55 protein-coding genes and 2 tRNA genes (1 of these 57 only partly in view) are annotated in these 55,455 nt (G+C 62.9%); 36 read left to right on the forward strand and 21 right to left on the reverse strand.

All coding sequences use genetic code 11. The features are described from left to right. Positions 1 to 2 precede the first annotated feature (2 nt). From M2361_RS27870 to erpA, 13 genes are all read left to right on the forward strand, one after another. Positions 3 to 1,097, forward strand: coding sequence for a TRAP transporter substrate-binding protein (locus M2361_RS27870; protein ID WP_259252989.1), 1,095 nt, complete (start codon positions 3 to 5; stop codon positions 1,095 to 1,097). 260 nt (positions 1,098 to 1,357) lie between these two features. Beyond that, entirely contained in the window at positions 1,358 to 2,512 is a 1,155-nt protein-coding gene (locus M2361_RS27875) for an ABC transporter substrate-binding protein (protein WP_050447128.1), read from the forward strand. Positions 2,513 to 2,684: 172 nt separating this feature from the next. After that, positions 2,685 to 3,566, forward strand: a complete 882-nt coding sequence (locus M2361_RS27880) for a branched-chain amino acid ABC transporter permease (protein ID WP_259252990.1) — start codon at positions 2,685 to 2,687, stop codon at positions 3,564 to 3,566. 3 nt (positions 3,567 to 3,569) lie between these two features. Beyond that, positions 3,570 to 4,451, forward strand: a complete 882-nt coding sequence (locus M2361_RS27885; RefSeq protein WP_100853197.1) for a branched-chain amino acid ABC transporter permease — start codon at positions 3,570 to 3,572, stop codon at positions 4,449 to 4,451. Further along, entirely contained in the window at positions 4,444 to 5,232 is a 789-nt protein-coding gene (locus tag M2361_RS27890; RefSeq protein ID WP_259252991.1) for an ABC transporter ATP-binding protein, read from the forward strand. Before M2361_RS27885 ends, M2361_RS27890 begins: the two co-directional genes overlap by 8 nt. Before the next feature lie 55 nt (positions 5,233 to 5,287). Further along, positions 5,288 to 5,998 (forward strand): ABC transporter ATP-binding protein, encoded by a 711-nt coding sequence (locus M2361_RS27895; RefSeq protein WP_259252992.1) that lies wholly within the window; start codon positions 5,288 to 5,290, stop codon positions 5,996 to 5,998. Between the two features lie 318 nt (positions 5,999 to 6,316). After that, positions 6,317 to 6,745 carry a 50S ribosomal protein L13 gene (gene rplM / locus M2361_RS27900; protein WP_006217309.1) on the forward strand — a complete coding sequence of 143 codons (429 nt, stop codon included), beginning with the start codon at positions 6,317 to 6,319 and terminating at the stop codon, positions 6,743 to 6,745. Between the two features lie 9 nt (positions 6,746 to 6,754). Beyond that, positions 6,755 to 7,147, forward strand: a complete 393-nt coding sequence (rpsI, locus tag M2361_RS27905; RefSeq protein WP_006217310.1) for a 30S ribosomal protein S9 — start codon at positions 6,755 to 6,757, stop codon at positions 7,145 to 7,147. Between the two features lie 135 nt (positions 7,148 to 7,282). Beyond that, entirely contained in the window at positions 7,283 to 7,579 is a 297-nt protein-coding gene (locus M2361_RS27910) for a hypothetical protein (RefSeq protein ID WP_259252993.1), read from the forward strand. A gap of 7 nt (positions 7,580 to 7,586) precedes the next feature. Next, positions 7,587 to 8,201 carry a hypothetical protein gene (locus M2361_RS27915; protein ID WP_259252994.1) on the forward strand — a complete coding sequence of 205 codons (615 nt, stop codon included), beginning with the start codon at positions 7,587 to 7,589 and terminating at the stop codon, positions 8,199 to 8,201. 168 nt (positions 8,202 to 8,369) lie between these two features. Continuing rightward, positions 8,370 to 9,434 carry an N-acetyl-gamma-glutamyl-phosphate reductase gene (gene argC, locus M2361_RS27920; RefSeq protein WP_100853194.1) on the forward strand — a complete coding sequence of 355 codons (1,065 nt, stop codon included), beginning with the start codon at positions 8,370 to 8,372 and terminating at the stop codon, positions 9,432 to 9,434. Between the two features lie 46 nt (positions 9,435 to 9,480). Then, positions 9,481 to 10,236, forward strand: coding sequence for a DUF6776 family protein (locus M2361_RS27925; RefSeq protein WP_404976463.1), 756 nt, complete (start codon positions 9,481 to 9,483; stop codon positions 10,234 to 10,236). 86 nt (positions 10,237 to 10,322) lie between these two features. After that, a complete protein-coding gene (erpA, locus tag M2361_RS27930; protein WP_006217313.1) occupies positions 10,323 to 10,694 on the forward strand; it encodes an iron-sulfur cluster insertion protein ErpA in 372 nt (123 codons plus the stop codon). Positions 10,695 to 10,798: 104 nt separating this feature from the next. Here erpA and M2361_RS27935 read toward each other — a convergent pair whose 3' ends face one another. Together M2361_RS27935 and M2361_RS27940 are read right to left on the reverse strand one after the other, a co-directional pair. Next, positions 10,799 to 11,932, reverse strand: coding sequence for an anhydro-N-acetylmuramic acid kinase (locus M2361_RS27935; RefSeq protein WP_259252996.1), 1,134 nt, complete (start codon positions 11,930 to 11,932; stop codon positions 10,799 to 10,801). 79 nt (positions 11,933 to 12,011) lie between these two features. Next, positions 12,012 to 13,421: a M23 family metallopeptidase gene (locus tag M2361_RS27940; protein WP_259252997.1), complete on the reverse strand. Its 1,410-nt coding sequence runs from the start codon at positions 13,419 to 13,421 to the stop codon at positions 12,012 to 12,014. A gap of 255 nt (positions 13,422 to 13,676) precedes the next feature. Here M2361_RS27940 and tyrS point away from each other — a divergent pair, with 255 nt between their 5' ends. The 4 genes from tyrS (at position 13,677) to nrdR (ending at position 17,909) form a co-directional block, all read left to right on the forward strand. Then, the gene (tyrS, locus tag M2361_RS27945) at positions 13,677 to 14,906 is read left to right on the forward strand and encodes a tyrosine--tRNA ligase (RefSeq protein WP_259252998.1); all 1,230 of its coding nucleotides are present in this window, start codon (positions 13,677 to 13,679) and stop codon (positions 14,904 to 14,906) included. Positions 14,907 to 14,978: 72 nt separating this feature from the next. Beyond that, positions 14,979 to 15,635, forward strand: a complete 657-nt coding sequence (locus M2361_RS27950) for a YbhB/YbcL family Raf kinase inhibitor-like protein (protein WP_259252999.1) — start codon at positions 14,979 to 14,981, stop codon at positions 15,633 to 15,635. Between the two features lie 325 nt (positions 15,636 to 15,960). Continuing rightward, a complete protein-coding gene (glyA, locus tag M2361_RS27955; protein WP_259253000.1) occupies positions 15,961 to 17,211 on the forward strand; it encodes a serine hydroxymethyltransferase in 1,251 nt (416 codons plus the stop codon). A gap of 218 nt (positions 17,212 to 17,429) precedes the next feature. After that, the gene (nrdR, locus tag M2361_RS27960) at positions 17,430 to 17,909 is read left to right on the forward strand and encodes a transcriptional regulator NrdR (protein ID WP_006217321.1); all 480 of its coding nucleotides are present in this window, start codon (positions 17,430 to 17,432) and stop codon (positions 17,907 to 17,909) included. Between the two features lie 41 nt (positions 17,910 to 17,950). Here the strand turns inward: nrdR and M2361_RS27965 are convergent, their stop codons facing one another. Together M2361_RS27965 and M2361_RS27970 are read right to left on the reverse strand one after the other, a co-directional pair. After that, entirely contained in the window at positions 17,951 to 18,913 is a 963-nt protein-coding gene (locus M2361_RS27965) for a GlxA family transcriptional regulator (RefSeq protein ID WP_259253001.1), read from the reverse strand. A gap of 17 nt (positions 18,914 to 18,930) precedes the next feature. Beyond that, a complete protein-coding gene (locus tag M2361_RS27970) occupies positions 18,931 to 19,494 on the reverse strand; it encodes a cysteine hydrolase family protein (RefSeq protein ID WP_259253002.1) in 564 nt (187 codons plus the stop codon). Between the two features lie 196 nt (positions 19,495 to 19,690). Here M2361_RS27970 and ribD point away from each other — a divergent pair, with 196 nt between their 5' ends. The 5 genes from ribD to M2361_RS27995 all read left to right on the forward strand — a co-directional run bounded on the left by ribD (position 19,691) and on the right by M2361_RS27995 (position 26,588). Beyond that, positions 19,691 to 20,845, forward strand: coding sequence for a bifunctional diaminohydroxyphosphoribosylaminopyrimidine deaminase/5-amino-6-(5-phosphoribosylamino)uracil reductase RibD (gene ribD / locus M2361_RS27975; protein WP_259253003.1), 1,155 nt, complete (start codon positions 19,691 to 19,693; stop codon positions 20,843 to 20,845). Positions 20,846 to 21,616: 771 nt separating this feature from the next. Then, complete coding sequence (locus M2361_RS27980) at positions 21,617 to 23,533, forward strand: PrkA family serine protein kinase (protein ID WP_391441073.1); 1,917 nt, start codon at positions 21,617 to 21,619, stop codon at positions 23,531 to 23,533. 12 nt (positions 23,534 to 23,545) lie between these two features. Continuing rightward, on the forward strand, positions 23,546 to 24,805 hold the full coding sequence (locus M2361_RS27985) for a YeaH/YhbH family protein (RefSeq protein WP_100853184.1): 1,260 nt from the start codon (positions 23,546 to 23,548) through the stop codon (positions 24,803 to 24,805). Continuing rightward, positions 24,802 to 26,355, forward strand: a complete 1,554-nt coding sequence (locus tag M2361_RS27990) for a SpoVR family protein (RefSeq protein ID WP_259253004.1) — start codon at positions 24,802 to 24,804, stop codon at positions 26,353 to 26,355. Before M2361_RS27985 ends, M2361_RS27990 begins: the two co-directional genes overlap by 4 nt. 142 nt (positions 26,356 to 26,497) lie before the next feature. Next, positions 26,498 to 26,588: transfer RNA gene (locus M2361_RS27995), tRNA-Ser, on the forward strand. Positions 26,589 to 26,703: 115 nt separating this feature from the next. On the opposite strand, the gene M2361_RS28000 is transcribed toward M2361_RS27995, so the two are convergent. From M2361_RS28000 to M2361_RS28010, 3 genes are all read right to left on the reverse strand, one after another. Next, entirely contained in the window at positions 26,704 to 27,396 is a 693-nt protein-coding gene (locus tag M2361_RS28000) for a DUF1120 domain-containing protein (protein WP_259253006.1), read from the reverse strand. A 57-nt stretch (positions 27,397 to 27,453) separates the two neighbouring features. After that, the gene (locus M2361_RS28005) at positions 27,454 to 28,155 is read right to left on the reverse strand and encodes a DUF1120 domain-containing protein (RefSeq protein ID WP_259253007.1); all 702 of its coding nucleotides are present in this window, start codon (positions 28,153 to 28,155) and stop codon (positions 27,454 to 27,456) included. A 181-nt stretch (positions 28,156 to 28,336) separates the two neighbouring features. Next, positions 28,337 to 29,056 (reverse strand): DUF1120 domain-containing protein, encoded by a 720-nt coding sequence (locus tag M2361_RS28010; protein ID WP_259253008.1) that lies wholly within the window; start codon positions 29,054 to 29,056, stop codon positions 28,337 to 28,339. Positions 29,057 to 29,236: 180 nt separating this feature from the next. On the opposite strand from M2361_RS28010, the gene M2361_RS28015 reads away from it, so the two are divergent. Next, positions 29,237 to 29,941, forward strand: coding sequence for a response regulator transcription factor (locus M2361_RS28015; protein ID WP_259253009.1), 705 nt, complete (start codon positions 29,237 to 29,239; stop codon positions 29,939 to 29,941). 38 nt (positions 29,942 to 29,979) lie between these two features. On the opposite strand, the gene M2361_RS28020 is transcribed toward M2361_RS28015, so the two are convergent. The 4 genes from M2361_RS28020 to M2361_RS28035 form a co-directional block, all read right to left on the reverse strand. Next, entirely contained in the window at positions 29,980 to 30,531 is a 552-nt protein-coding gene (locus M2361_RS28020) for a hypothetical protein (RefSeq protein WP_259253010.1), read from the reverse strand. Between the two features lie 94 nt (positions 30,532 to 30,625). Then, a complete protein-coding gene (locus tag M2361_RS28025; protein WP_259253011.1) occupies positions 30,626 to 33,061 on the reverse strand; it encodes a fimbria/pilus outer membrane usher protein in 2,436 nt (811 codons plus the stop codon). 106 nt (positions 33,062 to 33,167) lie between these two features. Next, on the reverse strand, positions 33,168 to 33,875 hold the full coding sequence (locus M2361_RS28030; RefSeq protein ID WP_259253012.1) for a fimbria/pilus chaperone family protein: 708 nt from the start codon (positions 33,873 to 33,875) through the stop codon (positions 33,168 to 33,170). Between the two features lie 189 nt (positions 33,876 to 34,064). After that, entirely contained in the window at positions 34,065 to 34,295 is a 231-nt protein-coding gene (locus tag M2361_RS28035) for a hypothetical protein (protein ID WP_050447155.1), read from the reverse strand. A gap of 232 nt (positions 34,296 to 34,527) precedes the next feature. Here M2361_RS28035 and M2361_RS28040 point away from each other — a divergent pair, with 232 nt between their 5' ends. The 3 genes from M2361_RS28040 (at position 34,528) to M2361_RS28050 (ending at position 37,423) form a co-directional block, all read left to right on the forward strand. Next, a complete protein-coding gene (locus tag M2361_RS28040) occupies positions 34,528 to 35,457 on the forward strand; it encodes an NrtR DNA-binding winged helix domain-containing protein (protein ID WP_259253013.1) in 930 nt (309 codons plus the stop codon). Positions 35,458 to 35,539: 82 nt separating this feature from the next. Beyond that, positions 35,540 to 36,424, forward strand: coding sequence for a carboxylating nicotinate-nucleotide diphosphorylase (gene nadC / locus M2361_RS28045; RefSeq protein WP_259253014.1), 885 nt, complete (start codon positions 35,540 to 35,542; stop codon positions 36,422 to 36,424). 9 nt (positions 36,425 to 36,433) lie between these two features. Continuing rightward, positions 36,434 to 37,423: a tripartite tricarboxylate transporter substrate binding protein gene (locus M2361_RS28050; RefSeq protein ID WP_259253015.1), complete on the forward strand. Its 990-nt coding sequence runs from the start codon at positions 36,434 to 36,436 to the stop codon at positions 37,421 to 37,423. Positions 37,424 to 37,475: 52 nt separating this feature from the next. Here the strand turns inward: M2361_RS28050 and M2361_RS28055 are convergent, their stop codons facing one another. After that, positions 37,476 to 38,168, reverse strand: a complete 693-nt coding sequence (locus M2361_RS28055) for a tellurite resistance TerB family protein (protein WP_100853171.1) — start codon at positions 38,166 to 38,168, stop codon at positions 37,476 to 37,478. Positions 38,169 to 38,325: 157 nt separating this feature from the next. Between M2361_RS28055 and M2361_RS28060 the strand changes: the two genes are divergently transcribed. Next, a complete protein-coding gene (locus M2361_RS28060; RefSeq protein WP_259253016.1) occupies positions 38,326 to 38,724 on the forward strand; it encodes an OsmC family protein in 399 nt (132 codons plus the stop codon). Between the two features lie 47 nt (positions 38,725 to 38,771). Here the strand turns inward: M2361_RS28060 and fabI are convergent, their stop codons facing one another. The 3 genes from fabI to gloB all read right to left on the reverse strand — a co-directional run bounded on the left by fabI (position 38,772) and on the right by gloB (position 41,926). Beyond that, complete coding sequence (gene fabI, locus M2361_RS28065; RefSeq protein WP_050447163.1) at positions 38,772 to 39,557, reverse strand: enoyl-ACP reductase FabI; 786 nt, start codon at positions 39,555 to 39,557, stop codon at positions 38,772 to 38,774. 121 nt (positions 39,558 to 39,678) lie between these two features. Next, a complete protein-coding gene (locus tag M2361_RS28070) occupies positions 39,679 to 41,097 on the reverse strand; it encodes a transglycosylase SLT domain-containing protein (RefSeq protein WP_259253017.1) in 1,419 nt (472 codons plus the stop codon). Between the two features lie 7 nt (positions 41,098 to 41,104). Further along, positions 41,105 to 41,926, reverse strand: coding sequence for a hydroxyacylglutathione hydrolase (gloB, locus tag M2361_RS28075; protein ID WP_259253018.1), 822 nt, complete (start codon positions 41,924 to 41,926; stop codon positions 41,105 to 41,107). 20 nt (positions 41,927 to 41,946) lie between these two features. On the opposite strand from gloB, the gene M2361_RS28080 reads away from it, so the two are divergent. From M2361_RS28080 to M2361_RS28110, 7 genes are all read left to right on the forward strand, one after another. Beyond that, positions 41,947 to 42,726 (forward strand): class I SAM-dependent methyltransferase, encoded by a 780-nt coding sequence (locus tag M2361_RS28080; protein ID WP_259253019.1) that lies wholly within the window; start codon positions 41,947 to 41,949, stop codon positions 42,724 to 42,726. Positions 42,727 to 42,778: 52 nt separating this feature from the next. Beyond that, the gene (gene rnhA / locus M2361_RS28085) at positions 42,779 to 43,240 is read left to right on the forward strand and encodes a ribonuclease HI (protein ID WP_050449156.1); all 462 of its coding nucleotides are present in this window, start codon (positions 42,779 to 42,781) and stop codon (positions 43,238 to 43,240) included. A 176-nt stretch (positions 43,241 to 43,416) separates the two neighbouring features. Then, positions 43,417 to 44,502: an efflux RND transporter periplasmic adaptor subunit gene (locus tag M2361_RS28090; RefSeq protein ID WP_259253020.1), complete on the forward strand. Its 1,086-nt coding sequence runs from the start codon at positions 43,417 to 43,419 to the stop codon at positions 44,500 to 44,502. A 33-nt stretch (positions 44,503 to 44,535) separates the two neighbouring features. Further along, the gene (locus M2361_RS28095; protein WP_259253021.1) at positions 44,536 to 47,652 is read left to right on the forward strand and encodes an efflux RND transporter permease subunit; all 3,117 of its coding nucleotides are present in this window, start codon (positions 44,536 to 44,538) and stop codon (positions 47,650 to 47,652) included. A gap of 3 nt (positions 47,653 to 47,655) precedes the next feature. Continuing rightward, positions 47,656 to 48,378: a DNA polymerase III subunit epsilon gene (gene dnaQ / locus M2361_RS28100; protein ID WP_259253022.1), complete on the forward strand. Its 723-nt coding sequence runs from the start codon at positions 47,656 to 47,658 to the stop codon at positions 48,376 to 48,378. Positions 48,379 to 48,439: 61 nt separating this feature from the next. Next, a tRNA-Val gene (locus tag M2361_RS28105) sits at positions 48,440 to 48,514 on the forward strand. Positions 48,515 to 48,846: 332 nt separating this feature from the next. Next, positions 48,847 to 49,014 (forward strand): tellurite resistance TerB family protein, encoded by a 168-nt coding sequence (locus M2361_RS28110; protein WP_259253023.1) that lies wholly within the window; start codon positions 48,847 to 48,849, stop codon positions 49,012 to 49,014. Here M2361_RS28110 and M2361_RS28115 read toward each other — a convergent pair. The 5 genes from M2361_RS28115 to M2361_RS28135 form a co-directional block, all read right to left on the reverse strand. Beyond that, on the reverse strand, positions 49,001 to 49,453 hold the full coding sequence (locus tag M2361_RS28115) for a YaiI/YqxD family protein (RefSeq protein ID WP_259253024.1): 453 nt from the start codon (positions 49,451 to 49,453) through the stop codon (positions 49,001 to 49,003). The genes M2361_RS28110 and M2361_RS28115 overlap by 14 nt on opposite strands. A gap of 6 nt (positions 49,454 to 49,459) precedes the next feature. Beyond that, on the reverse strand, positions 49,460 to 49,726 hold the full coding sequence (locus M2361_RS28120; protein ID WP_100853161.1) for a hypothetical protein: 267 nt from the start codon (positions 49,724 to 49,726) through the stop codon (positions 49,460 to 49,462). A 42-nt stretch (positions 49,727 to 49,768) separates the two neighbouring features. Next, positions 49,769 to 51,271, reverse strand: coding sequence for a TAXI family TRAP transporter solute-binding subunit (locus tag M2361_RS28125; RefSeq protein WP_259253025.1), 1,503 nt, complete (start codon positions 51,269 to 51,271; stop codon positions 49,769 to 49,771). Then, positions 51,268 to 52,476 (reverse strand): sodium/glutamate symporter, encoded by a 1,209-nt coding sequence (gene gltS, locus M2361_RS28130; RefSeq protein WP_259253026.1) that lies wholly within the window; start codon positions 52,474 to 52,476, stop codon positions 51,268 to 51,270. Before gltS ends, M2361_RS28125 begins: the two co-directional genes overlap by 4 nt. A gap of 164 nt (positions 52,477 to 52,640) precedes the next feature. Continuing rightward, positions 52,641 to 53,156 (reverse strand): GNAT family N-acetyltransferase, encoded by a 516-nt coding sequence (locus tag M2361_RS28135; RefSeq protein ID WP_259253027.1) that lies wholly within the window; start codon positions 53,154 to 53,156, stop codon positions 52,641 to 52,643. Positions 53,157 to 53,394: 238 nt separating this feature from the next. Here M2361_RS28135 and M2361_RS28140 point away from each other — a divergent pair, with 238 nt between their 5' ends. Next, on the forward strand, positions 53,395 to 54,471 hold the full coding sequence (locus M2361_RS28140; protein WP_259253028.1) for a glycosyltransferase family 2 protein: 1,077 nt from the start codon (positions 53,395 to 53,397) through the stop codon (positions 54,469 to 54,471). A gap of 30 nt (positions 54,472 to 54,501) precedes the next feature. On the opposite strand, the gene M2361_RS28145 is transcribed toward M2361_RS28140, so the two are convergent. Continuing rightward, entirely contained in the window at positions 54,502 to 54,894 is a 393-nt protein-coding gene (locus M2361_RS28145; RefSeq protein ID WP_259253029.1) for a GtrA family protein, read from the reverse strand. Positions 54,895 to 54,930: 36 nt separating this feature from the next. Here M2361_RS28145 and M2361_RS28150 point away from each other — a divergent pair, with 36 nt between their 5' ends. Beyond that, a protein-coding gene (locus M2361_RS28150; protein WP_259253030.1) for a ChbG/HpnK family deacetylase crosses the window boundary here: on the forward strand, positions 54,931 to 55,455 show its 5' portion. The gene runs 285 nt beyond the window's last position; the window shows 525 of its 810 coding nt (coding positions 1–525); it begins with the start codon at positions 54,931 to 54,933; its stop codon lies off the right edge, out of view.

A 55,455-nucleotide genomic window follows, 5' to 3' on the forward strand; every position in this document is an offset into this window, starting at 1 on the left:
CGATGCAACGACGTTCATTCTTGAAGCACGCAGGGCTTGGCGCCGTTGCGACGGGCGCCGCGGTCAGCGCGCCCGCGTTCGCGCAAGACATGCCGTCGTTAAGTTGGCGCTTGGCGTCCGCCTTTCCCGCTGCGCTGGACTTGCGCATTGGCGCCGGCGAGCAATTCTGCAAATTCGTGTCGGAATCCACGGGCGGAAAATTCAATATCCGCCACTTTCCCGAAGGCGAGATCGTGCCGGCTGCCGACCTGCTCGAGGCCGTCTCCACCAACAAGGTGGAATGCGGGCACGGTTCTTCTCGCGCCTTTTACGCAAAGAGCCCGGCATTTTGTTTTGACGCCGCCGTGCCATTTGGATTGAGCGCGCGTCAGATGAACGCCTGGATGAGCGAAGGCGACGGCCTGCGCCTGACGCGCGAACTCTTCAAGCCCGAAAAGATCATCAACTTCCCGCTGGGCAATACCGGCGCGCAGATGGACGGCTGGTACGCAAAGGAAATCAAGCGTCAGGCCGACCTGAAAGACCTGAAGATCCAGGTCGCCGGGCTTGCCGCCAACGTGCTGGCGCGCCTGGGTGCGGCGCCGCAACCCACAAGCCAGGTTCCGCTGGCGGAAGCGTTCGAGAAAGAAGGCTTGCAGGCCATCGCGGGGGCAGGCGCTTATGACGATGCCAAGCTGGGGCTGAATAAAGTAGCTAAGTATTACTACGGACCCGGCTGGTCGGTTCCCGGTGAACAGTTGTCGCTCTATATCAATGACGAAGCCTGGAACAAGCTGCCCAAGCATTACCAGTCCGTAGTGCAGGCCGCCGCGCTGGCCGCGCATGGTTCACTGACCGCGCGCTACGACGCGCGCAACCCGGCGGCCGTCGCGCAATTGTCGGCAAGCGGCGCGCAAGTGCGCGCATTTCCGCGCTCCATCATGGACATGGCGTTTGAAGCCACCCAGCAGGTCTACCAGGATTTGTCCGCCAAAGACGCGCGGTTCAAGGCAATACACGACAGTTACATGGGCTTTCGCGACAGCGAAATGCCCTGGTTCCGTTTGACGGAAAACGCCTACGGCCAGTATGTGGCCGTGGCGCTTTCCGGCAGGTAGCAGGGAGGGCGCCGACGGCCGAATGGCATTCGGTGCAAAGTAGGGTTTTTGCTAGCAATACCGCATTTTTTACAAAAAAATGGGCGGTTTTCGGGCTTTTCTCGAACCACATTCGAGTTTCGGCCTGATACAAAGGAGTAATATCGCGGGTCTTGACGCGCAACCATGGCGCCTTTAGGCGGCATATGACGTCAATCCGGCGGGATTACACCAGCCCGGATTACCAATATTCCGAGACAGACTTTAAGGTGGTATCAACCATGCAATCCAAGACCAAGAAGCTGCTGGCCGCGCTGATCGCCGCCGGTATCGTCCCGGCTGCGCACGCGGCTGACATCAAGCTGGGTGTGGCGGAAGCCCTGTCCGGCGGCGCCGCTCAGTACGGCGTGTCGATCCGCAACGGTTTCCAGCTTGCCGCTGACGAAATCAACGCCGCGGGCGGCATCAACGGCAACAAGCTGGTGCTGGTGGTTGAAGACGAACAAGGCAAGAAAGAAGAAGCCATCAACGTCTTCAAGAAACTGATCTTCAAAGACAACGTCCTGATGGTCTTCGGCCCGACGCTGTCGAACTCGGCCCAGGCCGCCGACCCGGTCGCCCAAGCGGCCAAGACGGTTGCCTTCGGCACGTCCAACACCGCTGACGGCATTACGTCCATCGGCAACTACGTGTTCCGCAACTCGGTTACCGAAGCCGACGTGCTGCCGGCCACGATTTCCACCGTCAAGGCAAAGACCGGCCTGAAGAACGTGGCCGTGCTTTACGGCAATGACGACGTCTTCACCAAGAGCGGCTACGACAACTTCAAGAAGGCCCTGGAAGACCAGAAGATTCCGGTCACCACCACCGAAACGTTCGCCAAGGGCGACGTGGACTTCAAGGCCCAGCTGACCAAGATCAAGGGCACCAACCCCGACGCCATCGTGCTGTCCGCACTGCTGGCCGAAGGCGCGCCCATCATGGTGCAGGCTCGCCAATTGGGCCTGAACGTGCCCGTCATCGGCGGCAACGGCATGAACTCGGTCAAGATTTTCGACTTGGCCCCTGGCGGCGCATCGAACAATCTGTGGATCGGCAGCCCGTGGTCCATCGAGAACAAGGCCCCCGAGAACGTCAAGTTCATCGACGCCTACAAGGCCAAGTTCAACGGTTCGCCCGACCAGTTCGCGGCGCAGTCGTATGACGCCCTGTACATCGTGGCCCAGGCCCTGAAGAACACCAAGATCACGGGTGAACTGGCCAAGGACCGCGCGGCCCTGCGCGACGCCTTGCCCGCCGTGACCTGGACCGGCGCCACCGGCCCGTTCAAGTTCCGCCAAGCCAAGGACCGCGCCGGCAAGCCCGCCGGCTATGATGCCGACCAGTCGCCGATCGTCAGCGTGACCAAGGACGGCAAGTACGTCATCGAAAAGTAAGCGCTACGCATCCCCGCGCGGGGGGATGCGCCTTGCGGACCGCCGTCAGGCAGCCCGCAAGGCGCTTTTTATCGCAGGGCCGTCCCAATAAAAGCAATGCCGTCTTCGCGGGCGGCGTCAGGCCATGCAGTGGGCGCTGCATGGGGCCCTCATAGATCTGGAAAGTCCCATCATGTTCGAACAACAATTCGTCAATGCCTTGTCGCTGGGCTGTGTGTATGCACTGTTCGCGCTGGGCTTCACGCTGATCTTCGGCGTGCTCGGGGTGATCAACCTGGCGCACGGCGCCGTCTTCATGGTTGGCGCCTACGCGGCACTGTTCGTGGTCCAGCAATTCGGCCTGCCCCTGTGGGCGGCGCTGATGGCCGCGTTCTTCGTGGCAGGCTTCACCGGGGTCATCATCGACTACCTGGTGCTCAAGCCGCTGCGCAAGCGCAACGCGCCGCACTTGATCCCCATGATCGCCACCATCGGCGTAGGCATCATCCTGAATAACGGCGCCCAAGGCATCTTCGGCGCCAGCAACCTGCGCTTTCCGCACGGCACCGTGCCCGAAGAAGTGATCGAAGTCGCGGGCCTGCACCTGACCGTCATCGAACTGGGCATCATCTTCCTGTCGTTCGCGCTGATGGCCGTGCTGATGTACGTCATGCGCCGCACGCAGTTCGGCCGCGCGCTGCGCGCCATTGCCGAATCGCCCAAGGCCGCCTGGCTGCTGGGCATCAACGTCGAAAAGCTGTTCGTCACGACCTCGTTCGCGGCGGCCGCCCTGGGTGGCGTGGCCGGCGTGCTGATCGGCCTGTACTCGAACGCGCTGTTTCCGCTGATGGGCCAGCCGATGCTGCACAAGGGCATCGCGGTCATCATCCTGGGCGGCATGGGCGACATACGCGGCGCCATGCTGGGCGGTCTGTTCCTGGGATTCGCCGAGGTGCTGTCGGTGGCCTATATCGGCTCCACCATGCGCGACGCGGTGGCTTTCGGCCTGCTGTTCCTGATCCTGCTGGTGCGCCCGCAAGGTCTGTTCGGCAAAGTGGTTCAACGCAAGGCTTAAAGAATGAGCGGATTCGAAAACTTCTGGGCCATCTACGGCAACCTGGTGCTCACGCTGGGCACCAACGCGTTGCTGGCCCTCTCCATCTGGCTGACCCTGGCCTGCGGCATGCTGGCCATGGCCAACGCCGCCTTTATGGGCATCGGGGCGTATACCGCCGCGCTGCTCACCATGAACTACGACGCCCCGTTCACGGTTGCGCTTGCCGGGGGCATGGCCGCGCCCGCGTTGGTGGCGGCGTTGATCGGCTTGCCGACCTTGCGATTGTCAGGGGTCTATCTGGCCATGGCCACGCTGGGCTTCGGCGAAGTGGTGCGCGTCACCATCCTGAACACCGATTCCATCACCGGCGGCGCGCTGGGCCTGAACGGCATTCCGCAGCTGACGCAGTGGTGGCATGTGGTGTTGGCGGTGGTCATCGTTCTGTTCGTGCTGTGGCGCGTTCGCGCTTCCAAGATCGGACGCTCGTTCGACGCCATCCGTGGCGACGAAACGGCGGCTGGCCTGATGGGCATCGACGTGCGCGCCAACAAGATGCTGGCGTTCGTGGCGGGCGCGATGATCGCGGGCCTGGCCGGCGCCTTGAACGCGCACCTGACCTTCTTCATCGGCCCCAATGAATACGGCTTTGACCGTGGTGTCGAAATCCTGACCATGGCCATCCTGGGCGGCATCGGCGGCTTGGCCGGTCCCGTGCTGGGCAGCTTCATCATTACCGTGCTGCCGGAATTGCTGCGCGGTTTTGCGGATCTGCGCCTGGTCGCCAACGGAGTGATTCTGGTGGTGATTGTGTTGTTCCTGCCGCAAGGCATCTGGGATCCGGCGCGCTTCAAGCGCTGGATGCGTCACGGCCAGGGTGGCCAGGGAGGCAAGCGCCATGCTTGAGCTTTCCTCCGTCTCCAAGAGCTTCGGCGGCCTGCATGTGCTGCATGACGTCAGCCTGTCGGTGCCCGAAGGCTCCATCTTCGGCTTGATCGGCCCCAACGGCGCCGGCAAGACCACGGTGTTCAACCTGATCACCGGCCTGTTGCCGCCCAGCGGCGGTTCCATCACGTTCCAGGGCCAAAGCGTTCTGGCCAAGAAGCCGCACAGCATCACGCGCATGGGCATTGCCCGTACGTTCCAGAACATTCGTCTCTTCAAAGAGATGACGCTGCTGGAAAACGTGGTGGTGGGCGCCTACCGGCACATGAATTACGGCTTCCCCAGCCTGCTGCTGGGCCTGCCGGGTTACCGCGAGCACGAAAAGCGCGCCCGCGAACGCGCGCATGAGCTGCTGACGTGGATGCGCCTGGATCACAAGGCCAATGATCTGGCCGACAACCTGTCCTACGGCGAACAGCGCCGCCTGGAGCTGGCGCGCGCGCTGGCCACCGAGCCCAAGCTGCTGTTGCTGGACGAGCCGGTTGCGGGCATGAACACCAACGAACGCGCCGAACTCATGCGCGAGATCCTCGCCATTCGCGATCGCGGCTACACCATCCTGATGATCGAGCACGACATGCGCTTTGTCATGGGCTTGTGCGAACGCATCGCGGTGCTGAACTTCGGCAAGATCATCGCTTGCGGCGGCCCCGACGAAATCCGCAACAACGAGCAAGTCATCGAGGCCTATCTGGGCCGCGAAGACGACGAAGACACCGAACAAGTGGAGGCCGCCAAATGAGTCGCTGGGCCGCTTCCAAGACGAATACCGTAGCGCGTTGCGCGGAGGTTGCACAATGAGCGCGATGCTTGAAGTCCGCGGGCTCGAGGTCAACTACGGCCATATCGAAGCCGTCCGCGGCATCGATCTGGACCTGAACGCCAACGAGATCACCGCCCTGGTCGGCGCCAATGGCGCCGGCAAGTCGACCACGCTGCTGGCGCTGTCGGGCCTGTTGCCCAAGGCGCGCGGCCGCGTCCTGTTCGAAGGCGAAGACATCACCAACCTGGCGCCCCATCAACTGGTGGCGCGCGGCATCGTGCAGGTGCCGGAAGGCCGGGCCATCCTGACCACCATGACGGTGCAGGAAAACCTGGAACTGGGCGCCTACCGCCGGGGCCTGAAGAATGTGGGTCCCGACCTGGAATACGTGTTCAACCTGTTTCCGCGCCTGAAGGAACGGATCACGGGTATCGCCGGCAACCTGTCGGGCGGCGAACAGCAGATGCTGGCCATCGGCCGTGCCTTGATGGCCAAGCCGCGCCTGCTGCTGCTGGACGAGCCGTCAATGGGCCTGGCGCCGATCGTCGTACAGGAAATTTTCCGTTCGCTGCGCGCCATCAATGCCGATGGCCTGACCCTGTTCCTGGTGGAGCAGAACGTGCGCCAGGCGCTGAAGATTGCCCAAACCGGCTATGTGCTGGAAAACGGCGCCATGGCGCTGACGGGCACGGGCCGCGAATTGCTGGGCCATCCGCGCGTGCTGGAAGCGTATCTGGGCGCCTGACCGCGCCTCGCGTTCCGGGGTTTTGTCCCCGGATTTGCATGTGCGCTGGCTGCAACGTTGCTTGCGGCCAGCCACTGCCTGAGTTCTTTTCACTTGCCCAATCTTTGAGCAGCCGTGTTAGAATTTCAGGCTTTCCCTCATTTTGACCATTGCACGGGCGGGTAATAACGCTTAGGCGGGACGTCGATAAAGGCAAAACCAAAGGCCAAAACCCGAACCAAAATTCTGGGTTTCAGTTCATAAGGTTTTGCCCAGTTGGGGAAAGAACACTGGCTAGACGTTCTAGCCAGCAAGAACTTTTTATTCTTAGGAACCATCATGAAGACCTTTGTGGCCAAGCCGCATGAAGTCCAACGTGACTGGTTTGTGATCGACGCCAAGGGCAAAGTCCTCGGTCGTGTGGCCAGCGAAGTCGCACGTCGTCTGCGTGGCAAGCACAAACCTGAATTCACGCCGCACGTTGATACTGGCGATTACATCGTCATCATCAACGCTTCCGATATCGTCGTTACCGGTACCAAGGCGAAGGACAAGAAGTACTTCCGCCACACCACGTACCCGGGCGGTATCCGCGAAACGAACTTCGAGAAAATGCAAGAGCGTTTTCCCGGTCGCGCCATTCAGAAGGCCGTCAAGGGCATGCTGCCCAAGGGTCCTCTGGGCTACGCCATGATCAAGAAGCTGAAGGTCTATGCTGGTGCCGAGCACCCGCACACCGCCCAGCAGCCCAAGACGCTGGATATCTAAGGAAACGCCATGATCGGTAACTGGAATTACGGAACCGGCCGTCGCAAAACTTCGGTGGCTCGCGTTTTCATCAAGAAGGGCACGGGTAAGATCGTTGTCAACGGCAAGCCCGTCGACGATTTCTTCGCCCGCGAAACTGGTCGCATGATCGTGCGCCAACCGCTGGAACTGACCGGCCACCTGGAATCGTTCGACATCAAAGTCAACGTCCACGGCGGCGGTGAAACCGGCCAGGCTGGCGCAGTCCGTCACGGCATCACGCGTGCCCTGATCGACTACGACGCGACCCTGAAGCCCGCACTGTCGCAAGCTGGCTTTGTGACCCGCGATGCCCGTGAAGTCGAACGTAAGAAGGTCGGCTTCCGCAAGGCACGTCGTCGCAAGCAGTTCAGCAAGCGTTAATGTTGCTGCAAAAAACCCGCTTCGGCGGGTTTTTTGTTTTTGGGCGGTAATGATGCGCTTGCGGTCACTACGCCTTGCTCTCCTTTCCTGTTTTCATTTATACGATGATGTTCGTATAATTGTCTGGAGCAGGCAATGGTTCAGCCGCGTGGGTTCAAGGCAGTCAGGGCGCGGGTCATTGCTGCCTTGCTGTGCGGCGCTTATCAGCACGAGGCGCGCAACCATATCGACGTGAAGAACCTTCTGGCGACCGGCGAGGTCTCTGCCGGAGAACTCGTCGATATTCTTCGTCGCTGCGACGGCTTCGGCTATTCGTGCAGTCCTCTGCATGGTGGAGTTGCGATTGATTGCCACGTTCTCCGGGCCAGCGGCTGGTACGTGAAGTTTTACTTCATTAGTCCGACCACCATCTTCATCAGTGTTCACCGTTGAGGGCGTCATGAGAATTTTTCAGGAAGGGGATCGCAGCCAAGCGTTTTGTCGCGACTGCGCCGCCTTGGTGAGCACGACGTTCGTCCGTCGCGATGTTCCGTTCAGTGACGGGTCGGGCGCGGTCAAGGGGTTGCTGATTGGCGCCTGCGACTCATGCGGCGCAACGGTGTCCATTCCGGCGCAGTCCACACCGGCGATCAGCAAAGCGCGTAAGCAGGCGCTTGAATCCATTGAAACCAATCTGCCGGCCATCTATGTAGACATCCTGGACTACATCGTACATACGATCGACCATCGCGCCTCAACGGACTTTCGGCGCGTCTTGCTGACGTATTTCATGCACAAGGCGGCCAACGATGCCCAAGCGCCCGAAATGCTGAGGCAGACGTTTCAACGAGCCCTGGAGGCGTTTCCGGAAAGGCGCGGTGCCGCGCGCCGTCGTCTATCGATGAAAGTGCCCGCGCGGGTCACTGAAGATCTTCGGCGCCTGGAGGCCAGCACGTTGCTGAACAAGACCGACCTGATCAAGTCCGTCGTGTTCGATATGCGCGACAAGGTGTTGGACAAGCCCAGGCCCGGCCTCATCGAGGAACTTAGAATCCTTTCTGCCATCTCCGCGTAGGTTCGGGGGGGCAACGGCATCACTGCTACCTTCTACAGCGCGGAACTCCGCCCCATCTTTCCCGGTCGGATGAGTCCAGATCGCCCATCGCAATGCCCGCGTCGGCGCAACCCTGTATTCTCCGGGCGATACAATCTGTTTTCGTCCTACGAAGAGTTCATACCTATCATGGCCCAAGCATCGAATACCCGTATCAAGGTTGGTATTGTCGGCGGCACCGGTTATACCGGCGTCGAGCTGTTGCGCTTGCTGTCGCAGCATCCCAATGTGGAATTGACCGCCATCACGTCCCGCAAGGAAGACGGCTTGCCGGTCGCTGATATGTACCCGAACCTGCGAGGCCGCGTGAACCTGGCCTTTTCCGCGCCGGAAAAAGCCTCGCTGACGGACTGCGATGTGGTGTTCTTCGCCACGCCCCATGGCGTCGCCATGGCGCAAGCCCAGGAACTGATTGCCGCGGGCACCCGCGTCATCGACCTGGCCGCTGATTTCCGCTTGCAGGACATCCCCACGTTCGAACGCTGGTACAAGATTCCCCACACCTGCCCCGACATCCTGGCCGAATCCCAGTATGGCCTGGTGGAACTGAACCGCGACGCCATCGCCAAGGCGCGCGTCATCGGCAACCCCGGTTGCTACCCGACCACGGTGCTGTTGGGCCTGGCCCCGCTGCTGGAAGGCGGCAAGTCGTTGGTGGATGCGCAAACGCTGATCGCCGATTGCAAATCCGGCGTGTCGGGTGCGGGCCGCAAGGCGGAAGTGGGCTCGCTGTTCTCGGAAGCGTCCGACAATTTCAAGGCTTATGGCGTGTCCGGCCACCGGCATCATCCGGAAATCGTTGCCCAGTTGGAGAAGATCGCCGGGGGCAAGGTTGGGCTGACGTTCGTGCCGCACTTGGTGCCGATGATCCGTGGCATGTTCTCCACCCTTTACGCCCGCATCCTGCCCGAGGCCCGCGACACGGACTTCCAGGCGCTGTTTGAGGCGCGCTACGCGAATGAGCCGTTCGTTGACGTCATGCCGGCCGGCAGCCTGCCTGAAACCCGTTCGGTGCGCGCGTCGAACAACCTGCGCATTGCGCTCAGCCGTCCGGGCAATGGTGACCAATTGATCGTCATGGTCGTCCAGGACAACCTGGTCAAGGGCGCGGCGGGCCAAGCAGTGCAGAACATGAACTTGATGTTCGGCGTTGCCGAGTCCACGGGCCTGGACCAGGTGGCCATTCTGCCTTGAGGCTTGGCACGGGCTGGCGGCGTGTGTCGCCGGCCCCGCTCGCTTTATGTCAGTCGACCCTGCATCCCCCGGCCCGCAAACCCGCTCCCTGAGCGGGATGCTGCGCCTGCTTGCGGGGCTGCTGATAGGCGTGTTGGTAGGTGGCGCCGCCGGCTATGGCTATGCGCAGCGGCAAGCGCGGCCACAAGACGTGGTAGTAATCAGCAGGCAACAGGCTGAAGAGCAGGCCGAAGCCATGCGCCAGCAGGGCGCGCAGTTGCGCTACACCCAAAGCCAGTTGGATACGGCGGACGGCGAACTCGTCATCGAGCGCGCGGCACGCCAAGAGCTTGAAACCCAGCTACGCACCGCCCAGGCCGAGGTCGGCCGGGTGCGCGACCAACTGGCGTTCTACGAGCAGCTCTTGCCCGCCGGACCGGAAGGGTCCGTGGATATACGCGGTGTGCAGATCGACCGTGAAGGCGGTGGTTTGCGCTACAAAGTGCTGCTGATGCGTAGCGGCCGCAATGGCGGCGCATCGTTCGCGGGTGCGTTGCGGTTCCAGGCCACGGGTGTGCTCAAGGGCGAAACCGTCACGGTGGAACTTGCCCCCATGCAGGTCAAGGCCGAAACCGGCCCGGTATCGGCCACGGCCGCCGCCGAGTCCACCTCAGCCGCGTTGCTCGCCTTGCAGTTTGATCAGTACCAACGCAGCCAGGGCATCCTGGCGATCCCCGAGGGATTTGTCCCCGAAAGCGTGACCGTCAGCGTCCTGGAAGGCGAAACCGTCCGCGCTACACGAAGTGTCAAACTCGAACTTTGAGTCTAGTCAAGCCCTGCGCTATAGTGACACTATGCGAGCGCCGTTGCCGCTCACCGAAATATGGCCGATCCGGCCAGGAGTGAACCATGAATGCAGTAACCGAAACCGTCGATCTTCAGGCCGCCCCGCCTGTGCCCTTGGTATTTACCGACTCGGCTGCCGCCAAAGTGAAGGATTTGCTGGCGGAAGAAGGTAACCCCGACCTGAAGCTGCGCGTCTTCGTCCAAGGTGGCGGCTGTTCGGGCTTTCAGTACGGCTTCACGTTTGATGAAGTTGTGAACGAAGACGACACCGTGCTGGACAAGGCTGGCGTTCAACTGCTGGTTGACCCGATGAGCTTCCAATACCTGGTCGGTGCTGAAATCGACTACAAGGAAGACCTGGAAGGCGCCCAGTTCGTCATCCGCAACCCCAACGCCAGCACCACCTGCGGCTGCGGTTCCTCGTTCTCGGTGTAATCACCCTGGCAGGAAAGTAAAAGCCCTTCGGCATGCCGAAGGGCTTTTTGCATGGGTCACGGAATACGCGCACGCGATGCGCGCTAAGGGATCCCTAGAGATCGTTATGCGGGATACAACGCGCCCAGGACCCGCGGGCCGCGAGCTCCCGTCACCGCTGGCTGTCCGGCGGGCTTGCGCTGGACGAAGGCCTGCGCAAGCCATGCGAATGCCAGCGCCTCGACTTGCTGCGCCGGCACGCCAAGCACGTCTGTCGGATGCACGGGGCGCTGCAGGCAATATGCCAGTTCCTGCATAAGGCCGGCGTTGCGGGCGCCGCCTCCGCAGACAAAAACTTCCTGCGTGTGCGCGGCGGCCGCGTCGATGGCGTTCGCGACGGTTCGGGCCGTCAGGCGCTGCAACGTGGCCTGCACGTCCTGGGGCGCCGGTGTGGGGCCGTCAAAGGCCGCCAGACGGTCGTCCAGCCATTGCAGGTTGAACAGGTCGCGTCCGGTGGATTTGGGCGCCGGCAGGGCGAACCAGGGTTCGCTGGCAATCAACTGTTCAAGCAGGGGGGCGATGACCTTGCCCGTGGCAGCCCAACGGCCATCAGCGTCATAGGGCTGCCCCAGATGCCGTTGGCACCACGCATCCAGAAAGACATTGGCGGGCCCCGTATCGAAGCCTCGTACGGGCAGGCCGGGCGCGAGCAGCGTGACGTTGGCGATGCCGCCCAGGTTAAGGACGGCGCGGCCTTGCGGCGCGCCGAAGATTGCGGCGTGAAAGGGCGGAACCAGCGGCGCGCCCTGGCCGCCCGCCGCCACGTCGCGGCTGCGGAAATCCGCCACCACATCAATGCCGCTCAGTTCTGCAAGCAGCGCGGGCGCGTTAAGTTGCACGGTGTAGCCGCTGTCCGGCCGGTGCCTGACGGTCTGGCCGTGGGCGCCGATGGCAGTCACATCGCGGGCATGCAGCCCCGCGTCTTGCAGCAAGGCGGCCACGGCTTGGGCATACAGCCTGGCCAGCGCATTGGCGGCAAGGCTGGCGCGCGCTAGTTCGTCGTCGCCAGACCGATTCAACGCCAAGAGCTCGTGCCGCAGGTTTTCCGGCATGGGCAGGCTGGCGCTGGACAGCACTTGCGGTGCTTGCGTGTCGCCCAAACGCACCAGCACACCGTCCACGCCATCCACGCTGGTGCCGGACATCAAGCCGATATAGAGCGCCGCGCTGGCGGGCGATACAGGTACGGTGGAACTCACGGGCGCCTCGAAGAAAGAAAAAGGCGGCCGGCAGAGTGTGCGCGGGCCGCCTTTTGGGACGTTGGCTGTTGCGCGCCGTCTAGCGGCTGGCCACGTTGGTCAGCGCATCGGGCAGCGTCTGCTGGAACTGCGTCAGCAGCAGGATCTGTTGCTTGTAGGGCGCCACGGCCTGGTTGAACGCGCGGGCTTCCGCCGGTTCCAGGGCGCGGGCAACAGGCAGGTCGACCGACAGGGGATCGATGGGCACGTTGTTGACGCGGAACTCGTAATGCAGGTGCGGGCCGGTGGCCCAACCCGTGGATCCCACGTAACCCAGCAACTGACCTTGCGAGATCTTGGAGCCCTTGGTGATGCCGGCGGCGATGCGGCTCTGGTGAGCGTACAGCGTCGAATACTGGCCGTGATGCTTCACGATGACCACGTTGCCGTAGCCGTTCTGCCAGCCCGAGAATTCAACCGTGCCGTCGGCCGTGGCGTGGATCGGCGTGCCCGAAGGCGCGGCGTAGTCCACGCCCTTGTGGCCCGTCCAGGTTTTGTGGATCGGGTGCATGCGCATGCCGAACGTGGAGCTGATGCGGCTGAACTTCAACGCGGTGCGCAGGAAGGCGCCGCGCAGGCTGGTGCCATCGAAGTCGTAATACGAACCCGACTTTTCGTCCGGGCTGAACCATACGGCGTTGTAGGTTTTGCCGCCGTTGATGAATTCCAGGGCCAGAACGCGGCCCGCGCCGGCGTAGCGGCCGTCGTGCGAACGGACTTCATACACCACGCGGAACTGGTCGCCTTGGCGCAGGTCGCGCAGGAAGTCGATCTTGGCGCTGAGAATGTCGGCCATCTGCATGGTGACCGAATCCGGGATACCGGCGCCGTCGGTGGCGCCGAAGAGCGACGACTTGATCGTGCCCACGGCCACCCGGGTTTGGCGGTCGGTGCTTTCGGTGACTTCCTCGGCCTTGTAGCTATCGCCCGACGGGGCAACATGCAGCATGCGCGTCACGACCTGGCCGTCAGACTCGTTGCCGGGCGTGTGGATGTAACGCAGCCAGACCAGGTTGCCTTGTTCGTCCGTGGCGGCCTGTACCGAGCGGCCGGGATAAAGCTTGTAGATGCTGCGGGCGCTGGCGTCGTGCGTCAGGAAGCTTTGCAGGTTGGGCGCGTCCAGCTCCAGCCGTTGCAGCACCGCCGAGAGCGTGTCGCCAGGGCGGATGCGCGTTTCGCTGATGTACGGGGCGGCGCTCGGCGTGCTGACTTCGACTTGCTCGGCGGTCAGCGGCAGAACGCTCTGGATAATGCGGGACGGGGGGAGTTCGGAGCGGTCGGGTTGCTGCACCATGCCCAAGGCGGCGGCGCCGGCAAACAAACCGATTGCGGTGACGAGAAGAGTGCGGCGGAAAAGTCCCGAGCGATGGGGCTTGGGCTCAACGGGCGCAAACAGGGCAGCAACTTTGCGCTTGATGCTACTCGCCAGTTCGTGGAGGCCACGATTCATCGTGAAGTAACCCTCTCAGGTAGCTGGGCTCGCAGGGTGCGTAACACGATCGGCCCCCGCGCATCCGAGATCCGGGGCAAGGGCTGGCGCTAGGCGCATCTTGTGAACAACGGGTGGTAGGCCGAACCGCAACTGCGTATAGATGGCAGTTGCGTATGATTGGGCGGTATCCTAGCTGATTCGGCTAGAATTTTCGATAGTTTTCGTCACTTTTTACACCTTTTTGTCGGCTGAAGCCGCTTTGGTCCCCCTGCCATGTCTCCCTCTGAAGCCCCTATTTCTCCTGAAGTTGAAGCCGATCTGCGTATAGCCAAGCGCGGCTGCGACGAATTGCTGGTTGAATCCGAGTTTGCTCGCAAGCTGGCCAAGAGCCGCGCGACCGGCGTGCCGCTGCGCATCAAGCTGGGGTTGGACCCCACCGCGCCGGACATCCACCTGGGCCATACGGTGGTGCTGAACAAGATGCGCCAATTGCAGGATCTGGGGCACAACGTCATTTTCCTGATTGGCGACTTCACCTCCACCATTGGCGACCCCAGCGGCCGCAACAGCACCCGCCCGCCGCTGACCCGCGAACAGATCGAGTCCAACGCCAAGACCTACTACGCGCAAGCCAGCCTGGTGCTGGATCCGGCACGCACCGAGATCCGTTACAACTCCGAATGGTGCGACCCCCTGGGCGCGCGCGGCATGATCCAGCTGGCCTCGCGCTATACGGTGGCCCGCATGATGGAACGTGAAGACTTCACCAAGCGGTTCAAGGGCGGCATCCCGATTTCGGTGCACGAATTCCTATATCCCTTGATGCAGGGTTATGACTCCGTGGCGCTGAAGTCCGATCTGGAGCTGGGGGGCACCGATCAGAAATTCAACCTGCTGGTCGGGCGCGAGCTGCAAAAGGAATATGGCCAGGAGCCCCAGTGCATTTTGACGATGCCGCTGCTGGTGGGTACGGACGGCGTCGAGAAAATGTCCAAGTCCAAGGGCAACTACATCGGTATTTCGGAGTCGCCCGACTCGATGTTCGGCAAGCTCATGTCGATTTCCGACACGCTGATGTGGCGGTATTTCGAACTGCTGTCCTTCCGGTCGCTGGAAGACATCGCCGCTCTCAAGCAAGAGACGGATGGCGGACGCAACCCCCGCGATGCGAAAGTCATGCTGGCTCAGGAAATCATCACCCGCTTCCATTCCGCCAAGGCGGCGGACGACGCGCTGGCCGCTTTCGAGGCGCGCTTCCGTGACGGCGCCATTCCCGAAGACATGCCCGAAGTGAACATTGGCGGCGCGCCGGTGGGCATCCTGAAGCTGCTGCGCGAGGCGGGCCTGGTGGCCTCCGGCTCGGAAGCCCAGCGCAACGTGGAGCAGGGCGGGGTGCGCGTCAACGGCGATCGGGTCGAAGATAAATCGTTGCAATTGCCGGCTGGAACTTACGTGGTGCAGGTGGGCAAGCGCAAGTTCGCGCGTGTTAACTTGAACCCATGATTGCGAAGTTTTGATACGCTGAGCAAACGGACAAGGGCTGGTACGCCTTTGCGGCATTTCAAGGAGCACGACATGGAACTTTCGAGTTTGTCTTTTTCCGATCACGAGTCGATTCCGGAACGCTATGCGTTCGGCAAGATCGATGCGCAATCGCACGTCGCGCTGGCCGATAACTACAACCCGCAGTTTTCCTGGGACGATGTCCCAGCGGGAACGCAGTCGTTCGCGTTGATCTGCCATGATCCGGACGTGCCGTCGCGGCCCGATGACGTCAACCAGGAAGGCCGCGAAGTGCCGGCCGACCTGCCGCGCGTGGATTTCTTCCATTGGGTGCTGGTGGATCTGCCGGCGGACCTGCGGGACATCGACGAAGGCGCCTTTTCCAATGGCATCACGCCGCGCGGAAAAGGCGGCCCGCTGGCGCCGATGGATGCCCGCCAGGGCATCAACTCGTATTCGTCGTGGTTCGCCAACGACCACGACATGAGCGGCGACTACTTCGGTTACGACGGCCCGTGCCCGCCATGGAACGATTCCATCGTGCACCGCTACGTCTTCACCCTGTATGCGCTGGACGTCGGCAGCCTGAACCTGAACGGCTCGTTCACGGGCGAAGACGCGCTGCGCGCCATGCAGAAACACGTGCTGGCCCAGGCTTCCGTCACGGGCACCTACACGCTGAATCCCCGGCTGGCGCCCAAGCAGATCGGCGCGACCTCCGCCTCGTAACTGTTTGGCGCGTCTGGCAGCGCAAAAAGCCGCGATATCGCTATCGCGGCTTTTTTTCGTTTGCCATCCGTACGCGGCCCGTCAGCTACTAGCGAGTAGATTCTTGGCAGGGCGGTTTGCATGAAAGTTTCTCAAGTCGGATTGAGAGCGGTTTTCGGGCGCCGTGCGATAGCGTGGTTTTCGTGCTCGTCGCACGGTTTTTGCTCACCTTCGGCGCATTTGGGCGGCATTTGATTTCGGCTGACGGGGTAAACTAACCGAATTCTTCGGGTTTACCCACCCGACACTGCTTTCTCCTCTCTTACCGCCTCAGGAATCCCCCGTCATGTTTGACCGCAACCTCACCTTGTCCAAGGCTGACCCGGACGTTTGGGCCGCCATCCAGAAGGAAGACGTACGCCAAGAGCAGCACATCGAGCTGATCGCTTCGGAGAACTATGCCAGCCCGGCCGTCATGCAAGCTCAGGGCACGCAGCTCACGAACAAGTACGCCGAAGGCTACCCGGGCAAGCGTTACTACGGCGGTTGCGAGTACGTGGACGTGGTTGAACAATTGGCCATTGATCGCCTGAAGCAGATCTTCGGTGCCGAAGCCGCCAACGTGCAGCCCAACTCGGGTTCGCAGGCCAACCAGGGCGTGTACATGGCCGTGCTGAAGCCGGGCGACACCGTGCTGGGCATGAGCCTGGCCGAAGGCGGCCACCTGACGCACGGCGCGTCGGTCAACGCTTCCGGCAAGCTGTACAACTTCATCTCGTATGGCCTGGACGAAAACGAAGTCCTGAACTATGCGCAAGTCGAACAACTGGCCAAGGAACACAAGCCCAAGCTGATCGTGGCTGGCGCATCGGCCTATGCCCTGCACATCGATTTCGAGCGCATGGCCCGCATCGCGCGTGAAAACGGCGCGCTGTTCATGGTCGACATCGCCCACTACGCGGGTCTGGTTGCCGGCGGCGCCTACCCCAACCCGGTTCCGCACGCCGACTTCGTCACGTCGACCACGCACAAGTCGCTGCGCGGCCCGCGCGGCGGCGTCATCATGATGAAGGCCGAGCACGAAAAGATCATCAATTCGGCCATCTTCCCGGGCATTCAAGGCGGCCCGCTGATGCACGTCATCGCCGGCAAGGCCGTGGCGTTCAAGGAAGCGCTGGACCCCAGCTTCAAGGACTACGCGCAGCAAGTGGTCAAGAACGCCAAGGTCTTGGCTGACACGCTGGTCAAGCGCGGCCTGCGCATCGTCTCCGGCCGCACCGAAAGCCACGTCATGCTGGTTGACCTGCGCGCCAAGGGCATCACGGGCAAGGAAGCGGAAGCGGTGCTGGGCCAAGCCCACATCACGGTCAACAAGAACGCCATCCCGAACGATCCGGAAAAGCCCTTCGTGACCAGCGGCATCCGCCTGGGCACGCCGGCCATGACCACGCGCGGCTTCACCGAAGCCGAGGCCGAACTCACCGCCAACCTGATCGCCGACGTGCTGGACAATCCGCGCGACGAAGCCAACATCGCCGCCGTGCGCGCCCGCGTCAATGAACTGACCTCGCGCCTGCCGGTCTACAGCAAGCAATAAGCAGCCAGCGGTAAACCTTCGGGGGCTTCCCGCCGAAGGGCCGCTACAGAAAGGGACGGCCCCGCAAGGCGCCGTCCCTTTGCTTTCAGGGCGGCGGGCGCTATCCTCGTTGCTAGCCGTGATGATATTGGGGACGAATTAGCCCGTCTCGACGCTTCCCGGGGGAGCGTCGTTACAATATGCTCAAATTTTGCTATCCGTGCCTATAGGGAACACACATGCGGTGTCCATTTTGCGGCCATGCCGAAACGCAGGTTGTCGACAGCCGGGTCTCGGAAGAGGGCGATGCCATTCGTCGCCGCCGCCGTTGCCTGTCCTGTGACAAGCGCTTCACCACCTATGAACGGGTTGAGCTTGCCATGCCTTCCATCGTGAAGCGCAACGGCAGCCGCAGCGATTACGACCCCGTCAAATTGCGCGCCAGCCTGAGCCTGGCGTTGCGCAAGCGCCCCGTCAGCACCGAAGACGTGGATGCGGCGGTCGCCCGCATCGAAGAGCAATTGCTGGCCAGCGGGCTGCGTGAAGTGCCGTCCGAACATATCGGCGAACTTGTCATGAACGAACTGCGCAAGCTGGACAAGGTGGCTTACGTTCGCTTTGCATCCGTCTACAAGAGCTTCGAGGACATCGGCGAATTCGTTGAGGCCATCCGCGAAATGCAAGGGCCGCTGCTGCCGGGCAAGCTGCGCAAGGAATAAACGCTGTTCACATGACGGCGGATAACGGCGCTTCGGCGCCGTTATTGCATGGGGGCCGACCGCGCCAGGCTAGGCGTATTCGGCTGGAACTTGCGCCAGACTCGGCGCATGTGCTGCGCGGATCCGAAACCGGATTTCTCCGCCACGCGCTCCAGATCCAATCGCGTTTCGCGCAGCAGGTCGCGTGCCAGCGCCACCCGGATCTGATAGAGATAGTCCATCGGCGTGCAGCCGGCGTGTTCACGAAACAGCCGCGTCAGGTGGCGCGGGCTGGTGTGTGCATGGTCCGCTAACGATTGGGCGGACCACGGCGCCGCCGGATTGCGGATCACCGCGTCCTGGACGCGGTGTACGCCGGGGTGCATGTGGCTGCGGTGCTCCAGCCACGGCGAAAGCGTGGTGTCCGTGCCCGCGCGACGCTGGTAGACAACCATGTCGCGCGCCACCTCGCTGGCCACACGCGGCCCGCAATGGCGCGCCACCATATGCAGCGCCAGGTCGATGCCCGCCGTGATGCCGGCGCTGCTGACCAGGTTGCCGTCTTCGACGAAGATGCGGTTGTCGTGCACGCGCGCACTGGGGTCGATGTCGGCCAACTGCGCCAGACAGGAATGATGCGTGGTGCAGTCGCGCTGGCGGGTCAGTCCGGCGGAGGCGGCGAACAGCGCGCCGGCGCACACCGTCATCAGCGTGAACTCGTCCGCGGGGTGGCGCACGGCCAGCCAGTCGATGATGCTGTGCGCATCCGGCGAGTCCAGGCGCGTGTGCTTGCCCACCACGCCCGAAATAATGACAAGCGCGTTGGCGGGCAGTGCGGTCGGCAATGGCCGGATGCGCGCCAGATTCAAGCCCGGCAGACCGCTTTCCACTTCAGGCGTCGGGCCGCAGAAGTGTTGTTCGAAGGTTCCCGGGCATAGCTTTTCCGCGACGCGGAACGCCTCGGCGGGCCCCGCCAGGTCCAGCAGGACGATGCCCCGCGTCAGGATGAAATGCACGGGGATCATGCGTGGCTCTGCCTTGTTCAGCCGGCCAGTGCGTCGGCGGCGTGGGTGACGCGGGCAAAGCGGCCGTTCAGCACCAGCTCGGTGTGGTCCCGGATTTCGGCGGGCGTGTAGTGCTTGCCCGACGGGCTCTGCATGGCGAAGGTCAGCGTGGCGTCCGTCGGGAACACGACTTTGAAGCCGGCGTCGCTGGCGTGGCGCGAGGTCGTTTCGCAGCACTGTTCGGTACGAATGCCGCTGACGATGATGCCTTCGATGCCGTTTTCGCGCAGCCAGTCATGCAGCGTGGCGCCATTCGCGCCCTGTGCATACAGCGACGAATGCACGGTTTTGTGGAACACCGCGCTGGGAGAAATTCGCAATTCTTCGAGCGTCCTGACATGCCCCGAGGCCAGTGAAAACGGGTTGGCGGCATCGTCGGACGGGCTTTTGTGAAACACCTGAAGCACTGGAATACCCTGGGCGTTGGCGGCATCGATCAAGCCCTGGATCTTGGTCAGAAATGCGGGATACTCAGCTTCGTCCCAAAACGGACGGTGACGGAAGGACTCTTGTACGTCGATGACGATCAGTGCTTGCTTCATGTTCCGGGCTCCTGGCCTAGGGTTTTAGAGGGGGTGAACACATTCTGCGGGTAATTCCCGCCGCCCGCGAGATCGCCCCAAGCCACGTAGCGGCCCAAAACGGACATACACGTAAAAGGCGCGCATGACGCCAGCATACCTCTTGGCAGTGGGCGGCGAGGCACCGCAGGCCTGTCGCCGGACATACAATTCCGCCATGACGACCCCAAGCGATTCCGACGATATCTTCTGGATGCGGCGCGCCCTGGCGCAGGCCGAGAGCGTGCTCTACACCACCACGCCCAACCCTCGCGTAGGGTGCGTGATCGTGCGCGACGGCCGTGTGCTGGGCGAGGGAGCGACTCAACCGCCGGGTGGCCCACATGCTGAAATCCGCGCATTGCGCGACGCCCAGGCGCGCAACGAGACGGTCGAGGGGGCCACCCTGTATGTCACGTTGGAGCCTTGCAGCCACTTCGGGCGCACGCCGCCGTGCGTGGACGCCGTGCTGGCGGCCCGGCCGGCGCGCGTGGTTGTGGCCATCGGCGACCCGAATCCGCTGGTCAACGGCCAAGGGCTTGCCCGCTTGCGCGCGGCAGGCATCGCGGTAACCACGGGCGTTTGCGCCGAAGAAGCGCTGGCCATCAATGCGGGTTTCATCTCGCGCATGAGCCGTGGCGTGCCCTGGGTCTGGATGAAGATGGCCGCGTCCCTGGATGGCCGCAGCGCCTTGCATAACGGCATGTCCCAATGGATCACCGGCCCGGAAGCCCGTGCGGATGGCCATCGTTGGCGCGCGCGTAGTTGCGTGGTGCTGACCGGCATGGGCACCGTGCTGAAAGATGATCCGCTGCTTAACGTGCGCGAAGTGGAAACACCGCGCCAGCCGCACAGGGCGGTCGTGGACGGCCTGTTCGATATTCCCGAGAACGCCCGCATGTTCGACGGCGGGCCCGTTATCGTCTTCACCGCGCGCGAAGACGCCGCCAAAACGGCACGCCTGGCGGACAAGAACGTGCAAGTAGTGGTGTTGCCGGGCCCGACGCCAGGGCGTGTGGACCTTGTCGGCATGATGCAATGGTTCGCGCAGGCCCAGTTCAACGAGGTCCATGTCGAGGCCGGCGCGGGCTTGAGCGGCGCGCTGGTGGCAGCGGGTTGTGTGGATGAGCTGCTGTTGTACTTTGCGCCCGTGCTGCTTGGCGATGCAGCGGGCATGGTGCGCTTGCCGATGCTTGAGCATCTGGACGCCGCGCGGCGTTACGCATTCATCGATAGCGCACAAGTGGGCGCGGATTTTCGCCTGCGCGCGCGGGTGGAAGGCACGTGGCGCACACTTATGCAGCGCGTGGCGCTGCCGCCGGTTGCGTCGTGAATGCTGTGCAGTGCCGTGCAAGCCATTGCTCGATTTCGCGCGTGCTAGCACTCAAGCTCAATGGCTGCTAATCCCGCGTGTAAGTCGTCTTGGCGATGATCCGTGTCGCGTTCAGCAAGGCAATTGGCGCAAGTTTGCGAGTGTTTGCTCGCCCGGTTTTCTTGCTGAAAACCCGCATTACGATTTTGATCATTACGCCAAATGAATTGCCACAAAACCGTCAATTGGCTTTAGCATAGGCACATGACTTGGCGATTCGTGCATACGGCCATCACCGAACAGCGCTACACGCCCTCGTCACCACGGATTCCCGTGCCGCGATATCGGCGCTTTTTCATAACCGAACCGGCACGCTGCTGAACGAAGCGCAACGCGCTCTTCAGAACGTTCGCCGCCATCGCATGGCGGACGCATCGGGCTACTGCCCGAATCATAAGAATCCACCGGGATATCGCTCATCCCTTCAAATCATTGCTGACCATTTCATGTGCAGTCGCACCACGCGTGCCTGCCATAGCAATATGCTGAAGACGAGCCAGTTAACTTATTCACGTAAGTTGCATTCCCTGACGGAACTTGTGTCCGCTGGGTGCAGCCTAAACGGAAAGGGTTCGAGCGTGCTTCATGGTTGTTGTGTGGCGAAAGCAACATAACAACAGGCCGAAAATGCTAATCGCGAGATTGTCTAGTAATGCGCAGGCACTGAGGCACAATGGGGACACGTAGGCGTAGTGAATTTTTCGCGTGTTGTAGGAGGTTTCCGTGCAAAACATCGTCGAAGGCTTCAAGTCGCAGTATGCAAGAGAGCAGGAGTCAGAGCTTTCTCTTGAGGAGTATCTGAACCTCGCCAAACGTGATCCCATGGCGTACGCCAGTCCCGCTGAGCGAATGCTGGCGGCAATCGGTGAACCCGAAGTCGTGGATACACGCAACGACCCACGTCTTTCCCGTTTGTTTTCCAACCGGACCATCCGGCGCTATCCAGCGTTTCAGGAGTTCTACGGCATGGAGGACGTGATCGGGCAGATCGTCGCGTTCTTCAAACACGCCGCGCAGGGGCTGGAAGAGCGCAAGCAAATCCTCTATCTGTTGGGGCCCGTGGGCGGCGGTAAGTCGTCCATCGCCGAGCGGCTGAAGGCCCTGATGGAAAGCTATCCCATCTATGCCTTGAAGGGCTCGCCCGTCAACGAATCACCGCTCGGCCTGTTCCATCCGGAACGCTTTGGCGACACGCTTGAAAAGGAATACGGCATTCCGCGCCGATACCTGACGGGCATCATGTCGCCCTGGGCGGTCAAGCGCTTGAAAGAGTTCGATGGCGACATCTCGCAATTCCGCGTCGTGCGCCTGAACCCTTCGGTGCTGCGCCAGGTGGCCATCGCCAAGACCGAGCCGGGCGACGAAAACAACCAGGACATTTCCTCGCTGGTCGGCAAGGTCGATATCCGCAAGCTTGACCGCCACTCGCAAGACGACCCGGATGCCTACAGCTATTCCGGCGGCTTGTGTCTGGCGAATCAGGGCCTGCTGGAATTCGTCGAGATGTTCAAGGCCCCGATCAAGATGCTGCATCCCTTGTTGACGGCCACCCAGGAAGGCAACTTCAAGGGCACGGAAGGCTTCTCCGCGATTCCGTTCAACGGCACGATCCTGGCCCACTCGAACGAATCCGAATGGCAGACCTTCCGCAACAACAAGCACAACGAAGCGTTCCTTGACCGTATCTATATCGTCAAGGTGCCTTACTGCTTGCAGGTGTCTGAAGAAGTTCGCATCTACGAAAAACTGCTGCATCACAGCTCGTTGTCGTCCGCCCCGTGCGCGCCGGGAACGCTGGACATGATGGCGCAGTTCTCGGTGCTGACCCGCCTGAAGGAACCCGAGAACTCCAGCATCTATTCGAAGCTGCGCGTCTATGACGGTGAAAGCCTGAAGGACGTAGACCCGAAGGCCAAGGCCTTGCAGGAATACAAGGACTACGCCGGCACGGACGAAGGCATGAACGGGGTGTCCACGCGATTCGCGTACAAGATCCTGTCCAGCGTCTTCAACTACGACCAGACAGAAGTGGCCGCGAACCCGGTGCATTTGATGTACGTGCTGGAACAACGGATCGGCCGCGAGGACTATCCGGAAGAGATCCGCCGGCGCTATCTGGAATTCATCAAAGGGTTCCTGGCGCCGCGTTACGCGGAATTCATCGGCAAGGAAATTCAAACTGCCTACCTGGAGTCGTATTCGGAGTACGGCCAGAACATCTTTGACCGCTACGTCACGTTTGCCGATTGCTGGATTCAGGACGAAGAATTCCGCGACCCGGAAACAGGCGAAAGCTTCGATCGCAGCGCGTTGAACGACGAGCTGGAAAAGATCGAGAAACCTGCTGGAATTGCGAACCCGAAGGACTTCCGCAACGAGATCGTGAACTTCGTGCTGCGGGCACGTGCCAATAACAATGGCCGCAACCCGACCTGGACCAGCTATGAAAAGCTGCGCGAAGTGATCGAGAAGAAGATGTTCTCGAATACGGAAGATCTGCTGCCGGTGATTTCGTTCAACGCCAAGGCTTCGGCCGAGGACAAGTCGAAACACCAGAGCTTCGTGGATCGCATGGTGGAAAAGGGCTACACGGAAAAGCAGGTCAGGCTGCTGTGCGAGTGGTACCTCCGAGTGAGGAAGTCTTCCTGAGCGAGGTGAATCATGAATTCACTGATCGATCGCCGTCTTAACGGGCGCAATAAAAGCGCCGTCAACCGCGAGCGTTTTTTGCGGCGCTACAAGGACCAGATCCGCAAGGCGGTTCACGGGATGATCCGTGACCGCTCCATTCAGGATATGGATCAAGGCGGAGAGATCAACCTGCCCGCCCGGGATATTTCCGAGCCGACGTTCCGGCACGGCTCGGGCGGTGACCGCGAGATGGTGCACCCTGGCAACCGCGAATTCGCCAAGGGCGACACCATCGACCGGCCGCAGGGCGGCCAAGGCGAGGGCGGGTCCGACCCGGGTGAAGGGGAATCGGTTGATCAATTCACCTTCAGCCTGTCGCGCGCCGAATTCCTGAACCTGTTCTTCGAGGACCTGGAACTGCCGCATCTGGCGCGCAACCAGTTGGGTGAAGTCAGCCAGAAAAAATGGCAGCGCGCCGGTTACACCACGACCGGCTCGCCCAGCATGTTGAGCATCAGCCGCACGCTCAAGTCATCGTTGGCGCGGCGTGTTGCGCTGAACGTGAAAGCGCGCGCCGATCTTGAAGATGCTGAAAAGGCCTTGGCCGATGCGCGAGCGGCGAGTGCGCCCGCCGCGACCATCCGCACATTGGAGCAGGATGTCGAGGACTGCCGCGAGCGTCTCGCGCGCGTGCCGTTCCTGGACGACCTGGATCTGCGCTACCGCAATCGGGTGTCAGTCGCCATTCCGATGGCGCGCGCGGTCATGTTCTGCCTGATGGACGTGTCGGGGTCCATGGACGAAGGCAAGAAGGACCTGGCCAAGCGCTTCTTCACGCTGCTGTATCTGTTCCTGTCGCGCAAGTACGAGCACGTGGACCTGGTCTTCATCCGCCATACGGACAACGCCGAGGAAGTGGACGAGCAAACGTTCTTCTACGACCCCAAGAGCGGCGGCACCATCGTGCTGTCCGCGCTGGAGCTGATGCGCGAGATTCTGGAAAAGCGCTATCCGCCCTCGGCCTGGAACGTGTACGCGGCGCAAGCCAGCGACGGCGATTCGTTCGGCGCCGACGCGGGCAAGAGCGCCCGTTTCCTGGCCGAACACTTGCTGCCGTCGACACGGTATTTTGCCTATATCGAAATTCCCGACTCGCAAGAGGCTCGCAAGAGCAGCTTGTGGGCCGAGTATGAACAGAAGCTGGAGCCGCATTTCGTCATGCGGCGCATCTGCGATCGCGGCGAAATCTTCCCCGTGTTCCATGACCTGTTCAAGAAGGAAACCGCATGAATGCCATCGTGGGAGCTCTCGTGGAGCCGGGTACGGCCGGCGGCGCTCGGCCGATATCCCAAGGTTCCGAATGGACGTTCGAACTGATCCAGTCCTATGACGACGCGATCTCCAAGGTCGCGGCCGAGTACGGCCTGGACACGTATCCGAACCAGATCGAGGTAATCACCTCGGAACAGATGCTGGACGCTTATGCGTCGGCCGGGCTGCCTATCGGCTATCCGCACTGGTCATACGGCAAGGAATTCATCCGCAACGAACAGTACTACCGGCGTGGCATGCAGGGCCTGGCGTACGAGATCGTCATCAATTCCAACCCGTGCATCTCTTATCTCATGGAAGAAAACTCCATGACGATGCAGGCGTTGGTGATTGCGCATGCGTGCTACGGGCATAACTCGTTCTTCAAGGGCAATTACCTGTTCCGGCAATGGACCGATGCCGATGGCGTGCTGGACTACCTGGTGTTCGCGCGCAAGTATGTGATGTCGTGCGAAGACCGCTACGGCATCGACGCGGTGGAATCGTTGCTGGATTCCTGCCATGCGTTGTCGCACCACGGTGTGGACCGCTACAAGCGGCCCGCGCCGATGTCTTTCAAGGAAGAGGCCGCGCGCCAGGCCGAGCGCAAGGAACATGCGCGGCTGCAATACAACGACTTGTGGCGCACGTTGCCGCGCCTGGAATCGGACAAGGACACGCGCACAGAGGCATCGGTGTTTCCGCCGGAGCCCGAAGAGAACCTGCTGTACTTCATTGAGAAGTACTCGCCTAAGCTGGCGCCGTGGCAAAAAGAGTTGGTGCGTATCGTGCGCAAGATCGCCCAGTACTTTTACCCGCAGACCCAGACCAAGGTCATGAACGAAGGGTGGGCCACGTTCTGGCACTACACCATCCTTAACCGCCTGCATGAAAAAGGGCTGGTCAACGACGGCTTCATGATGGAGTTCCTGCAAAGCCATACCAACGTGGTCAGCCAGCGCGGCTTTGACGAACGCGGCTATGGCGGCATCAACCCGTATGCGCTGGGCTTTGCGATGATGACGGACATCCGCCGCATCTGCGAAGCGCCCACGCCCGAGGATCGGAAGTGGTTTCCCGATATTGCGGGCGGCGATTGGCAGAAGACGCTGGACTTCGCCATGCGCAACTTCAAGGACGAGTCCTTCATCTCGCAGTACCTGTCGCCGCGGCTGATCCGCGAATTCCGTTTGTTCGCGATCTCGGACCATCAGTCGAACCCGAAGCTGGAAGTGGCCGCCATCCACAACGACGAGGGCTATCGCGACATTCGCCGCCTGCTGGCCGCACAGCACAACCGCGACAACCAGGTGCCGGACATCCAGGTGGTGCGGTTCAACCGCGATTCGGATCGTTCGTTGGTGTTGCGGCATTTGAAGAGTCGTGGCCGCCCCTTGGCGGGCGAAGATGCCGAGCAGGTGATGAAGCATCTGGCGCGTCTGTGGGGCTTCAAGGTCAGGCTGGAAGAAACCGAGCCGGACGGCACGGTCAGTTCTTACCGCGAGCAGGAACCGCCATCCTCGCACTGAAAGGCAAAAGGGGGAACACACTGAGCTAGACTGCTCGGTGCGTCCCCCTTTGTGCTTCGGCTTGCTGCGTCGCGCCGAAACCTGCTAGAATCGCGGATTCGCAATTTTCGTAGTGTCTTTTTGCCTACGAAAATGCCGATTAGGACAGGTGGCCGAGCGGTTGAAGGCGCACGCCTGGAAAGCGTGTATACGTCAAAAGCGTATCGGGGGTTCGAATCCCCCTCTGTCCGCCAAGAACACAGATGGTAATCACCATCCAAGCTATACCGATCCGGTACAGATGAAACACATAAGGCCCTCGGCTTCAATGAAGCCGAGGGCCTTTTTGTTTTGCAACCGGCTGTGCGGCTACAGGTAGCGCAACGTGAACGTCACCGAACCATCAAGCGGGATTTCGTTGGACGTCGGCAAGGCCGCGGTTCTGTTCAACACGGGTGTCACGGCCAAGCTGACGGATGCGGTCGTGATGGGCATGGCGGAGGCGTCTTTGCCGAACGAGTATTCGTCAGCCGGATTCACGTTGATGGTGTCCATGGCCGATTGAACCGGCCAGCTTGACGCCCCAGTTGGACGGGAAAGCACCATGGACGTGCTCAGGAAGGGCGGGACGCCGTCAACAACAGTGGCCTGGGGGCGCACCAGCAGTACGACGGCGCCGATCTTGACATCATCGATACGGCCCAGCCCCCAAGCGTGGGGCGTGCCGTTCACCGGGTTTTGATAAGGCCAGGGCATGCCGGCAGCGATGGCTTCCTGATGCGTGAAGGCACTGTCCGGACGGTTTTCATGGACCGTGAACGCGACGCGCGTCGGGCCGCCGCAAACGATTTCCAAGCGGGGGCGCTCTTCGGGCAGCAACGTGCCGTTGTGGTTCAGGCTTTGAAACGGCAACGTGCCGAAATCGATGGACCCCCCTCCGCCAAACCCCAGGTTGCAGGCTGGCGGAGTGAGTTGACCGGCGATGACCAGGTTCGCTTGGTCGGTCGCGGCATGCGTGCTGCTTGCAGCGGCCAAGGCCAGGCATACGAAAAGACGTGGCACGGTTTTCATCCTGTCAGCAAACATGGTCAGGATCGTGCGTATGCCACCGGAACATATTCACAGGTAACGCAAAGTGAACGTGATCGACCCATCCAACGGAATTTCGTTCGCGGACGGCAAGGTCGCCGGTTGGCCGATCATGGGCGTGAGCCCCATTGTCAATTGCGCGTTCGTAATCGGTACGGCGGGGCCGCCAATCGGGCCGAACGAGTATTCGAGGTCAGGGCTAAGGTTCAGCGAGTAATGCGACGACGCCACCGTCCAGCTATTGCTGCCCGTGGGGCGTGCAAGGACCTTCTGCGCACCCGCCGTGGTCAGCAGCACCCCATCGACTGTGGTGGTAGCGGGGGTGATCAGCCCGATCAAGGCGCCGGTCTTGATTTTTTGGCCGTCCGCAAAGCCCAAGCCCCAGGAATACTTGCTGCCATTTTCGGGGTTTTGGTACGGCCAGTTCAGGTTGGGGGCTTCCTGGATCGTGATGCCCGAGCCTGCCCGGTTATCCAGCGCGACAACGCTGACGCGCGTGGGGCCGCCGCAGTTGATTTGCAGGGCGGTGTCTTTGCTGCCCAGGTTCGTGCCATTGTTGTCCAGGGCGTTGAACGCGATGACGTCAAAGTCCAGCGTTGCGTTGCCGCCGAAATGAGCATTGCATGCCGGTGGCATGAGTTTGCCCGTCACATTGAGGTCACTATTGCCGGCAGCGTGCGATGCGGCAGCCAGCGTGGCAAACGCCACGCCGACGAAGAATTGGTTTTTCATGATGAACGTTCCTGATGTGAACAAATGCCGTCCACGGAAGACAGCGAGCGAGCTGGCCCTGGCGTTATGCAATGGCTGCGCCGCTGTGCGGCCTTTGAAGGCCGCACAGCCGGACGCCGCGCTTGGTTTAAGGGCTTGTTCGATTGCGGCAGGGCGCCACAGCGCGCCCTACGCAATGCGCTTACAGGTAGACCAGCGAGATCGTGGCGCTGCCATTCAGGTCAATGGCCGTGGTGGTCGGCAGAGCGGCGGCGCGGTTGATCGTCGGGGTGACGGTAAGCGAGCCGGTTACCGAAGCGACCGCTGCCGGCGTGGCGCCAGCGCCCGGCGAACCCAGGAAGAACCCATAGGTGTAATTCGGGCTGATGAACTGCCGCTGAATGGCTTCGGCCAGCCAAGTGCGCTTGTCCGCGCTGTAGAGGACGGTGGCCTTGGTGTCGTCGGCTTGGACGTCGCCTTCCTTGAAGCCGAACATGTAGCCGCCGATAGGAACCTGCGTGTCGTCCGGCCCGGCAACGGAGCCAAGGCCGAAGATGAACGGGTCGCTAATGGTGGCGTTGGTTGAACCCCAGGCATTGATGTTCAACGAGGCCTTCAGAACTTTGCTGCTGGCGCGGTTGTCTACCACGTGCAGGCCCACGCGCGTCTTGCCGTTGCAGGTGATGTTCAGGCCGATGGTCTTGGAATCCAGTTTGGTGCCGTCGTGAGCGAGTGAGTTGAATGCGTGCTCACCGAAATTCAGTATTCCCCCGCCAGCCAGTTCAAGGTTGCACGAAGGCGGGGTGATGCGGCCGATGATTGTCAGGTCCGCGGTGGGAGCAGCTTGAGCCGAGGCGGCGATCAAAAAGCTTGCGGCGAGAAGGCAACGCAGGGCGGGCAGAGGGCGTACCGAGTGATTCATGACTATCCAATTTCTGGTGGGACAAAGGAATCACTCTAGGAGACAGATGCCTTTTAGGATATAGGCATGAGCCTAATCTTCATTACAGTTGCGTAAACGGCTGCGTTACTATTTGTCCACGTTGGTTTTTCGCTCAACGAGAAGCAGTGGAAAATCTGGGCTCAACCGGGGAATTCCATATTGTCAGCATCTCATTTCTATCCGTTGCGTATCGCAATCCTGGATGACCATCCGGTAGTGCGGGCTGGCGTGTCAGCCTACCTGTCACAGAACCGGAACGTTTTTGTCATCGGTGAATTCGAGACCAGCCGGGACATGATTCTGGCGCTTGCGAATCAATCCGTCGACGTGCTGTTGATCGACTATTCGCTGGGTCCGGCCGAGGTTGACGGCATTTCGCTGATCAAAATGTTGCGCATCAAGTTTCCCGACGCGCGCATCTTGGTGTTCTCCGCGCTCTACGACCCCGCAACCGTTGCGCTGGCCTTGCGTTCCGGTGCGCACGGCTTTGTGGGCAAGGGCGGGCGCGAGGAGGAAATCGTGCTTGCGCTGCGCAAGGTGGCGGCGGGCGGCATCTACTGCGATCCCCAGATGACGTATCTGCTGTCCGGCGCAAGCACCGAACAGATCGAGCCCTTGGCGGGCGCCACGCCTTCGGACGACGCAACCTTGTCCGCATCGACAAGTGGCTTGCTGGATGGCGCATCGTTGTCGGGCCGAGAACGTGAGGTGATTCGCTGCTTGCTCGCGGGCATGACCATTTCCGACATTGCGATCAAGTTTGGGCGCAGCCCCAAAACCATCAGCGCGCAAAAAGGCACGGCCTATCGCAAACTGGGCGTCACTACGGACAACGGCTTGTTCAAGCTGTGCGGGCTTTTGTAAGCCCAACGCTCACCGTCATGGACGGCGAACGGCCCCTGCTATCGATCCACCAATTCAAGCTGTAAGGTCGCCGACCATTCTGTCTGGTCCGCGACGCGGATGTCGGCATCGCCCACTTCGGGGTTCAACGCGACCTGGGCGGTAAGACTGCGTCCGGCGCGGCCGTTCTCCAGCATCACGGTGTCGCCGGGACGCAGGGCGATGCGGGGTTGGGCGCCATGGGGCGCATCCGGGTTGATCACTTGGGTTTCGTGGCCGTCAATCCGGACGTGGCTGAGCATGACGTGCAACGCACCGTTGCCGGCGAACTTCGCGGCGCCGTGATGCCCCGCGGCGGCATTCAAGCGCAGTGCGATGGGGCGCGCGGTGGGGCAATTGACGGTCAAGGGCACTAAGCGCGGCTCAAGCTGATAGCGCTGGTTGCCATCCAGACGCAACTGTCCAGCCGTGAAGCTGCCGTAGTCGATGGTGGCTTGGCCGAATGACACCATGCAGCCCGCTGTCGGCGCTACGGCTGCTCCGCGCGTCATGGGCGCTGAGTGCGGCGCCTGCGCCGCGGCAGGGGTGGTCCAGGCGGCGGTTGCCAGCATCGCTGCCAGCACCAGCGCGGACCGGCACGATCGAAGGAGACGAGGGGGGGCAAGAGTCATGGTGTCCTTTTGCGCTAGGCAAGACGGGGGGCTTCTACGGGGTGCATGTCGCACTGGCGCGTTCGTACAACGCGTTCAGGTCTGGCGTATCGGCGATGTCGAATTCGAGCGTGCATGACGCCTCTTCCGATGGCGACACGCTGAACGGCGTGGCGCCCGCGAGCATGTCGGGCAGGAATATCTGGCCGCCGCTGCCCACCAACGTGACGAATACGCCGTTGGCGTCCAGCACGGCTGCGCCCTTGGGCACCGGCGTGCCGTCAGCGTAGGTGGCGGTCACGAGCGCGCGGCGAACCCTGACTACCGTGAAGTCTACGGCCGATACCGACCCGCGCGCCGGATCCAGGCTGTAGCGTCCGTTGATCAAGTCCACATTGCGCGCGAGCGATGCCGTGGCGACCTGGATCTGCCCGTTGCGGTACGCCGGCAGCGACGGGATGACGGCCCGGCCCCAGGGGTCGGTCCATACGTTGCCGGCCGGCGTGCTCAGGCGGACGCCCGACAGGCCACCCACGGAAGCGATGGCGAACGTGTCCTGGACGCGGTAGGGCGAAAAGCTCAAGCCCTGCGCGTGCCCAACCAGTCCGCCTCGCATGCGCGCGGAATGGCTGTAGCCGCCCTTGAAGCTGCTGGCCGCCAGGTTCAGCTGTGTAAAGGCTGAATTGACGCCGACCGAACCGGAATAGCTGGTCTGGCCGTGCGAACCGGAATTGGCCGCCAGGGTGTAGCTGCTTTGCTCGCTGATGGCGCCGCCGGTATTGACGCCATAGCTCATGCCGTTGTCCTGCCGCTGCATCGATGCGCTGACGCTCTGCTTACCCAACGGCAAGCTCAGGTTGAGGTACATCAGATCGCCCTGGTTGCGATGGCTGGAACCCATGTCACGCTCGAATGACAGCGACAGGCTGGTTCGACCGAAGCTCTTGCCCCAACTGAAAATGCCGCGACGCGACAAGTGGCCGCGCGTGCTCTGGGATTCGCTGACATTCATGCTGAAGCCGCCCAGCGTGGATCCGTTCCAGCCCAACCCTGCGCTGATCTGCTGCTTGATGCGGTCTTCGCGAAGATTCGGGTACCACTGCGTACCGTTCACCGGCCTGCTGGCGTAGTCCAGCACTTCGCTGTAGCCGTCCGTGCGACGCAGCAGCGACAGGTTCGAAGACACGCCCGGCAGCACTTGCGCCGAGACCGATATGATGTGCTGAGCCCCGCTGCGTCCCGTATGGGAATTTTGCGAGAAAGTGCTCTGTGCGCTGGTCTGGATGTTGCCGGGCAGAGCCAAGTCCGTGCGGGCCCCGAGCGAGCGATAGTCCTGCGTCAGCAATAATCCGGCCGCGACATTGGCGCGCTTGCCCACCGCGATACCGTATTCCGCCGCCGCGACCGGCCGGGAGTCGCCACCCGCCCCGCCAGTTTGGCGCAGCATGCCCAGGCCGCCGGTGAATCCGGTGGCTGCGCCAACGCGGTCCACCTGCAACGCCGCCGCGGGCACGTAGAACACGCGCTCTTCGCCCGAGGCTTCGTGGATGACGACCTCAAGGTCTTGCGTCAACGACCGGGGCAGTACATCGGTCATGGTGAACGGGCCGGGGGGCACGATGGCGGACGCCAGCGGAATACCGTTCTGCCGAACTTCGACGCGGGCCTGAGTGTGGGCGATGCCGCTGATGGGCGGGCCTCCACGATCGTTGCTTTGTAGCGCGGTTTCCGGAAACAGCTGCATGCCGTTGATCGGCACGCCGGCAAACAGCGCGCCTCGCAAATTGATTTGGCCCGCTTGTAAAGTGGTGTGCCACGTGGAAAATGTACGTTGCGCGTAAGCATCGACGTGGTTCCACGTCGACTTCCCGCCGCTATTGGAATAGCTGCTGTTGCTGCGCAGGATCCAGTCGTTCACGTTCAGGCCCACTTCGGTATAAGCCTGCAGATAATTCGACCTTCCGCCGATATGGCGCGTCTGGCTCGACAGGACGTCGTAGTTCAGGATGGCGGCGCGGCCCCCCGACTGATACGTTGTGGTGGCGGCGGTTCTGTTCATGGCGCCTGGCGGCGCGACGATGTCCACGGCCATGCGCTCGGGCTGTAGCGCGATGGTGGTAGTTGGCCATGTCTGAAGAAATGCGTCAGGGCAGGTTTGCGAGTCCGCGGCTTGTGCTTCGGGCACCTTCAACTCGGCCAAGGTTAGCAGTTCCGGAGTCAGGCAGAGCGTGCCGCCGGCATCGAATGTGGCGACAGCGCGGCCCACGTTGCGCCCGTTGACGCTCACGTGCACGGTGTGTTGGCCTGGCAGGAATTGCGGCCCGTTCTTGAAGTGTGAGGCGATGGCCGGATTCAAGCCGCGGCTTTTCAGGGTTTCAAGGTCGAACCCGCCTGCACCGGGCTGCGCGATGGCAGCCCGGTGCAGGCACAGCAGGAGGCTCGCGGCGACGAAGGCACCACCGCGAGCATTGCGTAAGCGGGTGCAGAACATGAAAAACCATGAGTGGAGCCGGCGCGCAACGCCCGCAAGACCCGGGTGCCGGATCTTGCGAGCATGGCCAAGCGAGTTGATGCCCCGTGGGGGCAGAGTGATGCCGTCAGTTCTTGATCGGCGCGTCGAAAGACGAGACTTGATAGCCGTAGACGCTGGCGGGATACAGGCGAACGCTTGACTGCCCCGCTTGCAGGGGGGCGTCTGTGCCGGCCAGCTGTAGCGTTTCACCCGGCAAGATGTAGGTCTTGGGCAGGATCAGCGCCTGATCCGACGGCTGCACATTGACGCGTTGGTCCATGCGCACGACGTAGGGGCTGGGGTTGTGCACCGTCAGCTTGCCGTCGTGCGCGGCCCATTGCAGCGAGCGCCACGGGGCGTTGTCGTTGGCGACCTTCTTGGGCAGCGCGATCAGCGGAAGGTCCTGTCGGATGGTCAGGTGCAGCTTGTTGCCCTGTTCACCGGTTTGCGGAATGCCTTCGAAGATGGCGCGCTTCATGCGCTGCACGTCCAGCGGCTTGTCATGCGTGAGCAAAAAGCGCACCAACTGCGTTTTGCCGGGAGCCACCACGGCAGCGGGCGGCGACACCATGACCCAATTGTCTTGGTCTTCGGTAATGTGTTCGATCGTGGAGATCAGCAGCACGGGTTCGTCGCCCGTGTTCTTGATGCCGATGGTGCCTTCGCCGGTATTTTCGTGCACGAGCACGACCGACGTTTCAGGCTGGATGCCCATTGCAAGGGCTTGGCTGGTGGGGAAAAGGAGGGCAAATAGAGATGCCGCGACGATGCGCGGAAAGGAATTTTTGAACATGGGGGATATCGCTAAGGCATCGGCCCAAAGGGCCTTGAAAGCGTAGCAGTGTAGAAACGGGTGCCCCCTGCTTGATATAGGCGAGCGCCTATTTCCCGTGTTCAAGTGCAGCGGGCCGAACCGTTGCCGGTCCGGCCCGCACGCTAACCGTGTCGATGCGGCTAGCGCATCATCGCTCGTTGCGCCGCGTCAGGTTTTGCGGTTCTCGTAGGACGTATCCAGCACATCGTCCTCGGGCGTGATGACGCCGGGTTCTCCGGGTTGCGCAATGGCGCGTCCGTCGCGTGGCATGCCAGCCACTTGCTTGCTTTGGTCCGGCATCGGTAGCGTTTCCGTGCCTTTACGCGGGTCGGTGGGGGGGCGTGGGTCGACGGCCTTGGGGTTGGCCGGCGCTTGGGGGTCGGGGGCAGTTTTCAACATGGCTTTGCTCCGCTTGCGGGCGTCCCAGGATGGCGACGCGCCTGTGTACCTGCGGTTTATCTTAGACCTTGGGCACGCTCTGGCGGCCATCCGGCCTGTCACGTTTGCAAGGGGCTGTTGCAGCGCCAGAACCTTATAATTCCGGCTCCTCGCCGTTTCGCGGCGAGGCCCGTGCAATGCGCTTGCTTACGCCCTTTGCTCACCCCTCGTCCACCCTTCGCGACCTCCATCCTTGACCGAATCCGTCGAACGCTCCGTCCATACCGAACTCGTCGCCGTGCTGGTGGCCGTGACCAATGGCGAGCCGCGCGTGTTGACCACGGATGACGCAAGCGCCTTGCCGGCCGGGCCGTTCGAACTGTCGCATCGTTCCTTGCAAGCCGGCCTGCGCGCCTGGGTGGAAACGCAAACCCACCATCCGCTGGGCTATGTAGAACAGCTCTACACCTTTGCCGACGGCGACCGTTCCGACGAATCGGGCGCGCGCGTCATGTCGGTCAGCTATCTGGGCCTGACGCGCGAAGCCGGCGAAACCGGCGTGGCGCAGGTTGGCTGGCAAGACTGGTACCGCTATTTCCCGTGGGAAGACCGGCGTGCCGGCGCGCCCGCATTGGTCGAGGATTTGATCGTGCCGTGGTTGGCGCAATGGTGCGGGGCCAGCGCTGACCCCGCCGTGCGCACGCGCCGCCAGCAGCGTGCCGCCATCACCTTCGGCCTGGACGGCGCGGCATGGAATGAAGATATGGTGTTGCAGCGCTACGAGCTTCTGTTCGAGGCGGGGGCGGTGCCCGAGGCCGTGCGGCGCGGGGGCGGCAAGGCCGTGTTGCCCGGTGAGCCGATGCGCCACGATCACCGCCGCATTCTGGCGACCGGCATTGCGCGCCTGCGCGCCAAGATCAAGTACCGGCCCGTGGTGTTTGAATTGATGCCGGCCCAGTTCACCTTGCTGCAACTGCAATTGGCGGTTGAAGCCTTGGCGGGAAGGGCACTGCACAAACAGAATTTCCGTCGCCTGATCGAGCAGCAGGCGTTGGTTGAAGAAACGGGCGAGATGGCGACGGGCACGGCGGGCCGGCCGGCCAAGCTGTTCCGTTTCCGGCGCGACGTGCTGCTGGAACGCGCCATTGCCGGTAGCAAATTGCCCTTGTCGCGGACCTTATGACGCTTGACAAGGCTTATGCTCGTATTTAGCATAACTAGTGCGCAACCTCTGCGCGCCTTTTTTTAACTCATAAATACTCAAAATGAGCATTAATGCCGAAGTGCCTACGAATGCCTTTCGCCTGACTGTCGCGCCTCTGCCGGACATCATGCTCGTGCCGCTGGTTCAAGCCGCCTTGCTCGAAGACCTGGGCCGCGCCGGTGACCTGACCACCGACGCTATCGTGCCGGCCGACGCCATCGCCGAAACCCGGCTGGTGTCACGCCAAGAGGGCGTGTTGGCCGGTTTGGACCTGGCGCGCCTGGCGTTTCAAGCCATGGACCCAGCCATCCGCTTCAGCGCATCGCTGCGCGATGGCGCCGACCTGTCGCCGGGCACCGAGATTGCGCGTTTGCATGGCAATGCCCGGGCGATGTTGACTGCGGAACGGGTGGCGCTGAACTTCCTGTGCCATCTGAGCGGTGTGGCGACCGCGACGGCTTCGATTGCGCGTGCCATTTCCAGCTTCGGCGCGCGCGTGACTTGCACCCGCAAGACCCTGCCGGGCTTGCGCGCCGTGCAGAAGTACGCGGTGCGCGTGGGCGGCGGCAGCAACCACCGTTTCGGCCTGGATGACGCCGTGCTCATCAAAGACAACCACATAGCACTGGCGGGCGGCGTTGCCAACGCCGTGCAGCGCGCCCGCGCGGGCGTGGGCCACATGGTCAAGATCGAGCTGGAAGTGGACACGTTGGCGCAACTGGACGTGGCGCTATCGCTAGGCGTGGACGTGGTGTTGCTGGACAACATGAGCCTGGACGACCTGCGCCGCGCCGTCGACATGGCGCGCGGCCGGGCCATAACCGAAGCCTCGGGTCGCATCACTCCCGAGACTGCCGCCGCCGTGGCCGCCACCGGCGTGGACCAGATTGCCGTCGGCTGGTTGACCCACAGCGCCAAGGTGCTGGACATCGGCCTGGACGCCTGAGAGCCCATCATGAAAAGCCTGCTTCGAACTAGTCTTGCCTTGGGTACCGTTCTTGCGCTGGCGTCCTGCGGCAATTCGCCGTCGGGCGATGCGGCGGTCGACGCCACCTACCCCACGCACCCCATCACCATCGTGGTGACATTTCCGCCGGGCGGTGGCACGGATTTGCTGGCGCGTCGCATCGGCGCCAGCCTGCAAGAACAACTGGGTCAGCCGGTGATCGTCGAAAACCGGCCCGGCGCTAGCGGCAATATCGGCGCACGCATCGTGGCCGAGGCGCCGCCAGATGGCTACACGGTGTTGATGGTGAACAGTTCATTCGCCATCAATCCCGGGGTCTATCGGAACCTGGATTTTTCGCCGAAGCAGGATTTTGCCGCCGTGATCAATGTGGCGTTCGTGCCGTCCGTCTTCGTGGTGCCGGCCGCATCGCCGCTGCAATCCCTGGGGGACGCGCTGGCCGTGGCCGTGCCCGGCGCACCCTTGCCGTTTGCTTCGTGCGGCAACGGCACGCCGCAACACCTGGCCGGGGAAATGTTGGCGCGAGCCAGCGGCGCGGTGTTGCAGCAAGTGCCCTACAAGGGGTGCGGCCCCGCGCTGAAGGATGTGACGGCAGGCCAGGTGGCGATGGGTGTCGTGACGGCGTCCAGCGCGGCGCCGCTGATTGCCGCGGGCAAGCTGCGCGCGTTGGCGGTGACGTCTCCAGCGCGTTCGCCGTTGATGCCCACCGTGCCCACGGTTGCCGAGCAGGGCGTTGCGGGCTACGCCTTGGACCAATGGCATGGCTTGCTGGCGCCAGCCGCCACGCCGCGCGCCGTGGTCGACAAACTGAACGCCGCCGTGAGCAAGATCGTACGGCGGCCCGAGATGCAGGCCGCGCTGCGCGAACAAGGTTTCACGCCCGCCAGCAGCACACCGAAAGAGTTTCAGTCGATGATCCATGCCGACATCGACCGCTATACGGCGTTGACGGCGTCCATTGGCCTGCGCGCGGATTGACAGGGCGGTGGTGTCGATGGCGTCGGCCCTGTGCCGACGTCATCGACGCCGATCAGGCGACCGCGCTCTTGGCGTGCTGTTCCAGCTTTTCCTTCAAGCCGGGCTCCAGCCGAAGCTGACGCGCCAGTTCGTCCAGGTAGGCGCGTTCCATATAGCTTTCCTCGTCCACGACGAGCAGGCTGGCCAGATACATTTCGGCGGCCATTTCGGGTGTTTTGGCGGACTGGGCCACGGCAGCCGGGTCCAGCGGCCGCGACAATTCCGTTTCCAGCCACTGGCGGTCTTGGGCGTCGGATGACAGCTTGGCCAATTCGGTTTCCAGCAGGCCGCGTTCTTCGGGGCCGATGTGGCCGTCGGCCTTGGCCGCGCCGATCATGGCGGTCAGCACGGCGTTGCTGTGCTGCTCGGCCTCGGGCGCGGGCAGGCGGTCCAGGGTTTGAGGCGGCGCGGCTTGCGCGCCACCGGCCTGGTTGCGCTGCCAGTCGCCATAAGCGCGGTAGGCCAGCGCGCCCAGCGCCGCCATGCCGCCATACATGGCAACCTTGCCGCCGATCTTGCGTGCCTTCTTGCTGCCCATCAACAAGCCCAGCGCGCCTGCGCCCAGCGCACCGCCGCCCAGGCCGGTCAGGAACGACCCCTTGCCACCTGCCGAGCCGCCCGTCGCGCCTTGTACGCGGTTGGTGGCGTCCGAAAGCAGGCCTTGGCCCGATTGCAGCAATTGATCAAGAAGTTGTCTGGCGCTCATGCGTCCCCCTAAGTCAGTTCGTGAATTGCGGATAGGGATATCCGACCAGTGGCTCAAGAATAAGTTCAGCACTCCGTCAGGTGTGGATGACGCCGGCGGATGCTACAAGTGGGCTTGCGGCGTCCGCAACGGATGCCAACTCCAGGAGATCCGATTCATGAGCATCCGCGTCCATCAGAATGCACCCGACACGTTGCAATTCACCGCTACGGCCGAGGGCCACGACTTGCCGCTGGCGATGCCGCGGCCGCAAGGAGAGGGCCCCGATCCGCATGACTATTTCGACACCGCGCTGGGGGGCTGCAAGGCAATGACGCTGATGGTCTATGCCCAGCGCAAGGAGCTGCCGCTGAAGGCGGTGGATGTGGAGGTGGTACGCGACGCCAGCGAGGAGCGCAAGGGCGTTTATCGCCTGACTGCCAAGCTGACGCTGCATGGCGAGCTGTCAGACGCCCAGATCGATGAGCTTCTGGCCGTTGCCGAGAAATGCCCGATCCACAAGCTGATGACGGCGGTGGACGTGCAGGTGTCCACGCTGGTGGTGCGGCCGGCTTGAGCCGACCCTGGGGTGGGGAGGTAAACCGCCCCGCCCCAGGTGAAGAATCAGTCTTCCATGCCCGGGACGACGGTCGAGAAGCCGGCGTCCACATGGGTGATTTCGCCGGTGACGCCGGCGGCCAGGTCCGACAGCATGAACGCCGCTACATTGCCCACGTCGTCAATGGTGACGTTGCGGCGCAGCGGCGCCTGCGATTCCACGAACTTCAGGATGGACGAGAAGTCCTTGATGCCGCTTGCGGCCAGCGTCTTGATGGGGCCGGCGGAAATGCCGTTGGCGCGAATGCCGCGCGGGCCCAGCGCCGTGGCCAGGTAACGCACGCTGGCTTCCAGCGATGCCTTGGCCAAGCCCATGGTGTTGTAGTTGGGAACCACGCGCTCGGCGCCCAGGTAGGTCAGGGTCAGCACCGAGCCGTTGCGGCCTTCCATCAGCGGCAGCGCGGCCTTGGCCATGGCGGCGAAGCTGTAGGCGGAAATGTCGTGGGCGATGCGGAAGCCTTCACGCGACAGGCCATCAAGGAAGTTGCCGGCGATGGCTTCGCGGGGGGCGAAGCCGATGGAATGCACCAGGCCGTCCAGGCCGTCCCAATGCTGGGCCAGTTCCGTGAAGGCGCCTTCAATCTGGCTGTCTTCGGCCACATCGCAAGGCAGCACGATCTTGCTGCCGAATTCTGCGGCGAATTCGACCACGCGATCCTTGAAGCGGTCGCCCACATAGGTGAACGCCAGTTCGGCGCCTTGCTGGTGACAGGCGCGCGCAATGCCGTAGGCGATGGATCGGTTTGAAAGCACTCCCGTTACGAGAATGCGCTTGCCGGCGAGAAAGCCCATGATGGTTCCTTTAGTTTTTTCCTGCTGAAAGACCGCCCATTTTAAGGAGTTTGGCGGCTTCGCGCAGTTGTAAAAACGGCGCCCGCTGGGGGCGCCGTTCTAGGTGGACGACTGGCGGATATCAGCCGCGGGCGTTGGTGCCCGGCACGCGCAAGGGGGTGCCGATCTTCAGGGCGCTGCCCTTGAGGTTGTTCAGGGCACGCAAGGCATCGACCGAGGTGCCGTACTGCTTGGCCAATGAGAACAGCGTGTCGCCCTGGCGGACCTTGTGGGTGCGCACATTGGGGCGGGCGCTGGCCACGCGGGCGGCGGGCGCCGGGGCGGCTCGGCCACGCGGGGCGGCCGCCTTGTTGTCGGACGGCGCCTGCTCCAGCGCGCCCACCGGTGCTGCCAGCGATGCCAGTTGCACGCCAGCGTTGCCGGGTTCGCCTGGCACCAGCAGAGCCTGGCCCGACGCGGACTTCTGGCGCGAGCTGATGTCGTTGGTTTCACGCAGTTCGGCCAGCGTCACGCCAAAGCGCTTCGCAATCGCGGCGTAGGATTCGCCACGGCGCGAGTGATAGATCTTCCAGGCGCTCAGGTCGCCCTTGTAGTTCGTCAGGTTGGCGTTGAAGATCTCGACGCGGTCGGCCGGCAGCAGCAGGGTCGGACCGTGATCGCCACGGATGACCGGGCGGTTGAACGACGGGTTCAGCGCCTTGAATTCGTCCACCGGCATCTCGGCCAGCTTGGCGGCGATTTCAACGTCGATGTCGCTGTTCTTCTGCACCGTCACGAAGTAGGGCGTGTTGCCCACGGGGGGCAGCGCCACCGCATAGCGCTGCGGGTCGGCAATGATGTTCTTGATGGCCTGCAACTTGGGCACGTAGTTGCGGGTTTCGCTGGGCATGTTCAGGGACAGGTAGTCCGTGTTCTGGCCGGCCGCTTCGTTCTTGGCCATGGCGCGTTGCACCGAGCCTTCGCCCCAGTTGTAGGACGCCAGCGCCAGGTACCAGTCGCCCTGCATCTCAAACAACTTTTCCAGATAGTCCAGCGCAGCGTTGGTCGACGCGATGGGATCGCGGCGTTCGTCACGCCACCAGTCCTGCTTCAAGTTGAAGTGCTGGCCGGTGGCCGGCACGAACTGCCACAGGCCCGAGGCCTGCGCGCGCGACAGGGCGGTGGGGTTGTAGGCGCTTTCCACGAAGGGCAGCAGCGCCAATTCCGTGGGCAGGCCACGGCGGTTGATTTCGTCGACGATGAAGTACAGGTACTTGCCCGCGCGTTCGGCCATGCGCTGAACGGCCTCGGGGTGGGACGCGTAGTAGTCGGTCCACTGCTGCGAGAGCTCGGTGTTCAGGTTGGGGATGGCGAAACCGCGGCGGATGCGGTCCCAGGCGTCGCTCGGCGGGTTGGTCAGGTCAACCGTTCGGGACGTATCCCGGGCGATGTAACGCCCTTGGGAATTGGTGGTGAGGTTTTTACTGTCGGGGGCTTTGGTTCCTGCGCAACCGGCGAGGACTGCCAACATGAGTGGCAGAAGGAGTCGGGATAGATTCATCAGGCGGTCACTTGAAATCGTTCTTCCATTCACGCAGGGAGGCAAAGACCTCTACCGGCGTAGGTTGAGTGTGTCCGGCCCAGCTGGCTGCGGCACGGATGACGTCGACTTGCTGCGTACGCAAAAACGGGTTCGTCGCGCGTTCCTGACCGATCGTCGACGGAAGCGTGGGAAGACCTTCTGCTCGTAATTGCTGGGCTCGCTGATACCACTGATGCAGGGTGCGGTTGGCGGGATCCACAGCCAATGCCCAGCGCAAGTTCGCTAGAGTGTACTCGTGCGCGCAAAAAACCTGTGTATCTGGCGGTAAAACGGAAAATTTTTCCAAGGAATCATGCATTTGCGCGGGAGTCCCCTCGAAAAGTCGACCACAGCCCCCGGCAAACAGCGTGTCGCCACAGAACAGAACGGGTTCTATTCCGGCCGCCCGGCCGGTGTAGGCGATATGCCCGGCGGTGTGCCCGGGCACGTCCAGCACGCGCAGGTCCAGGTCCAGTTCGGGCAGCGTGACGCGGTCGCCTTCGGCCAACGCGACATCGCAGCGCGGCAGGCTTTCCCGCGCCGGACCGTATACGGTAAGGTCCGCCATGCGTGACAATTCGAGAACACCGCCCACATGGTCGCCGTGATGGTGCGTGAGTAGAATGGCGCGCAGCCTCAAGCCTTCCTGCTCGAGCCATTGCACTACCGGGCCGGCTTCGCCCGGGTCCACCACGGCGGCGTTTTCGCCATGGACGATGGCCCAGATGTAGTTGTCGGTGAAGGCGGGTAGAGGCAAGACCGCGGCATGTTGCTCGCGGCCGCCTGCGGGGGCGGTCAAGGCTTGCATGAGATTCGAAGGAATAGAACGTGGCAGAAGAAACTCCGCCGATTGTAGAACTGGCCGAATGGTTCCAGACGCCACCGGGGCAGTACGCCCTGGCCTGGGAACGGGCCCAGTTCGACGCGGCTGTCGCGGATGTGTTTGGCTATTATGCCTGGCAGGTCGGCCTGGCCGACATGAATCTGCTGCGCGCCAACCGCATGCCTTTCAAGGGCTATGTGGGCACGGAAACCCCCTCGGCGGAAAGCGTTGCCGACTGGCAGTCGCGGGTGGTGCTCGCCGAACCCGAGGCCCTGCCATTCGAATCCCAAAGCGTGGACTTGCTGATTCTGCCGCATGCCTTTGAGTGCACGCAGGACCCGCACAACGTCTTGCGAGAGGTCGAACGCGTGCTGGTGCCGGAAGGGCGGGTCGTGATTTCCGGGTTCAATCCCTGGAGCATGTGGGGCGCGCGTACGCGCATGCCCGGCATGGAGCCCTGGCTGCCGCAACCGCCCGCGTCGCAAGTGTCGCTGCCGCGCCTGAAAGACTGGTTCAAGCTGCTGTCCCTTGAGGTCGAGGAAAGCCAGTTCGGCTGCTATGCGCCGGCTTGCCGCAGTGAAAAATGGCTGCAGCGCTGGGGCTTCCTGGAGTCGGCGGGCGCTCGCTGGTGGAGCGTGGGCGGGGCGGTATATATGGTGTCTGCCGTCAAACGCGTGGCCGGCATGCGTATCATCGGGGCCCCCTGGAAGACCAAGCCCAAGCGCGCGCGCGCCGCTTCCGTGGTGGTCAACCGCCACGCCGACGATGGTATCGACCCCTCTTGAGCGCGGCGCCACGCGTCTTACTTTGCACGAACAAGGACTATCAAGCAGCACCATGCAGGACAACAAAGCGATCGACCAGAAAGTGGAAATGTGGACCGACGGGGCCTGCAAGGGCAACCCGGGGCCGGGCGGCTGGGGCGTCTTGCTGCGTGCGGGTGGCCACGAGAAAACCCTGCATGGCGGAGAACTCCAAACCACCAACAACCGCATGGAGCTCATGGCCGTCATTGAAGGCCTGCGGGCGCTCAAGCGCACTTGCGTCGTCACCATCCACACGGACTCGCAGTACGTGATGAAGGGCATGACCGAGTGGCTGGTGAACTGGAAGCGCCGCGGCTGGATGACCGCGGAGAAGAAGCCGGTCAAGAACGCCGAGCTGTGGCAGGCGCTGGACGAGCAGGTGCAGCGGCACCAAGTGTCGTGGCGCTGGGTGCGTGGCCACACGGGCGACGAGGGCAACGAGCGGGCCGACCAGTTGGCGAATCTGGGCGTGGAAGTGGCTCGGCGGGCCTGAAGACATCGGGAAATACCCTGAAATCCGCCTGGAGAGGCGGATTTAGTTCTTTCATCCGGCTTCTGGATTGTTCCAGTATGTAAATTCGGGTGCTACAGTGCCTTCCCCATTCCAGTTCCTGTGGCGTCGTCCAAGTGGGGAGTCCGGGGCGCGCCGCATCAAAGCCACATTCGCGCATGAAAAAAGCTGTACTGCTGGCCGCCGTCGCGGCCGGGTTGGCCGCGGGGGCCGCATTGGGCGTTTTCGTGCCGCGATGGCTTGCGCCCGGCGCAACGCCTCCCGCCCAGAGCGCCGCCCGGCCGGTTGTCACGCCTGTCGCTCCCGTTCGGGTCGAGGTTGCCACCGTCAAGGAAATTCCGTTCGCCCGCGGCCTGTCCGCCGTGGGCAGTTTGCGATCGGACGAATCCGTGGTGCTGCGGCCGGAAGTGGTGGGGCGGATCCAAGCCATTGAATTCAAGGAAGGCCAGCCGGTTGCCCGGGGCCAGGTGCTGGTACGGCTGGACGATTCCGTGCCGCGCGCCGAACTTTCGCAGGCGCGCGCCAATTTGACGTTGGCGCAAAGCCATTACCGGCGCGCTGTGGAATTGCAGGGCAAGGGTTTCGTCAGCCAGCAGGCGCGCGACGAGTCGGCCAGCACGCTGAAAGTGCAGGAGGCGGCCGTGGCGCTGGCGCAGGCACGCCTGGACAAGATGACGATTTCGGCGCCGTTCGCCGGCATTGTCGGCTTGCGCAGCGTATCCGTGGGTGACTACGTCAACCAGGGGCAGGACCTGGCACCGCTGGAAGCGATCGACCCCTTGAAAGTGGATTTTCGCGTGCCGGAAATGTACTTGAGCAAGGTGCGCGTGGGCCAGCAACTGACGCTGCGCCTGGACGCGCTGCCGGGGCAGGAGCGCCAAGGGCAGGTCTATGCCGTCAGCCCGCTGGTTGACGCGGGCGGCCGGTCCATCCTGCTGCGCGCCACGGTGGCCAACAACGACGCCGTGCTGCGCCCGGGCATGTTCGCCCGCGTGCAGTTGCTGTTCAATCAGGACAAGGCGCTGGTGGCGCCCGAAGCCGCACTGTCGCCGTCCGGGGAAACGCAGTACGTTTACCGGGTCAAGGATGGCAAGGCCGAGCGGCGCGAAGTCACCATCGGCGAGCGCCGCGAAGGCCGTGTCGAAATCTTGACCGGCGTGGCGGCGGGCGACCAACTTGTGGTGGCGGGCATACAGCGCGTGACGGACGGCGCCGCCGTGAACGTCGTCGGCGGCGGCTCGTGAGCGCGGCCCCTCTCTCTTTTTAGCGGTGACGCCATGCGTATCTCGGAAACCTGCATCAAGCGGCCGGTGTTTGCGTCGGTTCTGTCGCTGATCATTGTCCTGATCGGGCTGATCTCGTATTCGCGCCTGACGGTGCGCGAGTATCCGAAGATCGACGAGCCCATTGTCTCGGTGGATACGACCTACAAGGGCGCCTCGCCCGAGGTGATCGAGTCCCAGGTGACCAAGCCGCTGGAAGACCAGTTGGCGGGCATCGAGGGCGTGAACGTGATGACCTCGCGCAGCCGTTCCGAACGCAGCCTGATCAACATCAAGTTCAACCTGTCGCGCGATCCGGACGCGGCGGCGGCCGAAGTGCGCGACAAAGTCTCGCGCGCGCGGCGCTTTTTGCCCGATGAGATCGACGAGCCCATCATCGGCAAGGTTGAGGCCGATTCCCAGCCCATCATCTACATCGCGGTGGAGTCGGGCTCGTACTCGGCGATCCAGACGTCCGACTACATCAATCGCTACATCAAGACCCGGCTGTCCGTATTGCCCGGCGCGGCGGAAGTGCGTGTGTTTGGCGAACGCCTGCCGTCCATGCGCATCTATGTCGACCGCGACAAACTGGCCGCCTACGGCTTGACCGTGCAGGACGTAGAGGCCGCGCTGCGCAGCCAGAACGTGGAGATTCCGGCCGGCCGCATCGAATCGCGCGCCCGCGAGTTTTCCGTGGTGTCGTCCACTGACCTGCAAACGCCCGCGCAGTTTGAAGACGTGATCGTGGCGAACGTGAAGGGCTACCCGGTGCGCCTGCGCGATGTCTCCAATGTGGAGATCGGCGCGGCCAGCGACCGCATCCTTTCGCGCTTTAACGGCAAGCCCGCCATCAACATCGGTATCACGCGGCAATCCACCGCCAACCCGCTGGAACTGTCCACGGCGGTGCGCCAGGAAGTCACGCGGCTGAACGAAACGCTGCCGGCGGGCATGAAGCTGAACGTCGCGTACGACTCGTCGGTGTTCATCGAGCGCTCCATTGATTCCGTGTTCCACACCATCGGCGAGGCCATCGTCCTGGTGGTGTTGGTGATCTTTTTCTTCCTGCGCAACCTGCGCGCCAGCATCATCCCCATCGTCACGATCCCCGTGTCGCTGGTCGGGGCGTGCGCGCTGATGTACTTCTTCGGCTTTTCGATCAACACGCTGACTCTGCTGGCCATGGTGCTGGCGATCGGGCTGGTGGTGGATGACGCCATCGTGGTGCTGGAGAACATCTACCGGCATATCGAAGACGGCATGCCGCGCAAGGAAGCGGCGCTGCGAGGGTCCAAGGAAATCGGTTTTGCGGTGGTGGCCATGACGATGACGCTGGTGACGGTATACGCGCCGCTTGCCTTCGCCACGGGCCGCACCGGCCGGCTGTTCATTGAATTTGCGCTGGCGCTGGCTGGCGCGGTGCTGGTGTCGGGTTTCGTTGCCCTGACGCTGACGCCCATGATGTGCTCGGTGCTGCTGCGCCATCAAAGCAATCACAACCGCTGGTACAACCTGATCGAAGGCTGGCTCAACGGCATGAGCAACGGCTATCGCCGCCTGCTGGGCGCGTCGCTGCGTCATCGTTGGCTGGTGGTGGTGATAGGCGTGGCGGTGGCGGGGGGCAGCGGCGTGCTGTTCACGGTGGTCAAAAGCGAACTGGCGCCGGTCGAAGACCGCGGCGTGGTGTTCGGCATCGTCAACTCGCCGGAGGGCGCCACGCTGAACTACACGCTGGACAGCATGCTGGGTATCGAGAAGTTCTATTCACAGATTTCCGAGGCCAGCGGCAGCCAGGTCACGGTGGGCTTTCCCACCGTGACGGACGGCACCGCCATTCTGCGCCTGAAGCCGTGGGAAGAGCGCAGCCGCAAGCAGCAGGAAATCACCCAGCAGTTGCAGCCGCAGTTTGCGTCCCTGCCTGGCGTGCGCGCGTTTCCCACCAACCCACCGTCGCTGGGCCAGTCGGCCCGGTCCAAGCCGGTGGAATTCATCATCATGAGCCAGGCGTCGTACGAAGAGCTGGCGCGGCTGACCGAGGTTTTCCTGACCGAGCTGCGCAAGTATCCCGGCCTGCTCAACCTGGATACGGATCTGCGCTTGAACACGCCCGAATTGCGGGTGCGCGTGGACCGCGACAAGATGGCCGACGTGGGCGCTAATGTGGACACGGTGGGTCGCACGCTGGAGTCCATGCTGGGCGGGCGCCAGGTCACGCGCTACAAGGACGAGGGCGAGCAGTACGACGTGATCGTCCAGGTGACGCCGCGCGACCGCGCCAACCCCACCGATATTTCCGGCATCTACGTGCGGGCGCGCGACGGCAGCATGGTGCAGTTGGACAACCTGCTGGGCGTGCATGAAGGCGTGTCGCCGCAGTCGCTGAACCACTTCAACCGCCTGCGCGCGGTCAAAATCGATGCGGCGGTCGCGCCAGGTTACGCGCTGGGCGAGGTGCTGACGCACATGCACCAGGTGGCGCGTGACGTACTGCCCAACACCATCATCACCGACCTGGACGGCCAGTCGCGCGAGTTCCGGGATTCATCGGGCAGCATCTATCTGGTCTTCGGCATGGCGCTGGCCTTCATCTACCTGGTGCTGGCCGCGCAGTTCGAAAGCTGGCGCAACCCCTTCATCATCATGTTGTCGGTGCCGCTGTCCATGACCGGGGCGCTGCTGGCGCTGTGGCTGACGGGCGGCACGCTGTCGATCTACAGCCAGATCGGCCTGATCACGCTGGTGGGCTTGATTACCAAGCACGGCATCCTGATCGTGGAATTCACCAACCAGTTGCGCGACGAAGGCAAAGAGCTTTTCACCGCCGTGATCGAGGCCAGCGTGCTGCGGCTGCGCCCGATCTTGATGACGACGGGGGCGATGGTGCTGGGCACCGTGCCGCTGGCCTTGTCCACGGGGGCGGGGGCGGAATCGCGCCAGCAGATCGGCTGGGTGCTGGTGGGCGGGCTGTTGCTGGGTACACTACTGACCTTGTTCGTCGTGCCGGTGGCCTATACGCTGATTGCCACCGCACGCAAGAAACCCGGCCATGCCGGTAGCGCGGAGCATCCGCCGGCTCACCCGCCGGGCGCCCACACGCCGCCGTCGTCGGCCAATGCAGCGTCGGAATAAGTTATGCGCCAGATCATCTTTGACACGGAAACCACCGGACTGGACCCCGCACAGGGTCACCGCATCGTTGAGATCGGCTGCGTGGAACTGGTCAACCGGATGCCCACGGGCAATAACCTGCACATCTACCTGAACCCCGACCGCGAGAGCGACCCCGAGGCCTTGGCCGTGCACGGGCTGACAACGGAGTTCCTGTCTGACAAGCCGCGCTTTGCCGAGGTGGCGGACAAGTTCGTCGAGTTCATCCAGGGCGCGGAACTGATCGCGCACAACGCCGCGTTCGATGTGAAGTTCTTCAACGCCGAACTGGCGAAGACGGGCCGCGGCCCGATCTCCGAGTTCTGCGAAGCCATCACCGATTCGCTGTTGCACGCCCGGTCGTTGTTCCCGGGCAAGCGCAATTCGCTGGACGCCCTGTGCGACCGCTTCGGCATTTCGAACGCGCACCGCACGCTGCACGGCGCACTGCTTGACTCGCAATTGCTGGCGGAAGTGTGGCTGGCCATGACGCGCGGCCAGGACGCGCTGCTGATCGATGTGGACGACAACGATGGCGCGGGCAGCGACGGCATCGTGTTGGCGAAGTTTGACGCTTCGGGTCTGATCGTACTGAAGGCCAGCGATGAAGAGCTGGCCGAGCATGACGCCTATCTGGCCGCGCTGGACAAGTCGGTGGGCGGCGAGTGCGTGTGGCGCAAGCTGGATGCGCCGGTGACGGCGGCGTAAATAATCGCCGCAGTCCGCTTGCGCACGTTTTTAAATCTATGCTATTATTTCGCCTCTTTCAGGGTGGTTAGCTCAGTGGTAGAGCACTGCCTTCACACGGCAGGGGTCACAAGTTCGAAACTTGTACCACCCACCAAAGACCCTTGGAAGACAGCGCAGGGATTTATTCATTGCTGTTGTCTACTAGGTAAAGCGTAAAAGCAAAGCGTCTTTGGAACTAGCAACCCAGTTGAAAAACTGGAGAGCGAAGAAAGAAAAAAAAGAAAGGAAAAAAAAGCAAAGCAAGCCAACCCTAACCGGTTGGCTTTTTTGTTTTCTTGACTTGGCGCAAGCATGGCGCTTGCCGTTGTGCGCCAGCGTGTCCCGGCGTCCCTATGATTGTTTTGCGGCAACTCGCGGAAGGGCATCCTTCAACGGCGCTTGTCCGAGCATAGGGAAGCGGCGCTTGTCGGCGCCTGGGAGACGTCCATGTATACCCACAACAACACCATATTGATCATTGTCGTCACGGGTGTGGCGATGATGCTGATCGGTTTCGGCTTTCGCGACCGCAATATCGGGATGGGATTGATGGGCGTTGGCCTGATCACGGCCATCGGCACCATCTTGTACAAGGCCTACATCACTTTTTATTAAGACGCGCCAGCAGGGTGTCCAACTGATTGGCGAACGCCTTGCGGTCGGCTTGGCTGAACGACGATGGGCCGCCCGTATCGATGCCGGCAGCCCGCAGTTCTTCCATCATGTCGCGTACCGCCAGCCTTTCCCGGATGGTTTCAGGTGAATAGCGCTCGCCTCGCGGGTTGAGCGCCATCGCGCCTTTGGCCAGCACTTCGGCGGCCAGCGGAATGTCGGCGGTAATGACAAGGTCGCCGGGTTCCGCGCGTTCGACGATGTGCGCGTCGGCTACGTCGAAGCCGCGCGGCACCTGCACCGCGCGGATCAGCGGCGAAGGGGGCGTGAATAGCGCCTGGTTGGCCACCAAGGTCAACGGCACCTGCCAGCGCTGCGACGCGCGGAACAAAATGTCTTTGATGACTACGGGACAGGCGTCCGCATCGACCCAGATGTGCATACGGGCTTATTCGCCCAAGGCTTTCTGCAGGACGTCGGCCACGATGTCATTCGTGGACACGCCGCGTTCGGCCGCCAGGGCACGCAGCTTGTCAGCGTGCGCCTGCGACAGCTTCAACGGAAACGGCACCAGGCCGGCCGCCTGGTCCAGCTTGCGCTGTTCCCGGCGATCGGGCGCCTGCGATGCCACGCCGAAGCGGTCGGGGGTGGCGGACTGCTTGAGCTGGCCGGCCAATTTCAAGGCCTGGGTTTTTTGGAGGTCGAATTTATTCATGGGAATTCCTGATTAGGAGCGCAATCATAAGCGCATCCGCGATCAGCGCGCCTTGGCGTGCTCCAACCCCGCCAAACCTTCCTCGGCGCCGTCGTGCAGCGGCACGCTCAGGCCGCGTCGCGCATTGGCAACCGACACCTGGGCACCTTGGGCCGAGCCGGCGGCCAGCAGGTCCTGGCCGGTTTGATAGACGGCGCGCACCACTACCAACGCTTCGTCGCGGGTCAGGTTTGCCGTGGTGAGCAACAGGGCCGCCGTGCCGACGGTGGCGATCGGCGCGGTCTGGTTGGGATACGTGCCCGCGGCGATTTCCAGCGGCATCAGGTCGCTGTTGCTTGCCGTCAGCGATTTGATGGCGGCAGGGTCCAGGGGCAGCAGTTTCAACTGCGCCTGGGTCAGCGCATCGCGCAGCGGCGTGGCGGGTACGCCGATCACTTGAGCCGCCGCATCCACCGAGCCGGCGTTCAGCGCGGGCAAGGACGCCGCGAAAGGCGTATCCGCCACGGTGTAATCGCGGCCCGCTTGCAACCCGTGGGCGGCCAGCACGGCCTCCAATGTGGCGCGCACGGCGGAGCCTTCCGGCCCCAACGCAATGGTCTTGCCCTTCAGATCACGCACGCCCCGCAATGCGGGGTCGTCGCGCACCACGATGTGAACCAGTTCGGGGTACAGGCTGCCCAGCGCGCGCAGGCTGCCGAACGGCCCCTGCGCGGCGAACGGTCCGCGGCCTTCATAGGCCAGGCGCGCGGTGTCGGCTTGCGCCAGCCCCACCACCGCGTCGCCACTGCGCAGCAGCGCGATGTTCTCGGCGCCGCCGCCAGTAATAAGCGGCGTTACGCGGATCTGGCGGGCGCGCGCCACGGCGCTGAGGGCGCGCGCGAATGCCACGTATTCGCCACCGTCGGGGCCGCCCGCCAGTGGGTAGCCTTGTTGCAGGCGCGCCAGCCGACCATTGATGCGCGCGACCGAGCGTTCCAGTTCCTGCTGAACCACATTCTGTGCCGTGCTTGACGCACTGTAGGCGACGGAATGGGTGATCTGGTCCAGCGCATCCAGCAATCGCCGGGTGACGGGGGGCGGGGCGCCGGTATCCAGCGACGGTGCTTCGGCGGCTTTGAAGCCCGCCGGCGTAACGCGTTTCCAGGTGTCGCCCTCTTGGCGATAGATGGCACTGGCGTGCGCCACCAGACGGTCGCCGGCCTGGTTCCCGCCAGACTTCACCCCGCTGATGCTGCGCGGGCCCGCGCCCAGCAATGTCACCAGCGACGCCGCGCCGGGTTGGTCCCAGGCGCCCAGCGCGATGTCGCGCCCCAAGGTCAGTTCGACGTCGTAATACACCACGCGACGGCTTTCGCCCGCGGGCGCATTGCTGTCGGAGGCGGAGCCACGGCGTTTCAGGTCCGTGATGCGGAACAGACCCTCGCCATAGGTGGCGGCCAGCGCGGAGTTGACGTCGGCACGTAGCGCATCGGCATCGGGTGCGCGGCCGCAAGCGGCCAGCATCAGGCAGAGCGCGATCAGGACAAGGCGTTTGAACATGGTCACATCCCCCCCACGAACGGCAAGGAGATCAAGGACGTCAGCACGATGACGTTCAGGATGTCGACCAGGAACGCGCCCGTGACCGGCACCACGATGAACGCCTCCGGCGCGGGGCCGTGGCGGCGCGTCAAGGCTTGCATGTTGGCAATGGCGGTAGCGGTAGCGCCCAGGCCGAAGCCGCAGAAGGCTGCCGACATGATGGCCGCTTCGTAGTCACTCTTGAGCAGCCGGAACACCACCCAGGCGGCGTACAGCGCGCAGAACAGCGTCTGCACCACCAGCATCAGGGCCAGCGGGCCGGCCAGCCGCGCCACGCTGGACAGGTCCAGCGTCATCATGGTCATGCCCAGGAAGAGCGAGAGCGCGATGGTGCCGATGATCTCGGTGACGCGGTCGTCCAGCTTCAGGCCCAGGCGCGCGCCGCCGTTGCGGATGAGCACGCCGGTGGCCAGGCACCACAGGAAGTTGGGCAGGCTGACGGGGGCGTCCTCGACCAGCATGGCCAGATAGCCGCCCACGACCAGGCAGACAAACGCCGCCGTCATCGACACGATGAACGATCCGGCGGTGGCGGGTTCCGTGGGCTCGGCAAGGTCTGGCACCTTGTTGCCGGTATCTGCCTGGGGGTCCAGGCTGCCGGCCAGCTTGTGCCGGCGCATCAGCCATTCCGCCACCGGGCCGCCCACCACGCCACCCAGCACCAGGCCCAAGGTGGCGGAGGTCATCGCCAGGGCCATGACGTCCTGGATGTTGTTGAAGTCGGCAAAGCGCGTCGCATAGGCCGCGCCGGTGCCATGTCCGCCCACAAGGGTGATCGTGCCGCCCAAGAGTCCCATCAGCGGATGCATGTCCAGCAGCCAGGCCATGCCCAGGCCCACGGCGTTCTGCAAAATCAGGAAGGGGATCAGCGCCAGTAGAAAGGCGATCAGGCGGGGGCCGCCCTTGGCCAGCAATTTCAGGTTTGCCGTCAGGCCGATGCAGCCGAAGAACAGCAGCAGCAAGGTGGGCCTGATGCTGGTTTCCATCGAGACGGAAACGCCGCCCCAGTTCGCCAGAGCGTAGGCCAGGATGGCGAACAACAGGCCGCCTACGATGGGGTCGGGAATGCTGTAGCGGCGCAGGATGCCGATGTTGGTGGTCAGCACGCGGCCGATGACTAGCACCAGGCAGCAGGCTAGCAGGGACTGGACGGGCGAAAGCGAGATCATATAAACCTTCGCGCCCGGGCGGGGCGCAGCAAGTCAGACTATCGGAACCGTTGCCGCCACATCATTGAGATTGCGGCCCTATATTACGGCCGCGAATGTCGCGATGTATAGAAAAGAAGCGTCAACGCGCGGGGCCTCGCGATGCAAGGCCCGGGACACGGCGGCTACAGCGGAAAGCTGCGCGCCATGTAGCTGGCTTGAGGGCCATAGCCCGCCAATTTGTCGGCCAAGGCCAAATCGTTTTTATCGGGCGTGGCGTTTGCCTCGGACACGGGACGGTAGCCGTGGCGGTGCCAGTAGCTGGTCGCCGATGCCAGCGACACCAGGCTGGCGCGTTGCAGTCCGCATTCCATGGCGCGCGAAGCCGCGGTGTGCAGCAGCGCCTGGCCCACGCCCAGCCCTTGCGCGGACGGCGCCACGGCGCAGTCGTGCAGGAACCAGTGGTCAGCCTGCGTGGGCAGCGCCGTCAACGCCACCCCCAGGGCAGGCGGCAAGCCCGCGTCCCAGGGATACGAAATCAGATAACCCAGCACGGCGTCATCGTCCGACGCGCAGGCCACCCAGCAGTGATCGGGCGCGAGCATCAAGCGATTCAAAAAGAACGCAGCGCTTTCCAGCAGAAAGTTGGGATAGGCAAGGGCCTGGGTATCCAAGATGCCGTCCATGTCGCTGGCAAGCATAGGTCGGACTCGGTATTGCATAACAACCTGTAAAGACAAAAAAACTGCCGCGCATTTTACCGATGCGGGCCGGGACGCCGTTTCGCGGGGCGTGACGAATCAGGGACGTATAGCGGCAGCCAGGGGGCCTGCGCCGGCCGGGCCGGCAGGTTGGCGCTTGGCCATTTCATGAAAATTTGACGCAGTGCCGCACATACTTCGCGTCATTGCATTCCCTGCATTCCTAGACCACCGTCGTATGCATCTTCATTTCCGGTCTGACCCGATAGCTCAGCGCGTGCTGACTCACCCGTACCCGCTGGAGACGCCTTGGGCCGCGAGAGCAGCGGTCGCGTCCGCGGCGGTGCCATATGACAGTTGTGTCTCCTGCGTGGTTCCCTGCCTGAACGAAGCCGAAAATCTGCGCGTCTTGCTGCCGCTCTTGCGCAGTCGCTTGTCGGTGCTTTGCTCCCGGTGGGAAATCATCGTGGCGGACGACGGCAGCACGGACGCCACGGAATCGCTGATGGCCGAATGGACGCAGCACGCGGGCTTTCGCTACGTGCAGTTATCGCGCAACTTTGGCAAGGAAGCCGCGCTAAGCGCCGGGCTGCAAGCCGCCATCGGCGACGCCGTCATCTGCCTGGATGCCGACCTGCAACACCCGCCCGCGTTGATCGAGCAGATGCTGGCCCGCTGGGCCGCGGGCGCCGAGATGGTTTACGCCGTGCGCGAAACCAGGCATGACGAGTCTTGGTTCAAGCGCTCTGGCGCGCGCTGGTTCTACAAGCTGTTGAGCAGTGCGCGTGGCGTCGATGTGCCGGCACACGCGGGCGACTTCCGCCTGATGGACCGGGGCGTCGTGGACGCGCTGAACGCCTTGCCCGAACGCACTCGCTTCATGAAGGGCCTGTACGCCTGGGTCGGCTTCAAAGGCGAGGCGCTGCCCTACACGCCCGATGAGCGCATGCATGGCGACAGCCGCTTCGGCAGCCTGCGCCTGTTTCGCTTGGCACTGGACGGTTTGACGGCCTTTACCACCTGGCCGCTGCGGCTGGTGAGCCTGGCCGGTGCTGTCTTCGCGTTGGTGGCAATGTCTTACGCGGCCTATCTGGTGGGTGATTACCTGCGCTCGGGTAACCCTGTTTCGGGGTGGACCACCATCGTCACCGCGGTGCTTTTCTTTGCCGGCGTGAACCTGATTTCGCTGGGTGTCGTGGGCGAATACGTCGCGCGCATCTTTGACGAGGTCAAGGGGCGGCCGCTGTATGTGGTGCGCCAGCGGCGCGGCCGGCCCATGGATGCCGGCACGGACTCTGGCAAGCCTGGCGTCTGATCCTGGCCTCTGACCCCGCTCGTGCGCCGCTCAATTGGCGGGCTTGCGAAAGGCCCACAGCCTGCTCGCCACGAACGTGGCGAACGCCAGACCGATCAGGATCAGGGCCAGCAAGACGTCATAGCGGATGTTGGTGGTGTGCAGCAGCAGCGCATAGGCCGACTCGTTGATGACGAAGCCTGCCGCTGAAATCAGGAAGAAACGACGGATCGCTATGGTCCAGGGAATTTGGGCATGTTGGAACGTCAGCCGATAGTGGCCAGCGAACGACACGGCGAAGGCGACCAGCCATCCGATCAGGTTGGCGGCCAGCGGCGGCATGGCGAAGGCCTCGACGCAGCCGACGGCAACCGCCCAATGCGTTGCGGCCGCGGCGCATCCAACGGCAACAAAGAGGCTGATCTGGTGAAGCAAGGCGCGCATTGGGCCGGCGTGAATGGGAATATTGAGGTAAATGCGATGAGCAAACGAGTCATAGTCTGCGGCGACGATTTTGGCATGAATGCCGACATCGATGAAGGCATGATCGCACTGGCCGACATGGGCCGAATCAGCGCGGTCAGTTGTCTGGTGTTGGGGCCAACCTTTGCCGCCAACGCCCGCCGCCTGGGCGAGCGCAACGTCGATATCGGCCTGCATGTGAACCTGACTGAATCGCTGGGCGCCGGGGCCATGCCGATGCCTGCCTTGGGCAAGCTGATCTTCAACGCCTATGCGGGCCGCCTGGACACGGACTGGGTTCAGGCACAACTGGACCAGCAGTTCGATGCGTTTGAAGCCGCGTTCGGCCGTGCGCCGGATTACGTCGATGGCCATCAGCACGTGCATCAGTTGCCGGGCATACGCGATCAGGTGCTGTCGCAGTTGAAGCGGCGCCAGGGCGCGCAACGGCCCTGGTTGCGCCAGACCGCGCCGGGCATGCTTTGCGGTATTCCGCTCAAGGAATCGATCAAGGCGCGCGTCATCGGGGCGCTGGGTGCGGGG

Origin of the sequence: Achromobacter sp. JUb104 (genome assembly GCF_024806975.1) — a bacterium.
Lineage (GTDB): Bacteria > Pseudomonadota > Gammaproteobacteria > Burkholderiales > Burkholderiaceae_B > Achromobacter > Achromobacter spanius.

What these genes read in the sequence shown, in the direction of transcription:
- M2361_RS27870 (WP_259252989.1), top strand. Translation starts at nt 3, where the DNA reads ATGCAACGACGTTCATTCTTGAAGCACGCAGGGCTTGGCGCCGTTGCG.
- M2361_RS27875 (WP_050447128.1), top strand. Translation starts at nt 1,358, where the DNA reads ATGCAATCCAAGACCAAGAAGCTGCTGGCCGCGCTGATCGCCGCCGGT.
- M2361_RS27880 (WP_259252990.1), top strand. Translation starts at nt 2,685, where the DNA reads ATGTTCGAACAACAATTCGTCAATGCCTTGTCGCTGGGCTGTGTGTAT.
- M2361_RS27885 (WP_100853197.1), top strand. Translation starts at nt 3,570, where the DNA reads ATGAGCGGATTCGAAAACTTCTGGGCCATCTACGGCAACCTGGTGCTC.
- M2361_RS27890 (WP_259252991.1), top strand. Translation starts at nt 4,444, where the DNA reads ATGCTTGAGCTTTCCTCCGTCTCCAAGAGCTTCGGCGGCCTGCATGTG.
- M2361_RS27895 (WP_259252992.1), top strand. Translation starts at nt 5,288, where the DNA reads ATGAGCGCGATGCTTGAAGTCCGCGGGCTCGAGGTCAACTACGGCCAT.
- rplM (WP_006217309.1), top strand. Translation starts at nt 6,317, where the DNA reads ATGAAGACCTTTGTGGCCAAGCCGCATGAAGTCCAACGTGACTGGTTT.
- rpsI (WP_006217310.1), top strand. Translation starts at nt 6,755, where the DNA reads ATGATCGGTAACTGGAATTACGGAACCGGCCGTCGCAAAACTTCGGTG.
- M2361_RS27910 (WP_259252993.1), top strand. Translation starts at nt 7,283, where the DNA reads ATGGTTCAGCCGCGTGGGTTCAAGGCAGTCAGGGCGCGGGTCATTGCT.
- M2361_RS27915 (WP_259252994.1), top strand. Translation starts at nt 7,587, where the DNA reads ATGAGAATTTTTCAGGAAGGGGATCGCAGCCAAGCGTTTTGTCGCGAC.
- argC (WP_100853194.1), top strand. Translation starts at nt 8,370, where the DNA reads ATGGCCCAAGCATCGAATACCCGTATCAAGGTTGGTATTGTCGGCGGC.
- M2361_RS27925 (WP_404976463.1), top strand. Translation starts at nt 9,481, where the DNA reads ATGTCAGTCGACCCTGCATCCCCCGGCCCGCAAACCCGCTCCCTGAGC.
- erpA (WP_006217313.1), top strand. Translation starts at nt 10,323, where the DNA reads ATGAATGCAGTAACCGAAACCGTCGATCTTCAGGCCGCCCCGCCTGTG.
- M2361_RS27940 (WP_259252997.1), bottom strand. Translation starts at nt 13,421, where the DNA reads ATGAATCGTGGCCTCCACGAACTGGCGAGTAGCATCAAGCGCAAAGTT.
- tyrS (WP_259252998.1), top strand. Translation starts at nt 13,677, where the DNA reads ATGTCTCCCTCTGAAGCCCCTATTTCTCCTGAAGTTGAAGCCGATCTG.
- M2361_RS27950 (WP_259252999.1), top strand. Translation starts at nt 14,979, where the DNA reads ATGGAACTTTCGAGTTTGTCTTTTTCCGATCACGAGTCGATTCCGGAA.
- glyA (WP_259253000.1), top strand. Translation starts at nt 15,961, where the DNA reads ATGTTTGACCGCAACCTCACCTTGTCCAAGGCTGACCCGGACGTTTGG.
- nrdR (WP_006217321.1), top strand. Translation starts at nt 17,430, where the DNA reads ATGCGGTGTCCATTTTGCGGCCATGCCGAAACGCAGGTTGTCGACAGC.
- M2361_RS27965 (WP_259253001.1), bottom strand. Translation starts at nt 18,913, where the DNA reads ATGATCCCCGTGCATTTCATCCTGACGCGGGGCATCGTCCTGCTGGAC.
- M2361_RS27970 (WP_259253002.1), bottom strand. Translation starts at nt 19,494, where the DNA reads ATGAAGCAAGCACTGATCGTCATCGACGTACAAGAGTCCTTCCGTCAC.
- ribD (WP_259253003.1), top strand. Translation starts at nt 19,691, where the DNA reads ATGACGACCCCAAGCGATTCCGACGATATCTTCTGGATGCGGCGCGCC.
- M2361_RS27985 (WP_100853184.1), top strand. Translation starts at nt 23,546, where the DNA reads ATGAATTCACTGATCGATCGCCGTCTTAACGGGCGCAATAAAAGCGCC.
- M2361_RS27990 (WP_259253004.1), top strand. Translation starts at nt 24,802, where the DNA reads ATGAATGCCATCGTGGGAGCTCTCGTGGAGCCGGGTACGGCCGGCGGC.
- M2361_RS28005 (WP_259253007.1), bottom strand. Translation starts at nt 28,155, where the DNA reads ATGAAAAACCAATTCTTCGTCGGCGTGGCGTTTGCCACGCTGGCTGCC.
- M2361_RS28010 (WP_259253008.1), bottom strand. Translation starts at nt 29,056, where the DNA reads ATGAATCACTCGGTACGCCCTCTGCCCGCCCTGCGTTGCCTTCTCGCC.
- M2361_RS28020 (WP_259253010.1), bottom strand. Translation starts at nt 30,531, where the DNA reads ATGCTGGCAACCGCCGCCTGGACCACCCCTGCCGCGGCGCAGGCGCCG.
- M2361_RS28025 (WP_259253011.1), bottom strand. Translation starts at nt 33,061, where the DNA reads ATGTTCTGCACCCGCTTACGCAATGCTCGCGGTGGTGCCTTCGTCGCC.
- M2361_RS28030 (WP_259253012.1), bottom strand. Translation starts at nt 33,875, where the DNA reads ATGTTCAAAAATTCCTTTCCGCGCATCGTCGCGGCATCTCTATTTGCC.
- M2361_RS28035 (WP_050447155.1), bottom strand. Translation starts at nt 34,295, where the DNA reads ATGTTGAAAACTGCCCCCGACCCCCAAGCGCCGGCCAACCCCAAGGCC.
- nadC (WP_259253014.1), top strand. Translation starts at nt 35,540, where the DNA reads ATGAGCATTAATGCCGAAGTGCCTACGAATGCCTTTCGCCTGACTGTC.
- M2361_RS28050 (WP_259253015.1), top strand. Translation starts at nt 36,434, where the DNA reads ATGAAAAGCCTGCTTCGAACTAGTCTTGCCTTGGGTACCGTTCTTGCG.
- M2361_RS28055 (WP_100853171.1), bottom strand. Translation starts at nt 38,168, where the DNA reads ATGAGCGCCAGACAACTTCTTGATCAATTGCTGCAATCGGGCCAAGGC.
- M2361_RS28060 (WP_259253016.1), top strand. Translation starts at nt 38,326, where the DNA reads ATGAGCATCCGCGTCCATCAGAATGCACCCGACACGTTGCAATTCACC.
- fabI (WP_050447163.1), bottom strand. Translation starts at nt 39,557, where the DNA reads ATGGGCTTTCTCGCCGGCAAGCGCATTCTCGTAACGGGAGTGCTTTCA.
- M2361_RS28070 (WP_259253017.1), bottom strand. Translation starts at nt 41,097, where the DNA reads ATGAATCTATCCCGACTCCTTCTGCCACTCATGTTGGCAGTCCTCGCC.
- gloB (WP_259253018.1), bottom strand. Translation starts at nt 41,926, where the DNA reads ATGCAAGCCTTGACCGCCCCCGCAGGCGGCCGCGAGCAACATGCCGCG.
- rnhA (WP_050449156.1), top strand. Translation starts at nt 42,779, where the DNA reads ATGCAGGACAACAAAGCGATCGACCAGAAAGTGGAAATGTGGACCGAC.
- M2361_RS28090 (WP_259253020.1), top strand. Translation starts at nt 43,417, where the DNA reads ATGAAAAAAGCTGTACTGCTGGCCGCCGTCGCGGCCGGGTTGGCCGCG.
- M2361_RS28095 (WP_259253021.1), top strand. Translation starts at nt 44,536, where the DNA reads ATGCGTATCTCGGAAACCTGCATCAAGCGGCCGGTGTTTGCGTCGGTT.
- dnaQ (WP_259253022.1), top strand. Translation starts at nt 47,656, where the DNA reads ATGCGCCAGATCATCTTTGACACGGAAACCACCGGACTGGACCCCGCA.
- M2361_RS28110 (WP_259253023.1), top strand. Translation starts at nt 48,847, where the DNA reads ATGTATACCCACAACAACACCATATTGATCATTGTCGTCACGGGTGTG.
- M2361_RS28115 (WP_259253024.1), bottom strand. Translation starts at nt 49,453, where the DNA reads ATGCACATCTGGGTCGATGCGGACGCCTGTCCCGTAGTCATCAAAGAC.
- M2361_RS28120 (WP_100853161.1), bottom strand. Translation starts at nt 49,726, where the DNA reads ATGAATAAATTCGACCTCCAAAAAACCCAGGCCTTGAAATTGGCCGGC.
- gltS (WP_259253026.1), bottom strand. Translation starts at nt 52,476, where the DNA reads ATGATCTCGCTTTCGCCCGTCCAGTCCCTGCTAGCCTGCTGCCTGGTG.
- M2361_RS28135 (WP_259253027.1), bottom strand. Translation starts at nt 53,156, where the DNA reads ATGCTTGCCAGCGACATGGACGGCATCTTGGATACCCAGGCCCTTGCC.
- M2361_RS28140 (WP_259253028.1), top strand. Translation starts at nt 53,395, where the DNA reads ATGCATCTTCATTTCCGGTCTGACCCGATAGCTCAGCGCGTGCTGACT.
- M2361_RS28145 (WP_259253029.1), bottom strand. Translation starts at nt 54,894, where the DNA reads ATGCGCGCCTTGCTTCACCAGATCAGCCTCTTTGTTGCCGTTGGATGC.